At 68.7% G+C, this 56,839-nt stretch carries 54 protein-coding genes (2 of these 54 cut by a window edge); 27 read left to right on the top strand and 27 right to left on the bottom strand.

The window, feature by feature from the left end:
* The 5 genes from ACFYRH_RS23930 to ACFYRH_RS23910 form a co-directional block, all read left to right on the top strand.
* A protein-coding gene (locus ACFYRH_RS23930) for a serine hydrolase domain-containing protein (protein ID WP_387779241.1) crosses the window boundary here: on the top strand, positions 1-913 show its 3' portion. 233 nt of this gene lie to the left of the window's left edge; the window shows 913 of its 1,146 coding nt (coding positions 234-1,146); the start codon falls outside the window, past its left edge; it ends in the stop codon at positions 911-913.
* Positions 910-2,553: a dipeptide ABC transporter ATP-binding protein gene (locus ACFYRH_RS23925; protein ID WP_387779238.1), complete on the top strand. Its 1,644-nt coding sequence runs from the start codon at positions 910-912 to the stop codon at positions 2,551-2,553. Before ACFYRH_RS23930 ends, ACFYRH_RS23925 begins: the two co-directional genes overlap by 4 nt.
* 76 nt (positions 2,554-2,629) lie before the next feature.
* Positions 2,630-3,004, top strand: coding sequence for an alpha-isopropylmalate synthase regulatory domain-containing protein (locus tag ACFYRH_RS23920; protein ID WP_387779235.1), 375 nt, complete (start codon positions 2,630-2,632; stop codon positions 3,002-3,004).
* A 153-nt stretch (positions 3,005-3,157) separates the two neighbouring features.
* Positions 3,158-3,373 carry a hypothetical protein gene (locus tag ACFYRH_RS23915; RefSeq protein WP_387779232.1) on the top strand — a complete coding sequence of 72 codons (216 nt, stop codon included), beginning with the start codon at positions 3,158-3,160 and terminating at the stop codon, positions 3,371-3,373.
* A 4-nt stretch (positions 3,374-3,377) separates the two neighbouring features.
* The gene (locus ACFYRH_RS23910; RefSeq protein WP_387779230.1) at positions 3,378-4,400 is read left to right on the top strand and encodes a hypothetical protein; all 1,023 of its coding nucleotides are present in this window, start codon (positions 3,378-3,380) and stop codon (positions 4,398-4,400) included.
* A 38-nt stretch (positions 4,401-4,438) separates the two neighbouring features.
* Here the strand turns inward: ACFYRH_RS23910 and ACFYRH_RS23905 are convergent, their stop codons facing one another.
* The 3 genes from ACFYRH_RS23905 to ACFYRH_RS23895 form a co-directional block, all read right to left on the bottom strand.
* Positions 4,439-5,308, bottom strand: coding sequence for a hypothetical protein (locus ACFYRH_RS23905; protein ID WP_387779227.1), 870 nt, complete (start codon positions 5,306-5,308; stop codon positions 4,439-4,441).
* Positions 5,305-5,799, bottom strand: a complete 495-nt coding sequence (locus ACFYRH_RS23900; protein WP_387779224.1) for a SigE family RNA polymerase sigma factor — start codon at positions 5,797-5,799, stop codon at positions 5,305-5,307. Before ACFYRH_RS23900 ends, ACFYRH_RS23905 begins: the two co-directional genes overlap by 4 nt.
* An 87-nt stretch (positions 5,800-5,886) precedes the next feature.
* The gene (locus tag ACFYRH_RS23895) at positions 5,887-6,633 is read right to left on the bottom strand and encodes a DUF4386 domain-containing protein (protein ID WP_387779221.1); all 747 of its coding nucleotides are present in this window, start codon (positions 6,631-6,633) and stop codon (positions 5,887-5,889) included.
* Between the two features lie 381 nt (positions 6,634-7,014).
* Between ACFYRH_RS23895 and ACFYRH_RS23890 the strand changes: the two genes are divergently transcribed.
* Positions 7,015-7,668 (top strand): Bax inhibitor-1 family protein, encoded by a 654-nt coding sequence (locus ACFYRH_RS23890; RefSeq protein WP_387779218.1) that lies wholly within the window; start codon positions 7,015-7,017, stop codon positions 7,666-7,668.
* Between the two features lie 6 nt (positions 7,669-7,674).
* Here ACFYRH_RS23890 and ACFYRH_RS23885 read toward each other — a convergent pair whose 3' ends face one another.
* The 6 genes from ACFYRH_RS23885 to ACFYRH_RS23860 form a co-directional block, all read right to left on the bottom strand.
* Positions 7,675-8,484, bottom strand: coding sequence for an alpha/beta fold hydrolase (locus ACFYRH_RS23885; protein WP_387779215.1), 810 nt, complete (start codon positions 8,482-8,484; stop codon positions 7,675-7,677).
* A gap of 27 nt (positions 8,485-8,511) precedes the next feature.
* Positions 8,512-9,531, bottom strand: coding sequence for a redoxin family protein (locus tag ACFYRH_RS23880; RefSeq protein WP_387779212.1), 1,020 nt, complete (start codon positions 9,529-9,531; stop codon positions 8,512-8,514).
* A 227-nt stretch (positions 9,532-9,758) separates the two neighbouring features.
* Positions 9,759-10,199: a hypothetical protein gene (locus ACFYRH_RS23875; RefSeq protein ID WP_387779209.1), complete on the bottom strand. Its 441-nt coding sequence runs from the start codon at positions 10,197-10,199 to the stop codon at positions 9,759-9,761.
* Positions 10,200-10,705: 506 nt separating this feature from the next.
* Positions 10,706-10,981 carry a hypothetical protein gene (locus ACFYRH_RS23870; protein WP_387779206.1) on the bottom strand — a complete coding sequence of 92 codons (276 nt, stop codon included), beginning with the start codon at positions 10,979-10,981 and terminating at the stop codon, positions 10,706-10,708.
* Between the two features lie 140 nt (positions 10,982-11,121).
* Positions 11,122-12,090, bottom strand: a complete 969-nt coding sequence (locus tag ACFYRH_RS23865; RefSeq protein WP_387779203.1) for an aldo/keto reductase — start codon at positions 12,088-12,090, stop codon at positions 11,122-11,124.
* A gap of 2 nt (positions 12,091-12,092) precedes the next feature.
* Positions 12,093-12,998, bottom strand: coding sequence for a helix-turn-helix domain-containing protein (locus ACFYRH_RS23860; RefSeq protein ID WP_387779200.1), 906 nt, complete (start codon positions 12,996-12,998; stop codon positions 12,093-12,095).
* Between the two features lie 101 nt (positions 12,999-13,099).
* Between ACFYRH_RS23860 and ACFYRH_RS23855 the strand changes: the two genes are divergently transcribed.
* Complete coding sequence (locus ACFYRH_RS23855; protein ID WP_387779197.1) at positions 13,100-14,473, top strand: MFS transporter; 1,374 nt, start codon at positions 13,100-13,102, stop codon at positions 14,471-14,473.
* A 140-nt stretch (positions 14,474-14,613) separates the two neighbouring features.
* On the opposite strand, the gene ACFYRH_RS23850 is transcribed toward ACFYRH_RS23855, so the two are convergent.
* Positions 14,614-15,390 (bottom strand): phytanoyl-CoA dioxygenase family protein, encoded by a 777-nt coding sequence (locus ACFYRH_RS23850; RefSeq protein ID WP_387779194.1) that lies wholly within the window; start codon positions 15,388-15,390, stop codon positions 14,614-14,616.
* A 471-nt stretch (positions 15,391-15,861) separates the two neighbouring features.
* Here ACFYRH_RS23850 and ACFYRH_RS23845 point away from each other — a divergent pair, with 471 nt between their 5' ends.
* The gene (locus tag ACFYRH_RS23845; RefSeq protein ID WP_387779191.1) at positions 15,862-18,129 is read left to right on the top strand and encodes an alpha-L-rhamnosidase C-terminal domain-containing protein; all 2,268 of its coding nucleotides are present in this window, start codon (positions 15,862-15,864) and stop codon (positions 18,127-18,129) included.
* Positions 18,130-18,166: 37 nt separating this feature from the next.
* Positions 18,167-18,952 carry an alpha/beta fold hydrolase gene (locus ACFYRH_RS23840; RefSeq protein ID WP_387779188.1) on the top strand — a complete coding sequence of 262 codons (786 nt, stop codon included), beginning with the start codon at positions 18,167-18,169 and terminating at the stop codon, positions 18,950-18,952.
* Positions 18,953-18,981: 29 nt separating this feature from the next.
* Here the strand turns inward: ACFYRH_RS23840 and ACFYRH_RS23835 are convergent, their stop codons facing one another.
* Positions 18,982-20,196: an FAD-dependent monooxygenase gene (locus ACFYRH_RS23835; RefSeq protein WP_387779185.1), complete on the bottom strand. Its 1,215-nt coding sequence runs from the start codon at positions 20,194-20,196 to the stop codon at positions 18,982-18,984.
* A gap of 177 nt (positions 20,197-20,373) precedes the next feature.
* Here ACFYRH_RS23835 and ACFYRH_RS23830 point away from each other — a divergent pair, with 177 nt between their 5' ends.
* Both ACFYRH_RS23830 and ACFYRH_RS23825 read left to right on the top strand, forming a co-directional pair.
* Positions 20,374-21,282, top strand: a complete 909-nt coding sequence (locus tag ACFYRH_RS23830; protein ID WP_387779183.1) for an NADP-dependent oxidoreductase — start codon at positions 20,374-20,376, stop codon at positions 21,280-21,282.
* A gap of 72 nt (positions 21,283-21,354) precedes the next feature.
* Positions 21,355-21,504 (top strand): hypothetical protein, encoded by a 150-nt coding sequence (locus ACFYRH_RS23825; protein WP_387779180.1) that lies wholly within the window; start codon positions 21,355-21,357, stop codon positions 21,502-21,504.
* Here the strand turns inward: ACFYRH_RS23825 and ACFYRH_RS23820 are convergent.
* The gene (locus tag ACFYRH_RS23820) at positions 21,487-22,203 is read right to left on the bottom strand and encodes an MBL fold metallo-hydrolase (RefSeq protein WP_387779177.1); all 717 of its coding nucleotides are present in this window, start codon (positions 22,201-22,203) and stop codon (positions 21,487-21,489) included. The two genes, ACFYRH_RS23825 and ACFYRH_RS23820, sit on opposite strands and share 18 nt — an antisense overlap.
* A 35-nt stretch (positions 22,204-22,238) precedes the next feature.
* Positions 22,239-23,153, bottom strand: a complete 915-nt coding sequence (locus ACFYRH_RS23815) for an oxidoreductase (protein ID WP_387779174.1) — start codon at positions 23,151-23,153, stop codon at positions 22,239-22,241.
* 499 nt (positions 23,154-23,652) lie between these two features.
* On the opposite strand from ACFYRH_RS23815, the gene ACFYRH_RS23810 reads away from it, so the two are divergent.
* Complete coding sequence (locus ACFYRH_RS23810; RefSeq protein ID WP_387779171.1) at positions 23,653-23,994, top strand: DUF2200 domain-containing protein; 342 nt, start codon at positions 23,653-23,655, stop codon at positions 23,992-23,994.
* A gap of 8 nt (positions 23,995-24,002) precedes the next feature.
* On the opposite strand, the gene ACFYRH_RS23805 is transcribed toward ACFYRH_RS23810, so the two are convergent.
* Positions 24,003-24,803, bottom strand: a complete 801-nt coding sequence (locus tag ACFYRH_RS23805) for a MerR family transcriptional regulator (protein WP_387779168.1) — start codon at positions 24,801-24,803, stop codon at positions 24,003-24,005.
* 80 nt (positions 24,804-24,883) lie between these two features.
* Here ACFYRH_RS23805 and ACFYRH_RS23800 point away from each other — a divergent pair, with 80 nt between their 5' ends.
* Genes ACFYRH_RS23800 through ACFYRH_RS23790 form a run of 3 tightly spaced genes read left to right on the top strand, consistent with a single transcriptional unit; the run spans position 24,884 to position 26,863 of the window.
* The gene (locus ACFYRH_RS23800) at positions 24,884-25,645 is read left to right on the top strand and encodes an SDR family oxidoreductase (protein WP_387779165.1); all 762 of its coding nucleotides are present in this window, start codon (positions 24,884-24,886) and stop codon (positions 25,643-25,645) included.
* A gap of 12 nt (positions 25,646-25,657) precedes the next feature.
* Complete coding sequence (locus ACFYRH_RS23795) at positions 25,658-25,984, top strand: nuclear transport factor 2 family protein (RefSeq protein WP_387779162.1); 327 nt, start codon at positions 25,658-25,660, stop codon at positions 25,982-25,984.
* A gap of 48 nt (positions 25,985-26,032) precedes the next feature.
* Positions 26,033-26,863: an endonuclease/exonuclease/phosphatase family protein gene (locus ACFYRH_RS23790; protein ID WP_387779159.1), complete on the top strand. Its 831-nt coding sequence runs from the start codon at positions 26,033-26,035 to the stop codon at positions 26,861-26,863.
* A gap of 19 nt (positions 26,864-26,882) precedes the next feature.
* Here the strand turns inward: ACFYRH_RS23790 and ACFYRH_RS23785 are convergent, their stop codons facing one another.
* Complete coding sequence (locus ACFYRH_RS23785) at positions 26,883-27,224, bottom strand: TraR/DksA family transcriptional regulator (protein ID WP_387779156.1); 342 nt, start codon at positions 27,222-27,224, stop codon at positions 26,883-26,885.
* A gap of 341 nt (positions 27,225-27,565) precedes the next feature.
* Between ACFYRH_RS23785 and ACFYRH_RS23780 the strand changes: the two genes are divergently transcribed.
* A complete protein-coding gene (locus tag ACFYRH_RS23780; RefSeq protein WP_387779153.1) occupies positions 27,566-28,786 on the top strand; it encodes a hypothetical protein in 1,221 nt (406 codons plus the stop codon).
* Between the two features lie 74 nt (positions 28,787-28,860).
* The gene (locus ACFYRH_RS23775; RefSeq protein WP_387779150.1) at positions 28,861-29,649 is read left to right on the top strand and encodes an oxidoreductase; all 789 of its coding nucleotides are present in this window, start codon (positions 28,861-28,863) and stop codon (positions 29,647-29,649) included.
* On the opposite strand, the gene ACFYRH_RS23770 is transcribed toward ACFYRH_RS23775, so the two are convergent.
* Together ACFYRH_RS23770 and ACFYRH_RS23765 are read right to left on the bottom strand one after the other, a co-directional pair.
* On the bottom strand, positions 29,637-29,837 hold the full coding sequence (locus ACFYRH_RS23770) for a three-helix bundle dimerization domain-containing protein (RefSeq protein WP_387779147.1): 201 nt from the start codon (positions 29,835-29,837) through the stop codon (positions 29,637-29,639). The genes ACFYRH_RS23775 and ACFYRH_RS23770 overlap by 13 nt on opposite strands.
* Positions 29,838-29,934: 97 nt before the next feature.
* Positions 29,935-30,282 carry an ArsR/SmtB family transcription factor gene (locus ACFYRH_RS23765; protein WP_387779144.1) on the bottom strand — a complete coding sequence of 116 codons (348 nt, stop codon included), beginning with the start codon at positions 30,280-30,282 and terminating at the stop codon, positions 29,935-29,937.
* Positions 30,283-30,347: 65 nt separating this feature from the next.
* On the opposite strand from ACFYRH_RS23765, the gene ACFYRH_RS23760 reads away from it, so the two are divergent.
* Complete coding sequence (locus tag ACFYRH_RS23760; RefSeq protein WP_387779141.1) at positions 30,348-31,394, top strand: cation diffusion facilitator family transporter; 1,047 nt, start codon at positions 30,348-30,350, stop codon at positions 31,392-31,394.
* A 38-nt stretch (positions 31,395-31,432) separates the two neighbouring features.
* Positions 31,433-32,740, top strand: a complete 1,308-nt coding sequence (locus tag ACFYRH_RS23755; protein ID WP_387779138.1) for a cytochrome P450 — start codon at positions 31,433-31,435, stop codon at positions 32,738-32,740.
* A 195-nt stretch (positions 32,741-32,935) separates the two neighbouring features.
* Here ACFYRH_RS23755 and ACFYRH_RS23750 read toward each other — a convergent pair whose 3' ends face one another.
* Positions 32,936-33,370: an SRPBCC family protein gene (locus ACFYRH_RS23750; RefSeq protein ID WP_387779135.1), complete on the bottom strand. Its 435-nt coding sequence runs from the start codon at positions 33,368-33,370 to the stop codon at positions 32,936-32,938.
* Between the two features lie 296 nt (positions 33,371-33,666).
* Here ACFYRH_RS23750 and ACFYRH_RS23745 point away from each other — a divergent pair, with 296 nt between their 5' ends.
* Positions 33,667-34,725, top strand: coding sequence for an SDR family oxidoreductase (locus tag ACFYRH_RS23745; RefSeq protein ID WP_387779132.1), 1,059 nt, complete (start codon positions 33,667-33,669; stop codon positions 34,723-34,725).
* Here ACFYRH_RS23745 and ACFYRH_RS23740 read toward each other — a convergent pair.
* Positions 34,692-35,426, bottom strand: a complete 735-nt coding sequence (locus ACFYRH_RS23740; protein WP_387779129.1) for an endonuclease/exonuclease/phosphatase family protein — start codon at positions 35,424-35,426, stop codon at positions 34,692-34,694. The genes ACFYRH_RS23745 and ACFYRH_RS23740 overlap by 34 nt on opposite strands.
* A 161-nt stretch (positions 35,427-35,587) precedes the next feature.
* Between ACFYRH_RS23740 and ACFYRH_RS23735 the strand changes: the two genes are divergently transcribed.
* Together ACFYRH_RS23735 and ACFYRH_RS23730 are read left to right on the top strand one after the other, a co-directional pair.
* The gene (locus ACFYRH_RS23735; RefSeq protein WP_387779126.1) at positions 35,588-36,526 is read left to right on the top strand and encodes a phosphotransferase; all 939 of its coding nucleotides are present in this window, start codon (positions 35,588-35,590) and stop codon (positions 36,524-36,526) included.
* Between the two features lie 61 nt (positions 36,527-36,587).
* Positions 36,588-37,955, top strand: a complete 1,368-nt coding sequence (locus ACFYRH_RS23730; protein WP_387779123.1) for a sulfatase — start codon at positions 36,588-36,590, stop codon at positions 37,953-37,955.
* Between the two features lie 65 nt (positions 37,956-38,020).
* Here ACFYRH_RS23730 and ACFYRH_RS23725 read toward each other — a convergent pair whose 3' ends face one another.
* The 5 genes from ACFYRH_RS23725 to ACFYRH_RS23705 are packed head-to-tail and all read right to left on the bottom strand — an operon-like array spanning position 38,021 to position 44,567.
* Positions 38,021-40,378, bottom strand: coding sequence for a polysaccharide lyase 8 family protein (locus tag ACFYRH_RS23725; RefSeq protein ID WP_387779120.1), 2,358 nt, complete (start codon positions 40,376-40,378; stop codon positions 38,021-38,023).
* 13 nt (positions 40,379-40,391) lie between these two features.
* Positions 40,392-41,417, bottom strand: a complete 1,026-nt coding sequence (locus ACFYRH_RS23720; protein ID WP_387779117.1) for a hydroxyacid dehydrogenase — start codon at positions 41,415-41,417, stop codon at positions 40,392-40,394.
* A 15-nt stretch (positions 41,418-41,432) separates the two neighbouring features.
* Positions 41,433-42,305, bottom strand: a complete 873-nt coding sequence (locus ACFYRH_RS23715) for a carbohydrate ABC transporter permease (RefSeq protein WP_387779114.1) — start codon at positions 42,303-42,305, stop codon at positions 41,433-41,435.
* 10 nt (positions 42,306-42,315) lie between these two features.
* Complete coding sequence (locus ACFYRH_RS23710) at positions 42,316-43,266, bottom strand: carbohydrate ABC transporter permease (protein WP_387779111.1); 951 nt, start codon at positions 43,264-43,266, stop codon at positions 42,316-42,318.
* On the bottom strand, positions 43,263-44,567 hold the full coding sequence (locus ACFYRH_RS23705; RefSeq protein ID WP_387779108.1) for an ABC transporter substrate-binding protein: 1,305 nt from the start codon (positions 44,565-44,567) through the stop codon (positions 43,263-43,265). Before ACFYRH_RS23705 ends, ACFYRH_RS23710 begins: the two co-directional genes overlap by 4 nt.
* A gap of 195 nt (positions 44,568-44,762) precedes the next feature.
* Between ACFYRH_RS23705 and ACFYRH_RS23700 the strand changes: the two genes are divergently transcribed.
* From ACFYRH_RS23700 to ACFYRH_RS23690, 3 genes are all read left to right on the top strand, one after another.
* Positions 44,763-45,896, top strand: coding sequence for a GntR family transcriptional regulator (locus ACFYRH_RS23700; RefSeq protein ID WP_387779105.1), 1,134 nt, complete (start codon positions 44,763-44,765; stop codon positions 45,894-45,896).
* A gap of 99 nt (positions 45,897-45,995) precedes the next feature.
* Positions 45,996-49,214 (top strand): BTAD domain-containing putative transcriptional regulator, encoded by a 3,219-nt coding sequence (locus ACFYRH_RS23695; protein ID WP_387779102.1) that lies wholly within the window; start codon positions 45,996-45,998, stop codon positions 49,212-49,214.
* A gap of 90 nt (positions 49,215-49,304) precedes the next feature.
* Positions 49,305-52,136 carry a beta-N-acetylhexosaminidase gene (locus tag ACFYRH_RS23690; protein WP_387779099.1) on the top strand — a complete coding sequence of 944 codons (2,832 nt, stop codon included), beginning with the start codon at positions 49,305-49,307 and terminating at the stop codon, positions 52,134-52,136.
* Positions 52,137-52,183: 47 nt separating this feature from the next.
* Here the strand turns inward: ACFYRH_RS23690 and ACFYRH_RS23685 are convergent, their stop codons facing one another.
* From ACFYRH_RS23685 to aqpZ, 3 genes are all read right to left on the bottom strand, one after another.
* Entirely contained in the window at positions 52,184-52,627 is a 444-nt protein-coding gene (locus ACFYRH_RS23685; protein WP_387779096.1) for a hypothetical protein, read from the bottom strand.
* Complete coding sequence (locus tag ACFYRH_RS23680) at positions 52,627-54,924, bottom strand: CehA/McbA family metallohydrolase (RefSeq protein ID WP_387779093.1); 2,298 nt, start codon at positions 54,922-54,924, stop codon at positions 52,627-52,629. Before ACFYRH_RS23680 ends, ACFYRH_RS23685 begins: the two co-directional genes overlap by 1 nt.
* Positions 54,925-55,053: 129 nt before the next feature.
* Positions 55,054-55,809 carry an aquaporin Z gene (gene aqpZ / locus ACFYRH_RS23675; RefSeq protein WP_387779090.1) on the bottom strand — a complete coding sequence of 252 codons (756 nt, stop codon included), beginning with the start codon at positions 55,807-55,809 and terminating at the stop codon, positions 55,054-55,056.
* 176 nt (positions 55,810-55,985) lie between these two features.
* Between aqpZ and ACFYRH_RS23670 the strand changes: the two genes are divergently transcribed.
* On the top strand, positions 55,986-56,627 hold the full coding sequence (locus tag ACFYRH_RS23670; RefSeq protein ID WP_387779087.1) for a hypothetical protein: 642 nt from the start codon (positions 55,986-55,988) through the stop codon (positions 56,625-56,627).
* Positions 56,624-56,839, top strand: partial view of a PrsW family intramembrane metalloprotease gene (locus ACFYRH_RS23665; RefSeq protein WP_387779084.1) — the start only. 948 nt of this gene lie beyond the right edge of the window; the window shows 216 of its 1,164 coding nt (coding positions 1-216); it begins with the start codon at positions 56,624-56,626; the stop codon falls past the right edge of the window. The genes ACFYRH_RS23670 and ACFYRH_RS23665 overlap by 4 nt, the downstream gene beginning before the upstream one ends.

Here is a 56,839-nt window from a genome sequence, read left to right as displayed (position 1 = left end):
GGTCGCCGAAGGCCAGCTCGACCTGGATGCACCGGCCCAGCGATACCTGCCGTACTTCGCCGGTGATGCCACCGTCGAGCAGCTGCTGACGCACACCGCCGGCCTCCAACCGTGGTGGCCGCTGTACTGCGAATCGGGCGACCGCGACAGCGCCCTGCGCCGCGCGCAGACGATCTCCCCGGCCGCTGACCGGCGTACCACCTGGAAGTACTCCGACCTCGGCCTGATCCTGGCCGGACACATCATCGAACGCATCACGACGCTCAACCAGGCCGAAGCGTTCCAGAAGCTGATCGCCGAGCCGCTGTCGCTCACCGCCTCCTACGGTCCCATCCCCGCCGATCAGGCCGTCACCAGCGCGGACAGCGACGCCTACGAGTTCGGCATGATCGCTACGCGACGCCCGTACGACGTTCCCTTCACGACTGCTGACTTCGACGGCTGGCGCAGCAGGAGCCTGCGGGGTGAGGTCAACGACGGCAACGCCGCCCATGCGCTCGGCGGTGTCGCCGGTCACGCAGGCCTGTTCGGGACTGTCGACGATCTTCTGCTGCTGGGCGCCGCCCTGCAGAGGGGCGATCTGTTCGATGCCAACGTACTGGCGCGATTCGCCCGACCGGCGGCCGCGCATCCGGAGCAGGCGGTCGGCTTCCGGCGGATGCAGATCACGACCGCGCGGGGACCGCTGACGCTGCTTCACCACGGCGGCTTCACCGGTACCTTCTTCGCCCTCGGTCTCGAGCGTCCCGTGGTGATCGCCGGCGGCGCCATGCGTCTGTACGGCGCTCTCGGAACGCCCGGGTCGGACGTCCCCACGGGCGACCTCGTCACCAATGCCGAGATTCAGGCGGTACTGCTGGACGGCGCCGTCCAGCTGCTCGATCAGTCCGCAACCGCGAGTGAGGAACGATGACGACCAGCTCCGCACCGGCTCGCGAGCTGGTCCTGAAGATCCGCGATCTGTCGGTCACCTTCACCACCTCACGCGGCGAGGTGGAGGCCGTCCGCAACGTCAGCCTCGACGTCGCAGCCGGTGAGACGCTCGCGATCGTCGGGGAATCGGGCTCCGGCAAGTCCACGCTGGTCGCCTGCGTCAATCGCCTGCTGGCCGCCAACGGCCGGATCTCCGGCGGCACCATCATGCTCGACGATCTGGACCTCACCGCCGCCGGCGAGAAGCAGATGACCGGTATCCGCGGCAACCGCATCGGCCTGGTTCCCCAGGACCCGATGACGAACCTCAACCCGGTGATGAAGATCGGGGCGCAGATCGTCGAGGCTCTCGAGGTCCACGACCGGGCCAAAGGGCAGGCCGCCCGTGCCGAGGCCATCCGGCTGCTCGGCGAGGCCGGTATCGGCGACGCCGAGGCGCGGTTCAACCAGTACCCGCACGAGTTCTCCGGCGGCATGCGGCAGCGGGTGCTGATCGCGATGGCGCTCGCGTGCCGTCCCGAAGTACTGCTCGCCGATGAGCCCACGTCCGCACTCGACGTCACCGTCCAGCGCCTCGTCCTCGATCAGATGGGACAGCTCGCCTCCGAGCTCGGCGCCGCCGTACTGCTCATCACCCACGACCTCGCGCTGGCCGCCGAGCGGGCGGATCGGGTCGCGGTCATGTACCGCGGCGAGATCGTCGAGACCGGTCCGGCGAGCGAGCTGATCGCGGATCCACAGCACGAGTACACGCGGCGGCTGCTCGCCGCGGCGCCCGGCATGGCCGGCGCGAAGGTGGTCTCCGTGGATCGCGCGGCCGATGCGGCCGATGCGGCGGAGACCTTGCTGGAGATGACCGGCGCCGTCAAGAAGTACCGCATCCGCCGGCGCGCCGAGCCGTTCCTTGCCGTCGACAACGTCGATCTCGTGGTCCCTCGCGGGCAGACCGTCGCGATCGTCGGCGAGTCCGGCTCCGGCAAGTCCACGACCGCCCGTCTCGCGCTGCGGCTCGAGGACGCGGACGGCGGCACGGTTCGCTACCGGGGCGCCGACGTCTCCGGTCTGCGCGGGCGGGAGTTGATGGCGTTCCGCCGCTCCGTACAGCCGGTGTTCCAGAACCCGTACGGTTCGCTGGACCCGCGGTACACCATCGGGCAGGTCGTGTCCGAACCCTTGCGGGTCCACAAGATCGGCGACGCCACGACCCGCCGGAAGGCCGTGACCGAGCTGCTGGACCACGTTGCCCTGCCGTCCACCTTCGCCGAGCGCTACCCGCACGAACTCTCCGGCGGCCAACGGCAACGGGTCGCGATCGCCCGCGCCCTCGCGCTGAACCCCGAACTCGTCGTCATGGACGAGGCCGTCAGCGCCCTCGACGTACTGGTCCAGGAACAGATCCTCGATCTGATGGTCTCGCTGCAGAAAGACCTCGGCCTCTCGTATCTCTTCATCAGCCACGACCTGGCCGTCGTACGCCTGGTCTCACACCACGTCTACGTCATGAACGCCGGCCGGATCGTCGAGTCCGGCACCCCCGACGCCATCTTCCACTCCCCGCGCGAGGACTACACCAGGCAACTGATCAACGCCATCCCCGGTCACTCCCTCACCTCAGCCTGACGGAGTTCGGCCCGCGACGCTCCCGCAACGGTTACGCTCCAGTTGAGGGGGTTTGCCGCACAGTCAGGGGGATCGTATGACGGAGTCGTCCAACGTCTGGCAGCTCGACGCGATCACGTACTCCGGGGGTACGCAGGACGGACCGAGCGTCACCGTCAAGCTGTCGCACGCCGGGGAGCAGGTGCCCGCCCGGGGTTCTGGCACCGGACTCATCGACGCGGTGTGTCATTCGGTCTCGCAGGCGACCGGAGTGGAGGTGCGGGTCGTCGCGTTCCGGGCCTACTCGATCGGTCCGGGCAGCGAGGCCGCCGGAGAGGTCGAGCTCGAAGTAGAGCTGCCCCGCCGCAGAGTCACGGTCAGGGCGTCGTCCACCGACGTCGTCGAGGCGGCCGGTCTCGCACTCGTCGCGGCGATCAACCAGTACAACACCAAACTGCCGACCCGAGGCTGAGCCCGCCCGGGACGAGGTACGGCGGTCGCCGGGTGCGGGCACTCGGCAACGCCCTCTACACACGCCACTCGCAGTCGTCGACGCCGGCGCAGCCTCTGGACGGGCCGTTACGGAGCGTGCATCCTGGTCCACGGGAGCAACGTTGGGGGGACCATGGCGGGTGTCTACTGCCGCTGGGAACGGCAGCGCTACCAGGAGTCCGACTTCACGCCGGGTGTCGACGGCGTTCTGGTGCACGTGGGCAGCAGCCCGTTGCACACGGTGTCCGGCAGACTCGTCGACCTCGGTGAAATCGAGTCCGAAGCCGACGCCTTCGACGACTTCGACGACTCCGACGACTTCGACGACTCCGACGACTCGGATGGTTAAGGTCGTGGCCGGCCGAGTGGTGCGAGGACTCCCCGGGCTGCCGAGGCCTACCGGCAACGGTGAGCGAACCGCCGTCTTCACCGCGCGGATCACCCTGGCGATCCAGCGGGACGCTGCCGCCCGCGCCGCCGACCAGACGCGGCTCGAAGCCGGCTTGGCCGAGCTGGCCGCTACCGCCGCAGCCGACAGGGCCGAGGCGAAGGCCGATCTGGACGCGGATCGTGCCTCGGCTGCCGCCTTCAACGACGCGGTCATGACAGTGGCCAAAGGTGGCATCGACCGTGCCAGAGCGAGCGCCGAGTTCGTCCAGAAGGCAGCTACGGCGATCTTCGCGCTCTACACCGGAGCGCTGACACTCGCTTTCTCGGTCACCGACAACCCGTTGCCTGCGCGCGGCATCCTACCCAGCCTGTTCCTCGGGTTCGCCATCCTGCTCGCCACGGCGTACCTGGCGTTCCTGACCAAGGGCGACAAGGTCAAGGACCCGGCCGACGCATCGGGCACGCTGCAGGCCCAATTGAACCGCGCCCGAACCTTCGTGCAGTGGACGAACACCAGCGTGCTCAACCGCGCGCCCCTGCTGCGCTGCGCCGTTGTTGCCCTTGGCATCGGAGTCGTATCGTTGCCTGCACCGTTCCTCACCCCGCCGAGTCACCACGCCGTGGCGGACGTCGTCTGCTCGGCGGACCAGCAGAAGGACCCGACGACTGGCGCGTGCCTGGCCGCGTGGCCATCGATACCGGCCGGCAACGCGGCAGACGCGACCCTGCGCCAGAAGCTCTACGAGGCGCAACTCGCCGAGGTGACGACGAGCCGAGCCGCAGCCCGGACGGGTGCAACAGCCCCGCCCGATGACACCGGCTGGGTCATCGGTTCGGCCGGCGTCGGCGTACTGCTCATCTTCCTGCCCTTGCTGCTGGCCGGGCTGCGCAGAGCCGGGCCGAAGATCAAGCAGTCGGCGTCGTCCGGCGTCCTCGACAGCCTGGCCAACCTCGTCGGCTTGAACAACCTGTTCAAGACGGGCTGATCAAGAAAGACCGGTGCTCTCGTGGCGAGTCGATCTGGTCAGGTGCTGATTTTGAGTTTCGGGGAGGTTGCCAGCTCGGCCAGCTGGCTGGGGGTGAAGACCGGGCTCGTCAGCGGTGATCGGCCGTCGGTTTTCTTGGATTGGGCCAGGAATACGACGGTGCCGTCGGGGTGGCGGTAGGCGGCCCACTGGTCGTAGCTGTCGTTGCCGTTGGTGGTGAGGACGCCTACCTTCTTGCCGTTGACGTCCAGGACGGTGCAGGTGCCGGTGCCGCCCCAGAAGCGCTGGGCCAGCTTGCACGGGGCCACTGCTGGTTTGCCGTCGGGCGTGGTCGACAACGCGAGCAACTGGCCGACGCGGCCGTTCTTCTGCACGGGGATGATGGCCTGGTACTCCCAGTAGTCCTGCTCCCCGTCATTCGACGCGTACTGCGCCTGCGGCCATCGCATCGGGCGGCCGTCGTCGTACTTCAGGTTCGGCGTGCTGAAGCCCGCGGGGACTGCGGCGCTCAGCTCCTGCATCAGGTTCACGGCCCGGTCGGCGCGCGGACCCGCGGTCGCCGTACGGTCGACCTGACCCTCCGGCCACGGGTCAGTGGACTTCCGCGTCTTCGGCGCCTGCGGCGTTGCGGTGGCGACCGGCCGCGGAGTAGCCATCGACGGCGTCGTGCCAGTAGCGCCCGCCACCATCGGACCCGTCGGCCGACCGGCCGCGTAATGCGCGACCAGCGCGGGCGCGACGCCGATACTGACCACCAGCGTCGCGACGGCAGCCCCGGTCACCACCGCCGTACGGCGTGTGCGCGCCCGGCGACCCCGCTCGAGGGCGCTCGCCGGGTCCATCGACGGTGGCGGACTGCTGCGCACCATGACATCGTGCAGTGCCTCGCTGAGTTCCTGTTCCTTCATCGAACCCTCTCCCCTTCCAAAAGATCGCGCAGCGTCGCCAGCCCACGCGCGGCCTGACTCTTGACATTTCCCGTCGAGCACTCGAGCAGCGCGGCTGTCTGCTCGACGGACTGGTCCTCCCAGTACCGCAGGACCAGGACCGCGCGCTGTCTCGGCGGCACCTTGGCGAGCGCCTCCAGCAACACGAGCCGTTCGTCGGCCAGGCCGGGCGACGGCGCGACGCGTTCGGTCTCCGGGGAACCGACCGACTCGTGCCGGAACCATCCCCGGCGCCGCTCGGACAGGAACGTCCGCACGAGCGTCTGCCGGGTGTAGCTGTCCATCGCCTCGTGCCGCTGGATCCGGCGCCACACCAGATAGATCTTCGTGAACGTCTGCTGGACCAGGTCCTCCGCTCGATGCCAGTCGCCGCACAGCAGGTACGCCGTCCCGCGCATGGCGTCGGAACGCGCAGCGAAGTACGCCGCGAACGCGGTGTCCCGATCACTCATAGGCCCTCCCCGATCCTCGATACCGGGTTAGACACGCCTACGAGTACAAAGTTGGTTGCATCGATAGCCTCGGAAAGAGGCGGGCGGCTACGAATTCGCGTCGTGAGCAACCGTTCTGCCGTCCGGCGCCGGCGTCGCCGCGGTCGTTCGGAAGCCCCTGGCGATCAGGTAGATGCCGAACGACAGCTCCCAGAGGAACTCCGGGAGGGTCGCGATTCCCTGCACCGTGGACCCGCGGTCGATGACGTCGAACATGACCGCGATCCCGGACGCGACAACCAGCGGGCCACCGACCAGCCCCAGGATCGCCAGCCGCGGCGGCACCAGCCCGGACCGGTACATCAGGTAGCCGAGGATCATCCCGTTCGCGACGCCGGCGAAGAAGCCCGGGCCGATCAGGAACGTCCGGTCGTAGATCGCCACGAACGCGTCGCCGAGGGCCGGCGTGCCGGCGGCGGTGCCGTCCTGCCGCATCAGCACGAACGTCAGCAGGCTGATGATCCCGACCGCGATGAAGGTGCCCTCGACGAGACGTGCCGCGACGTACCCGAGCGCGAGCCGTTCGCTGTAGCGCTTGTAGACCGTGTACGGCACCACCGCGGTGCCGACGTTGGCGACGATCAGGATCAGCTCGAGAAGCGCCCCGAGCGCCACGCTCGTGGTGGGGTTCGACCCGGCCCCGGTGATCCGGTCGGGATGATCACGTACCGGCGCGTAGAACACGAAGTACGCCGGAATCGACGTGACGAACGTGATCACCATCAGCCATCCGGTCGCGGTCGCAGTCCTCCGCAGCCCAACCGCGCCGTCCCACTCACCCGTGCCAGCACTCATCTCGAACTCCCCCTGTACACACTGTTGCCGAACGCCTCTTCACACCGCACCCTTCACGAGGGTTCCCCCGGGCCGTGCAGGCCCTACCTCCACCATGAGTCCGGTGCGTGAGCCGCACCAGACTTCGGTCAACTCGAGCCCGCCAGCGGCTCGGTGAGCGAAATGCTCGATTCAATCGGCCCACTGGCACCGGTGCGTTCTGATGGGTCGCCCCTCGAGTCGGAGGGTTGCCCCCTGGAAATCCGGAGGGGCAACCCTCCAGCTCGGCGGGCAGGCATCCTCGGACCAGGAGGTCGTGCGGGTGACCAGTGGGATGCCCTGGTGTGAAAGTGCGGCTGAAGGCGGACCGTGGAGGGAAGCACTCACGGAAGGCAGAGAAAGATGAGTTCAAGCACCGCAGCGGCCGGGGTGATCGGCCGGGATCGGGCGCGGAGTCTGTTCGCGCAGACGATGCAGTACGTCGCCGGCACCACCGCGCTGTTCGCGCTCGGGGCCTACCTCGGGCGCGATCTGCACGGCGCAGTCGGCATCATCGCGTTCATCGCCGCGTTCGGAGCCCTGATCGGCCTGCAGTTCGCGGCCCGCCGCTCGGCCGGTACCGCGCTCCTCCTGCTCGGCGCGTTCGGTCTCCTCCTGGGACTCGCGATCGCACCGACACTCGCGTACTACGCCGCAGTGAACCCGAGCGCGTTCTGGCAGGCAGGAGGGGCGACGGCCCTGTTCGTCGCCGGCTTCGGCGCGGCCGGCTACGCCACCCGCCGCGACCTGACGGCACTCGCACGGATCGGGACCTGGGCGCTCGTCGGCCTCATCCTGTTCGGCGTGGTACTCGTCTTCGTCCGGATCCCCAACGGTGCCCTGATCTACTCGATCCTCGGCCTGGTGATCTTCGCCGGTCTGATCGCGTTCGACTTCCAGCGGCTGCGCAGGTCGAGCGACATCGCGTCCGCTCCGCTGATGGCCGCCTCGATCTTCCTCGACATCCTGAACGTGTTCCTGTTCTTCCTGCAGATCTTCTCCCGCTCGAGCGAGTAGCCGCCCTCACCGCGCCTGAAGCGCATCGGCAATCGCCTCCGCGTACTCCTCCGGTGTGTCTTCCCACGCGAAGTGACCGGATTCCAGCACCACGAGCCGGTTGTTCGGCAACCGCTCAGCCAGGAACTCGGCGTTGGCCAGCGGTACGACGCGGTCGCGGGTGGCACCAATGACAGTCACGGGGGTCGCGACCATCGGCAGGAGCTCCGCGAGTACGGGAAGCTCCGCGGGATAGCGCCGTACGTAGGCCATCGACTCGAAGAACCGGTCGCCCGCATACGACGTGAGGTAGTCGGCCCGGATCTCGTCCGGTACGGCGCTCGCGTGCGTGTCCATCGCCACGTTGACCACGGCTTCTGGGTCGACCGTGCGGTACTTGTCCAGGTCCGCGTCGAGGACCCACGATTTGAGCGGATCACCCAGCTGTAAGGGAACCGCCACTCCCCCGGCACCGACGACCAGTCCTGCGAACAGGTCGGGGTAATCCGCGGCCGCGAACAGCGCAGCTGCCGTACCGACGTCTGGCGCGACAACGTACGGATGCCCCAGGTCGAGCTCGCTGACGAGGCTGCTCAGGAAGCCGCCCATGGCGCGGGGTGACATCAGGTTGTCGCGGTGTTCCGACTGGCCGAACCCCGGGAGATCGACGGCGACCACTCGGGCCTCGGCGGTCAGCGTCGCCCAGATCGGCGCGAACGCGTACAGACTCTCCGGCCACGGGCTGGTCAGCAGGATCGCCGGCTCGGGCGGGCGTCGGCTGTCGGCGTACCGGATCCGGACTCCGTCGACCGTACGGAATTGCACCTCAGGAATCATGTTCATCCTCCTTGCCAGCGTGATGACTCAGCCGAAGGTGAAGGAGTAGGCGTGGACGCCGGCCCGCTGGAACTCGATCTCGAAGGTCCGGTCGACGACGGGACCGGGCTGACGGATGAGCTGGTAGACGCCGGGATGGTCGAGCAGTCCATTGCCCTCGGCATCTACATCCGCTCCGTGCGCGGTCAGCGGTGGCGAACCGTCGATGCGGACCTCGAACGAGACCTTTTCGCCGGAAGCCGGCGGGGCCACGACCAGGTTGAGGTCGCGGGCGTGGAAGCGGTACCTGATGGATCCCGTGGGGTGATTCAGCGCGACAGATTGGCGGCTGACGGTCCAGTCACCGATGAGTGCCCAGTGGTTGAGGTCGAGGACGGGCGGGGCGGCGTACTGGTGGTTCGCGCCGTTGACCGACACGAAGTTCTGCGCGCGATCGGTGCCCAGGTAGTTCTCGGGCGACCGGAGTTCGGCCCAGTCGGCGGCGACCTCGATCCCGCTCGGGTCGACCTGGACCAGGTCCCGATCGAAACCGGTCGCGCCGGCCTCGGTCAGCAGACGCTGGATCATCAGCTCCGACTCGTCGTAGTTACCCTCGCCGAACTCGTGCTGCCGTACGACGCCACGCGCGTCGACGACGTACAACGCGGGCCAGTAATGATTGTCGAACGCCGTCCAGATCGCGTAGTTGTTGTCGACTGCCACCGGATACGTCACTCCGAGCGCGTCGATCGCCCGGCGTACGTTCGGGAGGGAGTGCTCGAACTCGAACTCAGGCGTATGCACGCCGATCAGGTCGAGTCCGTACGCGGCGTACTTCTCGATCCAGGCGCGGCGATACGGCACCGTGCGCAACCAGTTGACGCAGGTATAGGTCCAGAAGTCGATCAGAACGACCCGGCCTGCCAGTCGGCTCGGGAGGACGGGTTCTGAGTTGATCCAGGCGTTCGCGAACCCGAGCGCGTCGAGCGGAGCCGGCGTATCGGGCGCACTTGCCGGGAACGGGCTCAGCCGCGTGAGCGCCGTACGACAACGATTTCCCTCGTTCATCACGCGCGCCCCCGTCCCCGGGCCACAGGTTCCCGCACGACCGCCGTCGCCTGGCGCTCCGGTTGCGTGTCCACCGAGCGATTCGGGCGGGTCCTCGCCATCGGCCTTCCCCCTCTCGCACGACACTCGCGAGAAGACCTCACTTTAACCGCGCGTGCGCAGCGGGGACATTGCTCGCAGCCGCGGAACTCCGATCACTCACCGATGACCGGGGTACCACGCTGTGTTCAGGACCGCTGCTCGATCGCGTGGACCGACTTCTGGAACGTCTTCGCGAGCACGCCCTTGCCGACGGACGCGAACAGTCCCGCGAACACCCGGCCGCGGAAGTTCTTGCCGTCGCGGACGACCGTGTACGCGATATCCGTCGTACCGTCCGCTCGCGGCGTCAGGTCGTAGGTGTGACCGGAGTTGCCGCCCCAGGCGTTCGAGTCGGTCGTCCTGAGGACGATGTGGCGCGGGTTCGACCAGTCGTAGCTCAGCCGCTCCCAGACACCGCCCGACCCCTCGGTCACGTCGGCGTGGTCGACGCCCTTCTCGTGCACCACCAGGTCCTTGTCGGCGCTGTTCCCGAACAGCTCAGCCCGCCCCGGCCCGAAGTCCGTCAGCCCTTCGACGAACTGCTCCGGCGTCGCCGTGGTGTTCGCGTGCAAGTGGATCGTGGTCATCGCAGATACTCCTTCAACTATTTCCTGTCTCTCTCTGCCCACCACGATCCCCCCGTCCACCCCACCCCCGCGCCCGGCAAACCCACGGGTCCCACCCACGTGCCCCCACCCCCGTCCAGGCGTTCCACACCTCTATGCGCCCTCGCCGAGACACACCGTGACTACCCGACCACCCCACGCCAACGTCGGCGAGTCCCCGAACGCCGAGGCAGTCGCGGGAGCGCACGCGGCGTACGGCGGGTTGCAAGAGCCCGGCACGCCCGTAAGCCGGTCGCGGGAGCCGCCCGTTCGCTGCAGCAACCGGCACCGCGTACTCGCACGCCACCCCACCAGCCGACTTTGTGCACCCACCGCGCACTTCCGCGCCCGGAAAATGAGCGGTGGGCGCACAAAGTGGTGGATGCGGCGCACGCGGCTACGCGAATCCACCGCCGCACGACGGCCGCAGGCGCGACTACGGCGTACCGCGGGCCGCGCGCCGCGGGCCGGTACGGCCGTTGTGGGGGCTAGGTGGGGTCGGTGAATGAGATTGGCTTGCCGGTGGATTGGGCGTAGGCGATCTCGCGGGTTGTGGACTCGCCGATGTACCCGCCGGGGTTGACGATCAGGACCCGGTCGGCCAGGTCGATCTTTCGTAGGTGGAGTTCGCCGAGGGCGGCCTTCTGCTCGTCGGTGATCTGCTCGCCGGCCTCACGATCGTCGGGGCGGGTGAAGGCGGCTGGTGCGACGACGATGGCACCCGCGAAGGTCAGGTCGCGGTTCGCCGCGAGCATCTCTTCCATGAACCGGGCAGAACCGCAGATACACACAATCTCAGGTCGGTCGGCCAAGGCTCAGTCCTTCGGATCGCACGAGATCACCAGCGGTGCGTGACATCTGAACAGATGCACGAGCCAACAGCTTACGAAGCAGGATGGACCGGTCACCACCAGTAGGGCTCTTGCGGTGCGTACGGCGCTTCGAGGGTCTCGGTTTCGGTCTTGCTGAGGGTGATGTCGAGGGCCTTGACCGCCTCGGCGAGATGGTGGGGCTTGGTCGCGCCGACGACGGGTGCCGCGACGACCGGTTTGGTCAGGAGCCACGCGATCGCGATCTGTGCCATCGAGACGCCGCGTGCCTCGGCGAGTGTCTGTACGGCGTCGACGATCGGACCGTCGGCGGGATGGTCGAAGGTCTTCGCGACCTCGTCGACGGCCGATCGGGATGTCCGAGTGCCCCAGGAGCGGGTGAGGCGGCCCTTGGCCTGAGGCGAGTACGGGATGCTGCTCACACCGAGGTCGAGGCACAGCGGCAGCATCTCGCGTTCTTCTTCGCGTTTGAGCAGGTTGTACTGGTCCTGCATCGACACGAACGGCGTCCACCCGTGCAAGGCCGCGACGTGCTGGAGTTTCGCGAACTGCCATGCCCACATCGACGACGCGCCGAGGTACCGGACCTTGCCGGACTTCACCACGTCGTACAGGGCCTCCATCGTCTCCTCGACCGGTGTGGCGGGGTCGAAGCGATGGATCTGGTAGACGTCGATGTAGTCGGTGCCCAGCCGCGTGAGCGAGGCGTCGACCTGTTCGAGGATGGCCTTGCGGGACAGTCCGCTGCCGCCGGGCCCGTCGTGCATCCGTCCGGAAACCTTGGTCGCGAGCACGATGTCCTCCCGCCGGGAATAGCGGGTGATCGCGTGGCCGACGTACTCCTCCGAAGTGCCGAGTTGGTACACGTTGGCGGTATCCCAGAACGTCACACCGAGCTCGATCGCCTGCCGGAAGAAAGGTTGAGCGGCGTCCTCGTCGAGCGTCCAGCTGTGCAGACCGCGGGTGGGGTCCCCGTAGCTCATGCACCCGAGCGCGATCCGGCTGACCTCGAGCCCGGAACGACCGAGTTTGGTGTACTTCATCGTCAGCCGTTCGCCGGCTGGTGGGCGCCGAACGTCGTGGCGGCCCAGGTGGCGAGGAGCTTCAGGCCTTCTTCGGACGGTGAATCGGGCTCGGGTGTGTACGCCGTGAGGGTGAGGCCTGAGTCGGCGGTCAGCTCCATCGCTTCGAAGCCGAAGGTGAGCTCGCCGACGGCGGGATGCCGGAAGTGTTTGACCCCAGTCCGGTGGACTCGTACGTCGTGCGCCGCCCACCGGGTGCGGAAGTCGCTGCTGCGGGTGGACAGTTCACCGACCAGATCGCTGAGGTCACGGTCGTGTGGGTCGTGGCCGGCGGCAGCTCGCAGCAGCTGGACGCAGGTGTTCGTGGCCTCGTCGAAGTTCGGGAAGAACTCGCGCGCGCTCGGGTCGAGGAAGTGGAACCTGGCCAGGTTGGGCGGGGAGACCTCGCTGGTCCGGGTCGGACTGTCGAACACCGGCGCGTAGAGCGCCCGGCCGAGCAGGTTGGTGCCGAGGATGTCGAGGCGCCCGGTGCGGACGAACGCTGCCGTCGTACTCATCGAATCGAGGATTCGCTGAACCGTCGGCCGGATCTGGTACGCACGGCGGCGCCGCTGATCGGCCGGTGCACTCGGCCGGCCGGATGCATTGGCGGCGCGGGCGAGGTCGTACAGATAGATCCGCTCGGCCTCGTCCAGCCGGAGGGCTTCGGCGACCGCGTCCAGAACGCTGTCCGACACGCCGGCCAGGTTCCCCTTCTCCAACCGGGCGTAGTAGTCGACAGAGACCCCGGCGAGCAGGGCGACCTCCTCGCGCCGCAGCCCAGGTACGCGCCGATGCCCACCGTAATGACTCAGTCCGGCCTGCTCGGGCGTGATCTTCGCGCGACGGCTCACCAGGAAGTCGCGGGCCTCGCTGCTCTTCTGGTTCACGCGTCCACGGTACGGCGCTCCCGGCGTACCAGAGGGGTTCTGCTGTTACCTGGAAGAACCCGGACTGCCACATCGCCGTTGATCGCGGTTGGCTCATTTTCATGACCACCTTGGGGCTCGCACCGAGCCGGGCCGCGGGTACGACCCTCCTGACCGCACTGCTCGGGTTCTTCCTCGTCACCCTGGACGCGGTCATCGTCAACGTCGCCCTGCCGCAGATCCAGGCCGACGTCGGCGGAGGGATCCAAGGACTCCAATGGGTGGTCGACGGGTACACGCTGCTGTTCGCAGCGTTCCTGCTCGCCTCCGGGACGCTGGTCGACCGCATCGGCGGCAAAGCATCCTTCGGGCTCGGTACGGCGTTGTTCGTGCTCGCGTCCGCTGCCTGCGGTCTCGCCCCGACACTTCCCCTGCTCGTGGTGTTCCGCTTCGTCCAGGGCACCGGCGCCGCGATCATCATGCCGTCCTCGATGGCACTGATCGCGCTGGCCTATCCCGACCCGCTGCGCAGAGCCCGAGCGGTGGCCTGGTGGGCGATGGGTGGCGCCGTCGCGTCATCCGCCGGCCCGATCGTGGGCGGTGCCCTGACGTCGCTGAGCTGGCGGCTGATCTTTCTGGTGAATGTACCGTTCGGCGCGATCGCACTCTTGCTACTCACCCGCACAGTGCGACCCGGCCGGGGTACGGCGCCGTTCGACTGGCCGGGTCAGGTCGCGGCGGTGATCGCGATGGCCGCGCTCGTCTTCGCCACGATCGACGCCGGCCGGTCAGGGTTCGCCGATCGGCGGGTCCTCGCCTCCGCGGGTGTCGCTGTCGTGGCAGCAATCGCGTTCGTGGCGATCCAGCGCCGTACCGCGCACCCAATGGTGCCGGCGGCGCTGTTCAGGTCCCGGGTCGTGGTGTCCAGCACGGTCGTCGGCTTCGCCTTCATGATCGGGTACTACGGACTTCCCTTCGTCATGAGTCTGTATCTGCAACAGCAGCGCAACCTCACCGCGTTCCACACCGGAGCCGCCTTCGTACCGATGATGCTCGTGGGCCTCGTCGTTACTCCGGTCGGGCCGCGGATCGTCGAGCGACTCGGTCCCCGTCGGGTGATCGCGGGCGGCTTGGTGGTGATGGCCGTCGGCCTGACGTCGATCGCCATCGCCCCGGCCGGCACGCCAATCGCAGTACTCGCGGCCCTGATGATCCTCGTCGGTCTCGCCGGACCCACGGTCATCCCACCGTTGATCGCCCTCCTCCTCAACGCCGTCCCTGACCATCGCGCGGGAACGGCGGGCGGTGTGTTCAACACCAGCCGCCAGCTCGGCGGCGCCCTCGCGATCGCGGTCTTCGGAGCCCTCCTCGACACGCCCGCCGGACTCCACGCCGGAATACGCAACAGTCTCCTCATCGGCGCGGCCGTCGTCCTCGCGGCCGCTCTGACAGCAGTCACCTGCCTCCGTGAAGGGGAACGCCGGTGGCCGCCATGACGTCCCGAGTCGCTGTCGAGACAGCGCGAAGAACACCCACACGAGACGGCCGCGGCGTTGACCAGCTTCCTCACCGCTCGACGGCTCTGAACCACCCACGTGCCGCCCAGGCGGAGACCTGGGCGGCGCGGAGGTCTGGGTCAGATGGGCAGGGGGTCGTAGTTGGCACCGAAGGGGGCGTCCGGGCGGGTGAACTCGCCCATCAGGGCGCGCCGCAGCGGTGTGGTGCGTTCGAGGAACTCGGGGTCGTTGTTCAAGCGGTCGGCGGCACGCACCCACGGCGGGCTGTAGACGTAATGGGTCGTGTAGCGGTCGTAGTCACCGTCGTGGCGGAAGGTTCGATGCCAGACACCGTTGTGGAATACCAGCACGGACCCCGCCTCGGCACACACCACATGGCCGATGGAGATGTCGTCCTTGGCCTGACGAATTGAGTCAGGCAGAGCGACCCTGGAGCGATGGCTGCCGGGAATCAGCTCCATGTTGCCCATACCGGGCACGGTCTGATCGGTGAGCAGGTACGAAACCCGGAGCTGAATCAACGGGACCGGGTATCCCAGCTCCTTGAAATCGAACGCGGACGATCCGTCCTGGTGCCACCCGCCGTTGCCCGCGTGCGCCGGCTGCATGGTGTTCCAGCCGGCCTGCAGGACGAACCGGTCGCCGAGCAGACCCTGCACTTTCGGCAGCACGTCGGGGTGGTCGATGAGCCGCTCGAGGGCCGGCTCGCTTTCGTAGGTCCGGCCGATCTGCCCGAACTCACGGTCGCGGCTCTGGTGCAGTCGCTGCGAGACGTCGTACGCCTCGGCGGCCTCTTCCTTGGTCAGGACGTTGGGGATCAGGAAATAGCCCCACGACTCGAAGATGAAGCGGTCAGTCTCGGTGAGCTGACCTTTGTCCACAACGGGATCGAGCATCACTTTGTCCTTGTCTTCAGGGGTGCTCACACCATTCTGACGCCAGTCGTATACCGATAAACATCCGTCTCACGCAGCTGTTCAGCGAACGGGCTGACCATCTGGGCGAGTGCGTAGCCGGTCTCGCGCAGCCGGCCTGCTGATTTCCGCACGACACGGCCGGTCGGTTCTCTACCGCCGCTCGGACCTCGGCGACCGCCTCATCCGAGGGGCCTAGGTCGGACCCGCACACGGCTGCCGGGCACTGGAAGCTCTGCGGCGTCCGCTTTCGGCCAGGCCGGCCAGGTGTGCCGTTGGCCGGCCTGCGATCGGCCGGGGGGACAATGCGCGTCGATGCCGATGTGCCAACGAAGAGGGACGACCGTGACATTGCCTGAAACCGATGGCGTTCAGCAGGTGCAGCTCGAGGACGACCCGTTTGTGAGGGGTGACTGGCCGGCTTGGTGGCTTCGGGCGGTGGAGGGCGGTGATGTGGCCGGGTATCGGCTGCGGGTCGAGTGCGCGGAGGCGGCTGAGGTCGTCGTCCATGTGTCCGCGGACGAGCGGTTCGAGCTGTGGCTCGACGGCGAGCTTGTGGGGCGCGGGCCGTCGCGGGGCGAGGTCGGTCATTGGTCGTTCGAGAGCTACCGCCTGCGGTTGCCGGCGGGTGGGCACTGGTTGGCTGCTCGCGTGTGGAGTCTCGGGGACGACGCGCCGTTGGCGCAGCTGAGCCTGGGTGATGGCCCTACCTTCGTCCTCGCAGCCGAGACGGTGCGTGGTCTGGTGCTCGGCACCGGTACGGCGGAGTGGCAGGCGGCCGCGTTGCCTGGTCATGGCCGGCGGCCGAAGGGTGACGGGTACGGCTGCGGGGCACGGCACGTGAGTGATGGCCGGACGTATCCGTGGGGCTGGCAGACCGGCGAGGACAGTCTGACCTGGTCGCCCGCCGTGAGAGGCGACCTCGCCCGCGCGGGCGATGGGGTGGTCGGGCGTGCGGGTGGTGAAGGGCGGGTGTTGGTTCCGTCGCGGTTGCCGGCGCCGGTGCAGCGGTGGGCCGAGGGGGCGCGCGTCCGCCATGTCGCGGCGCATCCCGCAGGCGAACCGACGCACCATCGCGTCGTCAATGCGGCCGACCACCTGAACGATGAGGCCGGCGGCTGGCAACGGCTGCTCGACGGTACGGCGCTGTCGCTCCCGCCCGGGACCTGCCGCCGCGTGCTCATCGACCTCGACCAGTACGTCTGCGCGTACCCAGTCCTGGACCTCGAAGGCGGCCGCGACGCCGAAGTACGCGTGCATTGGCAGGAGTCCCTCTACGAAACGGACCCCGAGGCAGGCAAGGGACACCGCGACGTCGTCGAGGGCAAGCTCTTCGGCCGCCCCACGCTCGAGGCCGACGGCCTCGGCGACCTCTTCATCGCCGGCGGCGGTCGCGAACAGCACAGCACGCTCTGGTGGCAGTCCGGCCGGTATGTCGAGGTTCTCGTCACCACAGCGTCCGAACCACTGACGATCCACGGCCTGCGATTCCGCGAGACCCACTATCCGTACGAAGACCGCAGCGGCTTCACCGCGAGCGACCCGCGCCTCGCGCAAGTCGGCGTACTCGCGTTCCGGACGCTGCAGGCCTGCAGTCACGAGACGACCATGGACTGCCCGTACTACGAGCAGCTCCAGTACGCCGGCGACACCCGCCTCCAATGCCTGATCGCGTACGCCACCACCGGCGACGACGCCCTCGCCCGGCAGGCGCTCCGGGCCTTCGCTCGCAGTCAGGGCAGCGATGGCTTGGTCGCATCCCGGACGCCGTCCCGCCAGTCGTCGCCCATCCCGCCGTTCACACTGTGGTGGGTCGCGATGGTGCACGACTTCGCCCTGTGGCGCGGCGATCTGGCCTTCGTCACCGAGTTGATGCCGGCCGTCCGCGCGGCGCTCGACGCGCATCGCCGTACCGTCGACGACCGCGGGATCTTCCACGCCCTGCACGGCTGGAACTTCACCGACTGGGTGCCCGGCTGGGACGCCGGCACCCCTCCGGGGATCGTCCAGGACGGCGAACAACACCCGGACTGGCCGGGCCCTGGTCGCGGCCAGTCGGCGGTGCTGCAACTGCAGCTGGCCTTGGTCGCGCGGCAGGTCGCCGAACTGGAGGCGTGGGTCGGTGAGTCCGACGCAGCCGGCCGGTGCGCACAGCTGGCTGACCTTCTGCTTGAGGCCGCCGACGAGGCGTTCTACGACGCCGACCGCGGGCTGTACGCCGACGATCTCGCGCACACCGCCTTCAGCGAGCACGCGCAAGCGCTGGCGGTGCTCGCGGGAGCGAAGTACGGCGAGACGGCCATGCGGACGATGCTCAAGGAACCGCCCGAGGGGCTGGCCCGGACCACGGTGTACTTCGATCACTACCTGTTCGAGGCATTGCAGTCGATCGGGCGGACAGATGTGCTGCTTGATCGGCTCGGTCTCTGGTATGGATTGCTGGATCGGGGTCTGCACACGGTGATCGAGCACCCCGAGCCGACCCGCAGCGACTGCCACGCGTGGGGCGCCCATCCGCTGTACCACTACGTCGCGACACTGCTCGGCGTACGTCCAACAGCCCCCGGGATGACAGCCGTCACCGTCACGCCCCAACTAGGCGGCCTCGAGTGGGCCGAGGGCTCGGTCCCAACCCCACATGGCCCGGTGACCGTCCGAGCTCAAGCCGGCAGACCAGCAGATGTCACGGCACCACGGGCAATCTCGATCACGATCCGCTGACGACCAAGGCGGTGAGGCGGGCGCGCATCATGGAAGGATGAGCGCCTCGTCGAATGGTTGGCCGGTGGTGCTGCTGCATGGGTGGCCGGTGACCGAGGCGCACTGGCGACACCTGCTGCCGCTCCTGAGTCGCAGCGGGTTCGCGCCGATTCCGGTCAGCCTGCCTGGCCTCGGCACACCGGCGGGGAGCACCACCAGTTTCCGGAAGAGCGATCTCGCCGACCGTCTCCGAGCCGAGCTAGGTCTCGCAGGGTTCTCGGTCATCGGCCACGACTGGGGCGGCACCGTCGGTTTCCTCCTGGCCGCCGCACTCCCCCAGGCCGTGAACGCGATCGTCATCGAGGAAGAGATCCTCCCCGGCATCAACGTCGCCATCCCGTCGCCAGGCGCCGAGCACTACCCGGCCTGGCACGGCCCGTTCAACCGCTCGCCCGACCTCGCCGAGCAACTCGTTCCCGGCCACGAAGACGCCTACTACGGGATCTTCCTCCGCCAGAGCGCCGGACCGGCGGGCCTCGACCCGGAGACCATGCGTTCCTACGTCGACGCCTACACAACGCACGACGCCTTGAAAGCCGGGCTCGCGTACTACCGATCCCGCGCCGACGACATCGCCGACGTACAACGCCTCCCAACGATCGACACCCCAGTGCTCGCCATCGGCGGACGCTACGCGATGGGCACCGCCGTCGCGCAAGGCCTCCGCACACTCGCGACCGACGTCACCGGCCTCGTCCTGGACCGTTCCGGCCACTACCCCGCCGAGCAGGAACCCGAACCCACGGCGGAGGCCATCATCGAGTTCCTCCAGCAACCAAACTGACCCGGCGCGGCACGGCCGGGCGCCCCGGGTTACGGCTTCGAAGGACCGGAGTCCGGTACGCCGTCGTAGTCGGGCAGGTCGACGCCGTTGAGGGCCCGGTCGACGAGTGCCATGAACGCCTCCATGTCCGGTTCTGGCCTCGGTTCTGCGTCCGGCTCGGCGGCGGCGAGGCTCTCCACGTGCATCCGGCCGATCTCCTGGCTGGCCTCCACCATTGGGCGCATCCGCTCCTGGTAGGCGGCGAACCCGGCCTCGGGATCCCAGCCCGCGGCGGCGAGCTCTCCGGCCAGCACGTAGGCGCCGACCAAGGCCAGCCCGGTCCCCTGCCCGGACATCGGCGACGCACTGAACGCCGCGTCACCGATCAGCCCCACGCGTCCGTCGTACCAGCGATCCATCACCACCTGGGCGACCTGGTCGAGGTAGAAGTCCGGGGTGTCGTCGAGGTGCGCCAGGATCCGCGGGGTCAGCCAGCCGAGACCGGCCATCTGCTCCCGCAGCAGCCGCTTCTGCCCCTCGATGTCGCGGTAGTCCACGTCGAACTCGCCCGCCGGGAAGGAGAAGATCGCCATTGCCCGGGTGGCGTCCTGGATCGGCCGCAGGCCGGCGGAGCGCCCGGACTCGCGTTCCTGGTACTCGACCATCCAGCGGTCCAGGTCGAACTCGTTCGGCACGCTGTAGAAGGCCAGCACGAGCCCGAGGTGGCGGATGAACTGCGCACGCGGCCCGAAGACCGTCTCGCGCAGTGACGAGTGCAGCCCGTCGGCCCCGACCACGAGATCGAACCGCCGCCGCTTGCCGCTCGCGAAGGTCACGTCGACCCCGTCCGCGTCCTGCGTGAGCTCGGCGATCCGGTCGTCGAAGAGGTACTCGACGCCGTCGCGCGTGTCGTCGTACAGGACCTGGGACATGTCGCCGCGCAGGATCTCGATCTCCGCGATGTACCCGTCTCCGCCGTCGTCGTCCGCGCGGTAGGTCTCCAGCACGTTCCCGTCGGCGTCGACCGTGTTCGCGCCGGCGGTGTCGGTGCACGCCGCGCGCACCGCCTCGTCCAGCCCCATCCGCCGGATGGCTTCCTTCGCCACGCCGCGCGCGTCGACCGCCTGCCCGCCGGGTCGGATCCCGGGCGCCCGCTCCACCACGGTCACCGCGGCACCCCGCCGGCGCAACCAGTGCGCCAGCGCCGGCCCGGCGATGCTTGCCCCCGCCACCAATACCGTCGTACCGCTCACCAAGTCCCCCACTCATCCGTCCGGATCAAGGCCCAGATGGTACTGCGCTCCGGCGGCTCGCGGGCCGATTCGGGAGCGCGGTCGCGGTGAGTGGCCCATCAGAACCGGGAGCGAATGGCCTATCCATCGCGGGCCATGGCTGCCTACCGTCGAAGTGCAGCAGCCCACCGACCATTGCAGAGGATCCTCATGCGTGCCATCACTGTCCGGGACCGCGACGCCGACGACTACGGGCTGTCCCTGACCGAACTCCCCGCACCCACCGCCTCCGAGAACGACGTCGTCGTGGAGGTCCACGCCGCCGGCTTCCTCCGCGGCGAGCCGGAATGGCCCAGCACCTGGCGCGATCGCGCCGGCCGCGACCGTACGCCGAGCGTGCTCGGTCACGAGGTCTCCGGCGTGGTCGTCGAGCTCGGCTACGGCACCACCGGCCTGACCATCGGCCAGCGGGTCTTCGGGCTGACCGACTGGGCCCGCAACGGCTCCCTGTCCGAGTACGCCGCGGTCGAGGCCCGCAATCTCGCGCCGCTCCCCGCCGACATCGATCACGTCGCCGCGGCCGCGGTGGTGATGCCCGGTCTGACGGCGTGGCAGGCGCTGTACGACCACGGTCACCTCGAAGCCGGTCGTACCGTCCTCATCCACGGCGCGGGCGGGTCCGTCGGCTCGGTCGCCGTACAGCTGGCCCGCGAGACCGGGGCCTACATCATCGGCACCGGCCGAGCTGCCGACCGGGAGCTGGCCGGCACCTTGGGCGTCCACCAGTTCGTCGACCTGGACAACGACCGTCTCGAGGATGCCGGCCCGGTCGACGTGGTCTTCGACGTGATCGGCGGCGAGATCCGCGACCGCTCCACGGCGCTGCTCCGCCCCGGCGGCACCGTCGTCAGTGTCGCCGAGCCGCCGACCGTCCAGCCCAGCGACGGCCGGTCCATCTTCTTCGTCGTCGAGCCGAACCGCGCACAGCTCACCCAGCTCGCCGCGCGCCTCCGCGACGGGCGCCTCAAGCCCCTCGTCACCGCTGTCCACGACCTGGATGCCGGCGCCGCCGCCTTCACCGCCCGGACCCGCGGCCGGTCCATCATCACGATGAGATGACATAGCCCACGTTTGCTCTGGCGGCGTAACGGCGTACGGCAGGATCCCGATACGTCTGCTGAGGGGGCAACCATGAAACGACCACGCTGCCGGAACGAGCCGGATCCGTACACCGCGGATCTGGTCCGTCGCCTGCGCGGCCTGCTCGCGATCATCACCCGCCCACCCACGAAGTCCGCCAACCCCATCCGCCGCGACGACGACCTACTCGACCGCCTCTGACCGGACCGACCTCGCGACCTCGGCCGGTGAGACGCGCCAGGGAGCGCCGTGACCGGGAAGGATCCAGGATGCGGACAGCCCGGCGATCCGGTCCAGGGACGACAAGGCCGTCGCCGGATCGTCGGTGAACGGCGCGGGCTGCGGACCAGTGCGTCCGGTGAGCACGTGCCGTGTCGTCAGGGCGTCGCCGACGAACACCGCGTCGGCCAGCGGGACGTGCACCGCCACACTGCCCGGTGAGTGCCCTGGCATCCCCACGATCACCGGCGTTCCGGGCAGGTCGAGGACGTCTCCGTCAGCGATCTCGACAACCTCGCGGACGTAGCGGGTCCGCAGGCCGTTCTTGCGGATGGAGTAGCCGAAGAAGCCGAGCGTCGGGCCGAGCCGCATCCGGCCGAACGCGACCTTGGGTTTCTCTCCGGTGCGGGTTCGCTCCGCGTCGGCGGCGTGCACGAACACCGGTACGCCGTGTTCGCTGCGCAGCCGTTCCGCGAAGCCGAGGTGGTCGGAGTCGCCGTGGGTCAGCACGACTCCCCGGATGTCGCCGACGGACTTGTGCAGTATGCGCAGTTCACGCTGCAGATCCCGCCAATGGCCAGGAAGTCCAGCGTCGATCAGCGTGATGCCGTCGGCCGTGTCGACGAGGTACGACGCCACGACGTCGTTCCCGAGGCGGTGCAGGTGCGGTGCGAGTTTCATCGGTTTGATCCAAGGTCTGAGGTTGATGGCTGAGCTTAGTTCGGATCCGGGTGTACGCCGGTCAGCTCGGCGGTGCGAGTCCAGAGTCGGGCGCGGAGGGCCTGGTTCTGGGCGCGGGGATCGATGCGGGCCGGGCCGACGCCCCGGAAGAACTCGCCGAACTTCCGGGGACCGTAGTAGTCGCCGCCCTGGACGTCGGGTGCGGTCGCGGCGTACAGGATCGGCAAGGTGCCCTCAGGCACGGACTGGGACATCGCTTTCGTCATCGCGTTGAGCGGTCTCGCGAAAGCGCCGAGCCCTTGGTTGCGCGCGCCTGCCGCGGCGATCTCGGTGGCGGTGAACCCGGGATGCGCGGCCACGCTGAGCACCCGGGAACCCTCGGCGCGCAGGCGTTTCTGGAGCTCCAGCGTGAACATCAGCACGGCCAGCTTGGACTGCGAGTAGGCGTGAGACATCCGGAACCGCCGGCGCTCGAAGCCGGTGTCGTCGACGTCGAACCCCTTGCCGCGGTGCGCGATGCTGGACACGGCCACCACTCGCGCCGAGTCCCCGGCACGCAGCGCGGGCATCAGCAACCAGGTCAGCGCAGCGTGCCCCAGATAGTTCGTGGCGAAGATCGACTCGTGCCCGGCGGCCGTACGCCGAAGCCGGCCCGCCGGAATGCCCGCGTTGTCGATCAGCAGGTCGACGCGGTCGCCCGTACGGACCCGGATCTCCGCCGCGGCCGCCCGCACCGAGTCCAGGTCGGCCAGGTCCAGCAGGACCAGTTCGCCGCCGACCGCCGCCGCGGCACGCTCCCCGCGCTCCCGGGACCGGCAAGCGAGGATGACCCGCGCACCTTTGGCCGCGAGCACCGTTGCCGCGCGCAACCCGAGCCCCGAGTTCGCCCCCGTGATCACGACCGTACGGCCGGTCTGATCGTGGGTGTCGTCGTCGCCCCAAGCGTCCACGCCCGCATGCTAGCGGTGCGTCAAGAACCTTCGGGTTGTCAGACCCATGCCGTCCCCGACTGCAATGACCCCCAGTCGGCTCTGCACCCGCCGTCGCGGCGCCGCCGTGGCACCGCCGTGGCGCCGCCGTGGCGCCGCCGTTTGGGTGGTTCACCCCAGAAATGGCCCGTTCCCACGCTGCATGCCAACTGCTCACGGACAACATCAGGGGTGAACCCCTCGAATGCCTGGCCGGCCCGGTGCCGGACGGCGGCGAGCACGTGCAGGTTCCACCGCCACCGGGTGAGGTGAACAGCGGATCGCCCCAGGCTCCGGCTGTCTCCAGTCCCGCAGCCTGCCAGGCAGGCGAAGGTGGCGTACGTCGTCCTGCCCCAACGCCAGCCGTTGGTGTTCGTGCCGTAGTACAGGTTGTTCGCCAGCGTCATGGGCCCGCCTACATCTGGTGCGAATGGTTTTCGACGCCGCGAGCAGCGGCGCGGCAGCGTGCTAGCTTCGGGGCGTGAGCCGAATCTTCACTGTCAGCTTCGCGTCCGTGTATCCGCTGTACGTGACGAAGGTCGAGAAGAAGGGCCGGACGAAGGCCGAGCTCGACGAGGTGATCGAGTGGCTGACCGGTTTCGACGAGCCGGCGTTGCGCAAGCACCTGGCCGCGGAAACGACCTTCGAGGACTTCTTCGCCGACGCGCGGCTCAATCCAGCGGCGGCCACGATCACCGGAGTCGTCTGTGGTGTCCGCGTCGAGGACATCGACGATCCCCTGATGCAGAAGATCCGCTACCTGGACAAGCTGGTCGACGAACTCGCCAAGGGCAAACCGCTCGAGAAGATCCTGCGGGCCTAGACCAAGGATCAACTGACGCGGAAGACCGGCCAGGCGATCTCGGTTCTCCACGTCTGCGGGTCGGGATTGTCGCGTGGGCCGGCGAAGTACGTCTCCTGGACCGGGCCGGCCACGGTGAGGGTGTGCTCGTGGACCCAGGTGGCGAGCTCGCCGTAGGTGACGTCGATGTCGTCGTGCGGGCCGTGGTGGACGGTGGCCGCCAACTCGACCGCCGGAAGGTCGGCCGGGCGCACCCGGCCCCTTGCCGGCGGGTCCGCGACCGGGTAATAGACGAGGACCGTGCCGCGGCCTTCGGCGAAGAGTTCGTTGTCGTAGTGCCCGCCCGGTGGACCGAGTCGTTCCGGTACGGCGGCGTCCAGCTCGGCCAGCGCGCCGTCGTACCACTGCAGAACGTCACCCACGGCAACCACATCCGTGATCCCGGCCACCGTCCTCGCCGGCTCTGATCGCAGTACCACCTCGAGCGCGCCGGGATCGGGTCGCAGCAAGCGCTGGAGCGACGTCACCGCGGCACGGGTCCGGTCGAGCGACGTCTGCAAGCGGTCGAGATGCGCCGCGATCAGCACCGATCGCGCGTCCGGGTCGTCAGTCGCGACGATCTTGCCGACGTCGGCCAGCGGTACGTCGAGTTCGCGCAACTGGTGGATCACTTGCGCGACCGGGATCTGCTCTGCCTCGTAGTACCGGTATCCGCTGAAGGCATCCACCGAGGCCGGCTCGAGCAAACCGCTCTCGTGGTATCGCCGCAGCGTCCGCACGCTCAGATGCGTCGCGCGCGCGAACTCACCGATCGTCAACCCCCGCCTCATGACGCACACAATGCACCCTCTCCCCACGGGAGAGTCAACTCCTTGAACCTCCCCCGCCGGGAGCGTCCACGGTGGACGCCATGGACCTGAAAGACCGCCGAGCCGTCGTCACCGGCGCCAGCAAAGGAACCGGCGCAGCCGTCACCGCCCTCCTGCGCGCCCGTGGCGCGGCCGTTCTCGGCATCGCCCGCACCGCACCGCCCGACGCCGGCCTGTTCACGACCGCCGACCTGACCACTGTCGACGGCACCGCTCATGCGGTCGAGGCTGTTCGCGCCACCCTCGGTACGCCGGACATCGTCGTACACACGCTCGGCGGATCGAGCAGCCCGGCCGGCGGCTTCGCCGTACTCGACGACACGCTGTGGGACGACGAGCTGCAACTCAACCTCCTCGCCGCCGTCCGCCTGGACCGGACGTTGCTTCCGGCAATGATCGAGGCCGGATACGGCGCTGTCGTGCACGTCTCGTCGATCCAGCGCCGGATGCCGTTGCACGAGGCAACACTCGGGTACGCCGCGGCGAAGGCGGCACTCACCACCTACAGCAAGGGTCTGTCCAACGAGGTCGGCCCGCGCGGCATCCGCGTCAACGTCGTCTCCCCCGGCGCCATCCAAACCACCGGCGCCGAGCATCTCGCCGAGCGCATCGCCACCGCCCGCGGCATCAGCCACGAACAGGCCTGGCAGGAGATCCTCGCCTCCCTCGGCGGCGTCCCCCTGCAACGGCCCGCCCACCCGACCGAGGTAGCCGAGCTCGTCGCCTTCCTCGTCTCCGACAGAGCCGCCGCCATCACCGGCACCGAACACACCATCGACGGCGGCACCACCCCAACGATCTGACCAGGAGCACCCATGACCACGCTGCCCGAACCCATCTCGCAGTACCTCGCCAGCCACATCGCCCGCGACATCGACGCCGCGATGCGGTGGTATGCCGACGACGCAGAGGTCACCGACGAAGGCAAGACGTACCGCGGGCGAGACGAGATCCGCACCTGGCTGGCAAGCGCCGCCAGCGAATACACCTACACAACCGAGCTGACCGGCGTACGTCGCATCAACGACCACACCTACGTCGCCACCCACCATCTCGAGGGCAATTTCCCCGGCGAAACCGCAGACCTGGACTTCACCTTCACCCTCCACGACAACCTCATCACCGCCCTCACCATCACCTGAACCACCACCCGACTGGCAAGCCGGCGAGGTCAGCGAGAGGATGGATCGATGGCCTCCGACGGCGACATCCCACCGGGCTTCTACGGCCCGCTGATCGAGACGACCGCACGCGTCGTCACCTGGAACGTCTGGGGTTTGTACGACGCCTGGGAGCGGCGCGAGCAGGCGATCGCCACCACGCTCGCGCAGGCCGACCCCGACATCGTCGTGCTGTGTGAGGCGTGGGCGAAGGAGTCTGACAGCCAGTGCGCGCGCTTGGCACGAACACTCGGCCTGCCGCACCACGCGTTCAGCGGCGTGCCGGCCCAGGAGGACGATGCCGCGCTCTCCGGCGTCGCGGTGATGTCACGCTGGCCGATCACGGACCGCGCGAGTCAGACGTTCGGGGACCTTCGCGCGCAGTACGCCGAGGTCGGCGGTCCGCGGGGACCGATCCAGGTGTACGGCGTGGTCATGGACGCGTGGTGGTTCGACGAGAGCCAGGCTCGCCAGGACGCCGTACGCGCCCTTCTCGCCCATGTCCGACAACGACAGGACGACCGGGTCCCGCTCGTCATCGCCGGAGACTTCAACGCCGACCCCGACAGTGACGAGATCCGGATGCTGACCGGGCGCGCCGCCGTACCGTCCCCCGGCCTGTCGTTCTACGACGCCTGGGCGACGGCGCAACCGGATCTCAGCGGATACACCTGGTCGAACGCCAACTCGTTCGCCCGCCAGCTCCTGTGGCCCGAACGCCGCATCGATTACATCTTCACCGCCGCACCCCGCCGCGGTGGCGCCGGCCATCCGCGCGACGCGACCCTCCTCGGCACCCACCCGGCCCACGGCATCCAGCCGTCAGACCATTACGCCGTCCAAGCCGACCTGCGCTACTGACGGCGGCAGGTGCGGGGCACTAGGGGTCCTCGCTCGGCCGTGCGCTCTCGCAGCGCGGACACAGTCTCGTCGTCGGCACCGCCAGCAGACGGTGTGTGGGGATCGTACGTCCGCAGATCTCGCAGCGACCGAAGGTGCCTCTCGCGAGCCGGAACAACGCGGCGTCGATCTCGGCCAACGCCCGCCGCGCGCCGGCGGTCAAGGTGGCCCGCACCTCGGCCAAGCCCGCACGAGAGTGCACGTCCGTCTCGTATGCGAGGCTGATCAGTTGTTCGAGCCTGAACTCCCGCTCCTGCTCGAGTTCACGACGAAACCACGCCACGTCGGGCGCCGCACGACCACCCGGCCCGACATCCGACATCACCATCAAGTTCTCTCCTCATCACCTGAGGCGCAGACCTCCTAGGTACCCACTCAACCCCAGCCGAATGCACCCCACCATCCGCAGAAAACAGGTGCCAGCCGTCGGGGACGGAGACCCCAGTGGTCAGCGAAGAGTATGTGGCGGCTCTCGGGACTGGAGACCGCCGAGCGTGGCCGGCGACAAGCAATAGCAGGTGTCCTCACACCACTTCCTGTGCCAAGTCACAGCAGTTGGCTGTAGGGGACGTTGTGCCACCGCGAGTACGCCGGGCTTACCGGGGGTGTAGGAGGTGCACATTGGCGCGGTTCGGGAGGGGGTGGTGGTGCTTTGATGGGGGTGTGGAGCAGGAGCGGGGGGACGAAGTTCTCGAGGTGGGGAAGGGGGCGCGGCGGGGGCGTCGGCGGATCTGGTGGGGTCTGGTGCTGGCGGTGCTGCTGGGTCTGATCGTGCTCCGTGGTGCGCCGGATCGGGCGCGGCATCAGGTGCTGCCGAGTCCCAAACCGACAGATCTCATCAGCACGCGTCCGGATGGACCAACGGCGTGGGCGACGGCGGTTGGCGCATGTGGGGCGGACACGCCGTTGCCGATCGTGTCGAGTGGGCCACCGTTGGAGCACAGCGGCATCCAGGTGCTGGTCGGCGGAGATCGACTGCGGCTCGTCGACTTCGACACCGGTCGCGTGACGACCTTGCCTGACGTAGTTGTCCATCCGGGCGAGTACGCCGCGGTGCTCGCGCGTGACCCCCTCACGGCGTACGCGACCACCGGGTCGTGCAGCGAGACCGCGCCCTACGCGATGGTGCGGGTCAGCGTCGATCACCGGGTGCGTGTCATCCGCCCGCTCTCCCCGAACGAGTCGGCGCTGACCGACGGCCGTCGCGTCTGGATCACCGCCGCCGCGGGCGACATCAACTCCCCTTACGCGACGATCACTCCGCTCACCGGAGGGACGCGCGTACGGCTGCCGCTCGGATTCGCTCCATCCGCGATCGTCGGCGACACGGTCGTCGGACAGCTGCAGCCCGATCCCGGGATCTCGCCGACGTGGCTCGCGCTGGTCGACGGACGCACCGGCCGGTTACGGGCCAAACTCGAGGAACACGGAGCACCGCTGGCCGCCGGCGCGGGCCAGGTCTTCTGGACCAGCGGCTGCGAGGACGCGACGCCGTGCACGCTGCGCCGCATCGCGATCGCCGGCGGCGACATCGTGGCGTACCCGCTGCCGCGCCAAGCATGCTGCGGTGTCGTGAGCCCCGACGGTACGACGCTCGCCTTCCTGCTCGACCGCTCGTCAACCGGCTCACTCCCGCCACTCGACATCGCGATCCTGCAACTCGCCACCGGCCGAATGAGCGTCGTACCGGGCATCGAGCTCCCCGCCAAGTCCCAACCCGGCCTGACCTTCGCCGGCCACGACAACTGGCTGGTCATCGCCCTCAATGCCGGATCCGCGACCCGCCTGCTCGCCTGGCGCCCCGGCCTCCACGAAGCGTACGAAACCGCCCCGACCCCAGGCGCCGTCCACGACCCGATCACAGCCATCGCCACCGGTCCCTGACCCAACTTTTCGTATCGGACACGCACGCAGCTCGGTACAGTTCTCCGAGGCGGGTTCAAAGGGAGGGGGCGGGCATGGATCTGGGGCTTGCGGGCAAGGTTGCGGTCGTTACCGGGGCCAGCCGTGGGATTGGGCTTGCGGTGGCTACGGCGTTGGCTGCTGAAGGGGTCAAGGTCGTCGCCGGGGCGCGGTCCGGTAGCGCCGAGCTCGACGCGCTGACTGAGGCGTACGACGCGCGGGTCGTGCGGGCTGATCTGGCGACGCCGGAGGGACCGCAGGAGCTTGGGGCTGCCGCGGTCGACGCCTTCGGCGGAATCGACATCCTGGTCAACAACGCCGGTGCGGTCCGGCCTCGGCTCGACGGCTTCCTGGCGATCGACGATGCCGAGTGGGAGTGGGCGCTCAACATCAACTTCCTCGCGGCGGTGCGCACCACCCGCGCCGTACTCCCCCAGCTGCTCAAGAACCCGACCTCGTCCATCGTGACGGTCAGCTCGGTCAACGCGTTCCTGCCGGATCCCGGCGTACTGGACTACAGCGCGGCGAAGGCGGCGCTGAGCAACTTCTGCAAGTCGCTGTCGAAGGAGTTCGGCCCGCGTGGCGTCCGCGTCAACTGGGTCAGCCCCGGGCCGGTGCAGACCGCCCTGTGGCTCGGCGACCGCGGCGTCGCGGCAACGGTCGGCCGAGCTTCCGGTCTCGACCCGGAGGAAGTCGTGAAGCAACAGGAGGCGCAGGGCGCGACCGGTCGGTTCACGCGCCCCGAGGAGGTCGCCGACCTGGTGACGTTGCTGGCCACGGACCGCCTGGGCAACCTCACCGGCAGCGACGTGGTGATCGACGGCGGCCTGATTCAAACGTTGTAGCCGCGCAGCCGCGCCTTGGCTCCCCTCTCCACGAACAACGGCACGAAGTCCCGGATCGGGACGTCGTCGAACTCGGGACGGGACTGACTCACGACCTCGGCGACGTGATCCGCGGGCACCCCCGGGAACTGCCTGGCCAGCCGGTCCACAACCTGCGCGATCGCGCGGTCTTCATCTGACCTGTCCATTCGTCCACGATTGTCGCCGCCACCTCGACGCGACCGCGTTTGGCGGATTTTGAGACATCCGGCCGGCGAGAATGCGGGTAGGCGAATGAGCCGGCGGCTACTTGGCGGCCTGGTCGTGGGACAGGTCCTGGTCCAGGTGATCGGCGTGGAACAGGGCCTGGTCGAGCAATCCCTTCACGTGATGATCGCCGGCCGAGTAGTACACGAACGTGCCTTCGCGGCGGCCCCGGACCAGACCGGCCAACCGTAGCTTCGCGAGATGCTGACTGACCGCGGTCGGTGCGACGCCGGCCAGCTCAGCCAGACACGCCACCGACGACTCCCCTTGCAGCAGCGCCCACAGCACCTTGATCCGGGTCGGGTCGGCGAGCAGACGGAACGACTCTGCCGCGAGATGCACCTGCTCCTCGTTGGGCATCTCGAAGTCTTCGATCGACGAGTGCATACATCTGAGGCTACAACTATCTGCCTACTTGCATACCTGCATAGTTGCGCAGATAAGATGCACATATGAAGGCAACCGGCCACGGTCATGGGCACCGTCACAGTCATGGCCACGGTCATGGTCACGGCGAGGCTCGCGGTTTCGGCGGCTGGGTCCGGTCGGTGTTCAGCGTGCACAGTCACGACGCCGCCGACTCGGTCGACTCGGCGCTGGAGTCGAACGCCGCAGGGATTCGCGCGGTGAAGTTCAGCCTGGCCGGGCTCGGCGTCACCGCCGTGGTCCAGGCGTTGCTGGTCGTGTTCACCGGCTCGGTGGCGCTGCTCGCCGACACCATCCACAACTTCTCCGATGCCCTGACCGCGGTCCCGCTGTGGATCGCGTTCGTCCTCGCGCGCCGCCCCGCCAGCCGCCGCTACACCTACGGTTTCGGCCGGGCCGAGGACCTGGCCGGCGTCTTCATCGTCGCGATGATCGCGCTGTCCGCTGTCGTCGCCGGATACGAGTCCGTACGCCGGCTGCTCGACCCGCGTCCGCTCGAACATGTCGGTGTACTGATCGTCGCCGGGATCATCGGCTTCGCCGGCAACGAGCTCGTCGCCGTCTACCGCATCCGCGTCGGCCGCCAGATCGGCTCGGCCGCTCTCGTCGCCGACGGCCTGCATGCCCGCACCGACGGCTTCACGTCGCTCGCGGTCGTTCTCGGCGCGATCGGCGTACTGGCTGGGTTCCCGCTCGCCGACCCGATCGTCGGCCTGGCCATCACCGCGGCGATCCTGGTCGTTCTCAAGGGGGCGGCGACCGACATCTACCGCCGCCTCATGGACGCCGTCGACCCCGCGCTGGTCGACGCCGCCGAACACACCATCCACACGACGACCGGAGTCGAGCGGATCGAGGAGATCCGGCTGCGGTGGTCCGGCCATCGAGTCCGTGGCGAGGTCAGCATCGTCGCGGATCCTGAGCTGAGCCTGATCGAGGCGCACGCGATCGCGAACGACGTACATCACCGGCTCCTGCACGAGCTCCCCAAGCTCGACGCTGTCACCGTTCATGTGAGCCCCCGCGACACGGACGGTGTCGATCACCACGCAGTACTCGCCCATCATCGCTGAGTAGGTTTCGGCCGGCTGCAGGCGGACACAGGAACGTCATGCAGCCTTTTCTGCCTTCGGCGTCCGGGGTGGACAGCGGCCGGATCTTGCGGGACGTGCTGGTTCCGGTCATCGCACAGGGCGCGGTGTTGCGGAGGCCGCGGGTCGGCGTGATCGCGGAGCGGCTTCGGGTCGATGACCGGGCGCTGGATTGTGTGCGGCGGATGCGGCGTCCGTACGGCGATGGTCCGGTGCTGCTGCGGATTCGCGACCGCACCCTCGCGCTCGTGCTCGCGCCTGCGGACGTGCATCGGCTGCTCACGGAGACGCCCGAACCGTTCGCTGCAGCAACCGGTACGAAGATCGGTGCGCTGACGCACCTCCAGCCGCACGCGGTCCTCGTCACCAACTCGTCACTGCGCGCCCCGCGCCGCGAACTGAACGAGCAGGCGCTCGGGACGCACACGCCCGTCCATCCCTACGGTCACCGGTTCGCCGAGGTGGTCCGCGAGGAACTCGACCGTCTGCACGTCACGCTCGGGTGGAACGACTTTCGCGCGATCTGGTCCCGTGTCGTACGGCGGGTAGTCCTCGGGGACACCGCCCGCGACGACGAGGAGCTCACCGCGCAACTCGACCAACTCCGGGCCGACGCGAACTGGGCCCAGTTCGGCGCGGACCACGAGGAACTCCGTAGCCGCTTCCTGACCACAGTTGCCGGGTACGTCGACCGCGCCGAACCCGAGAGTCTCGTCGCAGCGCTCGACCGAGGTCCGGAACCACTCGATCCGGCCGGTCAGGTCCCGCACTGGCTGTTCGCCTTCGACGCCGTCGGCATCGCCCTCTGGCGACTCTTCGCAGTACTCGGAACGCATCCGTCCGCACTCGAACCACTGATCGCGGAAGCCCGGCACCCGGAGGCCTCACCGCTGTTGGCGGAGGCCGGCGCCGCGGTGCAGGAATCGCTCCGGCTCTGGCCGACAACGCTCGTCGTACTGCGCCAGGCGCGCGAACAAACCAATTGGCGCGACCGCATCGCTCCGGCCGGGACCGAGTTCGTGATCGTCAGCTCGGTGTTCCATCGCGACGACGACGCCCTCGACTTCGCCAACCGGTTCGAACCGTCGGCGTGGCTGGACGGCCGCACCGATGGCGCGTGGCCGATCATCCCGTTCAGCGAAGGCCCTGCGGGGTGTCCCGGACAGAACGTCGTACTCCTCACCGCCGGCACCGCGGCCAGCCACGTGGCAACGCGGTACGACCTGGACGTCGACCCGACCACCCGCGCCCACCTGACCGACCCGCTGCCCCGAACCTTCAACCACGCCGCGGTACGGATCGGCTTCTGGCGCCGGTCGTCGGCCTGACCGTTTACAGCCGCGCAGCACGGGCACCGCGGAGAAAGCTCAGTTGAGCAGCGGGGACACGGGGGGAACTGACACTTCGCGTCGGGCAGCACAAAGGCCAGGCCGAGTGCAGCCAAGCTCGAGAGCCGGGTCTCGCCTGGCACTGGGGATTGGCGCCCGGCGCGGAGTCTCTCCCGTCCGCCGGAGTGCCGGCTGCTAGGACGCCTTCTCGGCGAGGAGTTTGAGGCGGCGGAGGGTTTCGGCGTTGCGCGGATGCAGCACCAGATCGGCGAGGGCCGACGGCAGCATCGCGATCGGGCCGTTGGTCATCTGCTCGGTCATCACCAGCCGGCACCCCGTAGGCGTTTCGTACCCGCGGAACTCCACCTCACCGTCGCCGAACGGCCAGACCCGGACCCGGAGCCGCAGCTTGCGCGCAGGCTCGTGTTCGAGCGAGACCGTCGTGTCGCTCAGCAGGAAGGGCCAGGCGCCGATCGAGTGGTGGATCCGGCCCTCGGGGTCCGGCCACGGCGGGTCGACGTCGCGGATCCGGGAGGCTCCGACGACCCAGGCGGCGTACGACCATCCGTCGGTGAGGATCGCGAACACGTCCTCGACCGTCGCCCCGATTTCACACTCGTTCTCGCTCACGCACCGTTCGGTACCCGACTTCGGGAAAAGCACACCGCCTGCCGAGTCCGCGTCCGGCGTCTGTCCGGAAGAGTGACAGCAGAACGGGCCAGCCGCCAGAGCCCCTCACCCAGCGGCTGGCCGATCGTGGGGGTCGTGTGCCCCACTCATTCGGTGCCCGTGGCCGGTCGGCGTCATGCGCGCAGAGCCTTGATTCGCGGAGATTTCCGTCGCCTGTCCGGCTGCCGGGGCCGGGCGCATGGACGACCCGCCGCTGGGCACCGGGCAATCACTGCTGTCTGTCTGAGGACGGAGACATGAGCGCGCTTCACACTCCCGACGTGGGACAGGTCGTCGTCGTGACCGGGGCGAGTGGCGGGATCGGGCGGGCCAGCGCTGTCGCGTTCGCTCGCCGCGGGGCGAAGGTCGCGCTGCTGGCCCGTGGCGAGACCGGGCTCGCGGCGGCCGTACAGGAGATCGAAGCGGCAGGCGGTACGGCGCTGCCGCTCGAGGTGGACGTCGCGCATTACGACGAGGTGGAGGCCGCCGCGGCGAAGATCGAGCAGGAACTGGGGCCGATCGACGTCTGGGTGAACGTCGCGTTCAGTTCGGTGTTCGCACCGTTCCTCGAGATCGATCCGAGCGAGTTCCAGCGCACCACCGAGGTCACGTACCTCGGCTACGTGTACGGCACCCGCGCGGCGCTGCTCCGGATGAAGGCCCGCGATCACGGCACGATCGTCCAGGTCGGTTCCGCACTTGCGTACCGCGGTATTCCGCTGCAATCGGCGTACTGCGGAGCGAAACACGCGATCCAGGGCTTCCACGACTCCTTGCGTTGTGAACTGCTGCACGACAAGTCCCGCGTCCGCGTGACGATGGTCGAAATGCCGGCCGTCAACACACCGCAGTTCTCCTGGGTGCTCTCCCGGCTCCCGCGGCATCCGCAGCCGGTCCCACCGATCTACCAGCCCGAGGTCGCCGCGGACGCTGTCGTGTACGCCGCCGACCACCCGCGCCGGCGTGAGTACTGGGTCGGAGCGCCGACCGTGGGTACGCTGATCGCGAACAAGTTCGCAGCCGGCCTGCTGGACCGCTACCTGGCGCGCACCGGATACAAGTCCCAGCAAACCGACGAGCCTGCCGATGGCATCGCGAACCTGTGGAAGCCCGCCGACGACGACCGTGACTACGGAGCCCACGGCGCTTTCGACGACCGCGCCACCTCCAGCACCTACCAGCTCTGGGCATCGCGCCATCGCGGCCTGGTCGCCACGCTGACCGCCGGCGCGGCGACAGCCAGCGCCTTCACCTGGCGTCGCTCGCGTCGGTTCCGGGGGCGTCAGACGAGTGGTACGTCGGTGACGACCGCGTAGTGATCTGACGGAGGCCGGCCGTGGTCCTCGTCAAAGCCGGCGAGGCGGGACGACGTCGCGGTCAGGCCGCCGGTGAAGATGTAGTCGATGCGATGGTCCTCGAGCCACTCGCCATGGCCGAGATGCGGATTGCGGGAGCTGTACGTCACACCGTCGTACGCCGTCGGTCGCCAGCAATCGTCGAGTACGGCGGACAACGGCTCCAGCTCGGGACACCCCGGGGGCGCATTCAGGTCGCCGGCGACCACCACGTCATCGCCGCCGGCGCGGATCTCGGATACCAGCGCAGCCAGCGAACTCGCCTGCGCGAACCGCTCGCACTCATGGTCCTCTTCCCAGTCCAGACAACTGGTGATGAAGTGCAGGCTGCGAGTACCGAGACCGATCTCGGCCCGGAGCGCGACCGTGTCGGTCGACAGCGTGTGCTCCTGCACTTGCCGCAGTGGAAAACGGCTGAGGATTCCCAGGCCGAGATGTACGTCGGGATTCGAGTCCGCCGGCATCCGGGACAGCGCGAACGCGGACTCCATACCCAATTCGAAACCGAGCAAACTGGTCTGGCTCTGCCCGCCGGACTGCCAGGTCTCCTGCAGCGCGACGAACTCGGGCCGTTGCGCCCGGACAGTCTTCACGATCGCCCGCTGCCGCCGCAACCAGCTGTCCCCGAACCGTCCCCAGACGTTCCACGTCATGAACCGCATGACCACCGCACCCTTTCATCCGTACGCTTTTCCGGTACCCCAGATCGGCGCTCGGACACCCGCCGGAAACAGTTGCCCGCAGCAACCAGCACGCTCCGGCGGCACCCGGCTACCGTGTGCGGACAAGAGCTCTCAGATACCGGACAACGACGGAGGCACCCATGGACACGCCGGATCCGGGCGATATCGCCGCTGCGTTCGCGCTGGGTGAGCCGCGCGGTGGGCTCGTGCACGTCCGGCGCGGCGACGCCGACGTGTGGCGACTCGACACGACGAGCGGCAGCTACTTCGTGAAGGGATACCTCCCAGGTGCCGACCAGCCGCGCGCGGCCGCGATGGACTTCGAACGGTTGGCCCTCGAAGCAGGCGTAACCACGCCCGCCCCGATCGTGCCGGCCGATCCGCTGCTGGGCTGGGTGACCCGCATCGACGGCCGCCTGTTTCGCGCCTACCGGTGGATCGAGCACAGCACGTCCGACTGGGACATCCCAACCTGGCTCGGCCAGACGATGCACGAGATCCATCAACTCCAGCCGCTCGGCCCGATCGGCTTGCCCCCATGGTGGCGGCAAGCCGACCTCGCGACCTGGGAGAGCTGGCGCACGAAGGCCGGCAAGAAACCGTGGGTGGATCTGTACGCCGCCACCCTGCCGCACATCGAGGGAGTCTGCGCGCGCATCGAGGACCTCTCCGGCAGCGCGCCCGACATCGTGACAACGCATGGTGACTTCAAAATCCACAACATCGTGATGTCCGCGAACGGCCCCGTCCTGGTCGACTGGGACAGCGTCCGGACCGACAGCGCTGCGCTCGAGGCCGGGCGGGCGGCGTACGTCTTCGGACGCGGGGAGCCCGAGCGGGTCCGCACGATCCTGGCCGCGTACAGCGCCGCGGGTGGCGAGCTCGCCTGGGCCGGACCCGACCTCTTCCTCAGCGTGAGCCGGAACCACCTCCAGGTCCTCGCCGACCTGATCCAGGTCTCCCTCGACGAGACGCCCGCCGCCCGCTGGATGGGCGATCCCGCAACCATCGACGCGACGATCACCGAGAAACTCCGGGACCTTCCCGGCGGACTCGACCAGCTCAGGATTTCGTCTTGATTCCTCCTTTTGCGAGGGATGACTGTGGGGGCTCGTGTCCGTGTCAGAGAAAGGTCCTGCCGTGTCGAGCTCCCGACGACCGAACCTGCTGTTCATTCTGGCCGATCAGTGGCGGAGCAGTGCCTTCGGCTGTCTCGGACAGGATCCGGTGAGCACGCCGTCGCTGGACCATCTCGCGGCCGATTCGGTGATGCTGACGAATGCCGTCAGCAACTATCCGGTCTGCAGCCCGTACCGGGCGATGCTAATGTCCGGACAGTACCCGTTCCGCAACGGCGTACCGCTGAACATCAACTCCCTCACCGCGCCGCTCGGAGTGGGTCTGCGGCCGGACGCCAACTGCTGGTCCGACATGCTGCACGCCGAGGGCTACTACCTCGGGTACGTCGGCAAGTGGCACCTCGACCCGCCCACCGCAGAGGACGCGATCCATGGTGAAGGTGTCCGCGAGGGGTGTGTGTGGGACGCGTACACACCGTCCGGCCGCCGGCACGGGTTCGACTTCTGGTACTCGCACGGCTGCTGCGACGACCACCTGCGGCCGCACTACTGGGTAGGTGATGCCCCGCGCGAGGCACCCACCACGATCGACGCCTGGTCGCCGGAGCACGAGACCGACGTCGCGCTCGACTTCCTGCGCAGCGCCGGACGGCGCTCCCGGGACCAGGATGTGCCATTCGCGCTGACGATGTCCTACAACCCGCCACACCAGCCGTTCGACACCGTGCCCTCGCGGTATCTCGACAAGTACCGGCACCTCGCGCCCGAGGAGCTCCTCGTCCGCCCGAACGTCCAGGACGAATCGGGTGCCGCGGCAACCATCGCGGCGCAGTACTTCGCGGCGATGACCGGCGTCGACGAACAGATCGGCCGCCTGCTGTCCGCACTCGACGACGAGGGCCTCGCGGACGAAACGATCGTCGTCTTCACCTCCGACCACGGCATGCAACTCGGCAGCCACGGCCTGATGTACAAGAACGTCTGGTACGACGAGTCGCTGCTCGTCCCGTTTCTGCTGCGCTGGCCCGGCCGGATCCCGGCACGAAGCGACGACCTGCTGCTCAGCGCGCCCGATGTCGCGCCCACGCTGCTCGGACTCCTCGGCGCCGCGGTCCCGGACGAGATGCAAGGCCGGAACCTCGCCGACGCCCTCCGCGGCAAGGCGGTCGACCGACCCGACCGTGCCGTCTATCTTCGTCCCGCCGGCGGCTTCGAGGACACGTCCGAGGACACCCGGGGCCTGCGAACCCACGACCGTACGCTCGTCGTGCAGCGGGCGGCAGATGGGACCGAACGGGTCCAGCTGTTCGACCTCGTGCAGGACCCGTACCAGCGCGAAGACGTCGCCGCGCAGCGACCCGACGAGGTGGCGTCGCTCACGGCCGCTCTACGCGAAGAACTGGCGCGCTGCAACGATCCGTGGGTCTGACCCCCACAAGAAGAGGCGCCGACCAGCACCATGCCCACTATGCCGGTCGGCGCTCTGTCCATTCATCAGCCGAAGATCGCCCGGTGGCTCGCCCCGTGCGCACCCTCGGTCGTCACCGTCAGCCGCAGGCAATCCTTCCGCGGCGCGTCGACCTGCACCGTCGGATCCTTACTGACCACCGACCAACCTGCCTGACCGACGGTCACCCGCACCACGTCGGTGTGCTGCGTCGGATCGGAAACCGACACCTCCAAGTGCTGGTTCGACCACCGCAGCAGCACCGCGCAGGGTTGGTCAACCGTGACGGACACCTTCTGGCCGTCGGCCATCCGGAACGCGGTCGACCCGGCGGCCCAGAAGTTGGCCCCGACGAGCCCACGCTCCTGCAGGCGCGCCGCCTGGACGACACTCGTGTTGCTGAGGATCTCGACCGGCGAGGACTCGGCGAGACGAGCCGTCTGCGCCGCATCGGCACCAGGAGCCAGCACATACGCGTACTGCCCAGCGGCGACCCCGTGGTCCAGCCAGAGCGTGACGTACCGGCGGGTGATCGTGTCCGTCGTACCGCCGCCGTTCACGTCCCGCCAGGCGCCGGTCCGATCCTCGCGTTTCAGGTCCACCACGGCACCGCCCGGGAAGACGTACCCGCCGACGCCCTCCAAGTGCGCCCAGCGCGCTGGTGTCGTCGCCGACGATCCAACATCGCGGCCGTCCACGAGCAGGGCGCCGTCCGGCGAGTTCCGGTTCTCGACGACCGTCTCCACCCGGTTGCCGCTCGTACTGCGGATATCAGCGCCGAGGGCAACGATCAGGTCACCGAAGCAGAACCAGGACTTGAGCGCGGTGAGACCCGTGCCGCCCGGGCCGAGGAGATGCTGCCCGATCGCGGCATCTTCACCCAGTACGGCGCCCCCGACCCACGCGGCGGCCGGCAGACCTGCTCCCCACTCCCCCTCGACCTTGTCCGGAAGCGGTGTCGTGTCGACCGTCGTACCGGGCAGGCGGTAGCGGTCGACGGTGGGCCAGAAGTTGTCGTCGAAGTGCCCGTTGTCGGCGTTGTACAGGTAGGTCATCCCGTTACCGGTGAAGTACCCCCGGTTGTTCTCACCGTTGCCGCACTCGTACCAGGTGATGCGTTCGCTCGCCATGCTGATCGCCAACGCCCATCCGTCACGGCGATGCACGGCACGATCCATGCCGGCGAACAGTTTGTGCCCGACAGGCTCCGCGGCCGGTGTGACTGCGGCTAGGTCCTTGAGCAACGCCAACCGCGGCAGACTGGCGCCGCTGCGGATGTTCCCGTACGTGTCGCGGGCGATCCAGCCGGCGCACAGCGCCCGCCATCGTGCCGCCGTACTCGCGTCCACGCCCTTGGCCAGCGTCAGCATCGACTCGATGATGATGTACGCGTCGTCGTGGCTGCGTTCCTGGTACCGCGAGACGGCTCGCCCGCGGACCGAGTCCATCATCTGGCAGTCGTAGATCACTGGAGCGAACGACTCGTCGACCGTCGCGTAGAGCACGTCCCGAGTCGAGTCGATGTCCGCGCTGCTCCCGGCCAGCAGCGCGAACAGCAGGCTGAGGCCGCGCAGCAGAACCCCGCCGTACGTGCCGGTGTACGCGATCGTGCCGTGCTGGATGAACGAGCCGTCCCGGTAGAACCCGTCTCCTGAGGTGACGTACTCCCAGGTCACCGAGAGGCCGTCGCGGGCGTGGGTCAGCCTGGTCTCGTCCGGCAGCGCGATCGCCCGTACGATCACCGCCTGGCACTGGTCCACGCGGTTGGCGCCGGTGGAGACGACCTGGTTCGTCTGACCGGACCGGGACGACCACGGGTCCGGTACGAAGTGGTCGATGGCCGCTGCGTAGCGGGTCAACTGGTCGGCGGTGAGCGCTGCGTTCAGCAGGACCATGCTGTTGGCCAGCGACTTGGAAGCCCCGATCTCCCAGTCCCACCAGTTGCCGAACTCCGTCATACCGTCGTTGTAGAAGATCCGGTTCGCGTCCTCGAGACCGTCGACGATGTCGGTGAGCAGCCCGCCGTCGCCGTACCAGGTCGATCCCGGCGTCACGTACGCGGTGGCCATCTGCTCCAGCTGCCGGTACGTCGTGGTCAGGTTCGGGCTCGTGCCGAACGGGACGGTGGTGAACACGCTGGACCGGGTGCCGACGGGACTCGCCAGCTTCGCCCGGTTGGCGGCGACCGCGTTGTCCATCGACGCCAGCCGCTTGGTGAAGTCGGGGTCGTCGGGGTCGATACCGCGGCGGCCGGTGATCAGGTCGATCCATCGCTCGCGGAGGAGCGCGTAGTCAGGCTGATCGGCGGCGGCTGCGGGCAGCGCCTGGCCGACGGCGGCCGCGACGCCCAGGAGGCCGAGCCCCGCGAGGGCGGATCGGCGGGAGATCGTGAGGTTGCTGGTCATGGCACTCCTTTGTTCACGCGATGTGCTGAAGTTCCCCCGCGGTGATGCGGCCGGCCAGCGGCTCGGCCCGGACGTAGCGTTCGACCTCGGCGACGGCGTACTCGCCGAGCAGCCTGATCTCGCTGCCCATCGCCCCGGCCACATGCGGCGTGACCTGGACGTTCGGCAGGCTGAGCAGCGGGTGCCCGGACGGCAACGGCTCGGGATCCGTGACATCGAGTACGGCGTCCACGCGGCCGCGAGCGCACTCGCGCACGAGCGCGTCGGTGTCGATCAGTGCGCCGCGTGCCGTGTTGATGACGACGGTTCCGTCGCGCAACATCGACAGCCGTCGTTCGTCGAGGAGGTGATGGGTTTCCGGCAGCGCCGGTGCGTGCAACGACACGATGTCGCTGCACCGGAGCAAGGTCTCGAGGTCCACCAGTTCGGCGCCGCGCTGAGCCGCTTCCGCCGGTTGCAGGAACGGGTCGCTGACCAGGATCCGGTACCCCGACCCGGCCAGCAGACCGATCACAAGGCGACCGATCCGCGAGGCCCCGACGATACCGATCGTCCGGCCGACCTGGCCCATGCCTGGATCGAGCGTGTGATCCTCGTGACCGCTGACCCGATAACGAGCCGCCAGGTGGAAGGCCTTCTTGGCAGCCAGGCGAATCGCAGCGACGGTGAACTCAGCCACCGGTACGGCGTTCGCTCCCGCCGCCGACGACACGGCGATGCCACGCTCCCAGACGTCGAGGGCGACGTGCCCCTTCACGCTTCCGGCCGCGTGGATCACCGCGCCGAGACGCGGCGCGTCCGCGAGGACGGTGGAGTCGATCCGCGGGCAGCCCCATCCGGTGAGGAGGATGTCGGTTCGAGCGAGTTCCTTGCGGACTCCGGGATCGCCGAAGTCGCGGACCACCAGGTCGAGGACGTCCACGGATCGGCGCAGACGCTCGAGGAGATCGGATGGCAGAGCGAGCGCCCGGACCTCGGGTGTCATCGAGATCAGCGCGGTCGGGCGGGCAGACCGTCGTACAGGCAGTCGTACAGGCACAGGAAAGCCTTTCTGCTACTTGTCCGAGCCGAGCGTCATACCCTCGATGATTCGGCGGCCGAGCCACAGGTAGAGCCCGACCAGCGGCAGGACGACGATCGCGATGCCGGCGAACATGCCGCCCCAGTCGGCGCCGTTGTACTGCATCTGCTGGAGGAAGCCGAGCATGGCCAGCGGCAACGTCTGCAGCTGCTGGTCGTGAATGAACACCAGCGCGAAGAACGTCTCGCCCCAGTGCGCGATCACGTTCAGCAGGAGCAGCGTGACGATGCCGCTGCGGCAGACCGGCAACATGATCCGGACGAACGTGTACAGCGGACTGGCGCCGTCCAGCGCGGCCGCCTCCTCGAGCTCGAACGGCAACGACCGGAAGAACCCGGTGAGGAAGAAGACCGCGAACGGCATCGACGTCGCGGTGTACAGCAGCCAGAGACCCCAGAGGCTGTTGACCAGGCCGAGGTGACTCATCACGGCGTACAGCGGAAGGAAGATCGCCTGCGCCGGGATGCCGAGACCGATCGCGAACAGGGACGTGGTCGCACCGGCGCTCCGGGCGCCGAGGCGGCTGAGGGCGTACCCGGCGGGTGCCGCCAATACGATCGTCGCCGCCGCGGTGCCGGCGACCAGCAGCACGGAGTTGAAGGCCGCGGGTCCGAAGTTTCCGGTCGACCAGGCGCGCTGGAAGTTCTCCCAGTGCAGCGTCTTCGGCAGCGACCACGGGGCGTCGAGCATCTCCCGGGTGGACTTCACCGAGTTGAGCAGGATCCAGACCAGGACAGCCAGGTCGAAGAGCACCAGCGCCCAAGCGAGCGGAGCGCCGACGAAACGCTGGATCACCCCGGCGCGGGAGGGCCGCGCCGGTCGGCGCAAGATGGTCAGTGAGCTCATGGTCGTTCCTTCAGAACTGGATGGCGTCGCGGCGCATCACGCGCCGGATCAGGACGACGAGCACGGCCACCAGGCCGAGCGTGAAGATCGCGTCGGCGGCCGCGAGCCCGTAACTCGGTACGCCGTCCGACGCGAACGCGGCCGCGTACGCGTACAGCGACACGGTCCACGTCCGCGTACTCGGCAGGCCACTCGCCGAGCCCGCCATCGCGAGGATGAACTCGAAGGTCTTGATCGAGTTGATCGTCCACAACACCGAACACACGCCGATCACGTCCCACGACAGCGGCAGCGTCACGTGCCGGAACCGCTGCCAGGAGTTCGCACCGGCCAGCAGACAGTCCTCGTACAGGTACGGCGGAATCCGGTCGACCGCGGCCATGATCACCGTCGTGTAGAACCCGGTGCTGACCCACACCAGCCCGAGCAGGATCATCGAGTACTGATGGTCCTGCGAGAGCCAGCCCGGTGGGTGCTGGACACCGATCGCCCGGAGCAGCCTGTTCACCAGACCGTCCGCCTGGAACAGGAAACCCCACAGGATCGACAACACCAACGCCGGAACGATGTTCGGGAAGAAGATCACCGAGCGCACCGTCGACCGCCCGGCGAGGTCGCGGAGCAGCATCGTCAGACCGAAGCTGATCGCGAACGTCGCGGCGCCGCCGGCGACCAGCAGCAACAGCGTGTTCTTGAACGCTTGCCGGAACACCGGATCGTCGAACATGTACCGGTAGTTCTTCAGGCCCGACCATTCCATCGGACCGTAGCCGGGCCACTGGTGCAGGCTGATCCAGGCCGTGGCGCCGACCGGGATCAGCAGGAAGACCGCGTAGAGAACGAGCGCCGGCGCGACGAACGGCACATACAGTCGCCGCCGCTGCCGCTGCAACGCGCTCCCGGTGCGACGCGGGACGGCACGGGACGCCACCGCCGTACCCGTGCCGGCGATTGCCGTCACTGGCCGCGCTTCCAGAAGTCGGCGCTCTGCGACTTCAGCCGACCGACGAACTCGGTCGCCGAGACCTTGCCCGTCACCAGCTGATCGTCGAGCGGGAGGAACACCTTCGTCCACCAGTCCGAGAAGTCGGCGGTCACCCCGTCGCCGTTCAGGTAGGTGCCGTTCTTCTTCACCAGGGCGGCGATATCGGCCGCGGCCGGCGCGACCTTGACGTCCTGCCTCGCCATCAGGGACGCCGTACCGTCCTCGTAGGCCTGGACCTGCTTCTTGCCGTACAGGAACGCGATCAGCTTCTCGGAGGCCGCCTTGTGCTTGGCCTTGGCGGGCACGACCCAGCCCGACGGCTGGCAGGCGACCGGGTTGTCCGCCGCGCCGTCACCGGGAAAGTTGAAGGTCCGGTACTGGAAACCGTCGGCGGCGTAGGTCTTCGCCTCGCTCGGCAGCCAGGAGCCCATCAGAAGGAAGTCGGCCTTGTTCGTGGCCCACTTCTGCTGCATCGCGGGGAACTTGCTCGCGTTGTAGCCGTCGGCGAAGTACCCACCCTTGGCCAGGTGCTCGACCTGAGCGGCGGCCGCGGCGTACTCCGGCTTCTCCCAGGTCCCGCCCGTCTTGTCCGCGGCGGCCTGGTGGAACGAGCCCACGCCGAGCTTCGCGACCACGAGACTGATGTACCAGGACGCGTTGTACCCCGGGATGTCCGCGTCGAGCGCCAGCGGAGCGGCACCACTCGCCTTCTGCTTGTCGAGCAGTTGCTGGAACGCCTGCCACGTCGCCGGTGGCTTGGCGGCGAGCTGGGGGAACCGGGCGCCGTTGAACCAGACGCTGTTGCAGGTGATCACGTACGGCAACATCGGGTGCTTGCCGTCGACCTCCGCCAGCTTCTGCAGGTCCTGCGGGATCACCTGCCCGATGGTGGTGCTCTCGCCGGGGACCGACGTCCCGAGGGTCTTCGTCAGGTCCTCCGCGCCACCGGCCGGGATCTTGGACTTGACGTTGTTGTACGGGTTGTCGATGAGGTCCGCGGCCGGGCTCGTCATCAGCGTCGGCTGCAACTTGGTCAGGACGTCGCGGCCCTGCCACTGCACGTTGACCTTGACGCCGGTCTGCTGCGTGAACTCGGCGATCGACTTCGCGAGCGCGGCCTGCTGCGGCTCGCCGTCCTTCCACATCGACCAGTAGGTCAGTTCCTCGCCGGCGCCGGCGTCGCTCCCCGAACTCGATCCGCAGCCCGCGAGGGCGCTCGCCGCGAGCGCCGCTGCCGTGCAGGTCACGGTCAGCCGGCGGGCAATGGGTGTGTTCATGACACTTGGTCCTCTCCGGTCGGGCATCGACTTGGAGTGACGGTGCGGCCACCGAAGAGGAGGAATCAAGACTGATTCGCAGACCGGTCCGCCGGATACCGCGAAGGCATCGGATCGGGCTCCGGGATTCCTCCTTCAATCCTCTGGTGATCCCATGTGATGATCGGTGCACCGTCCGGATCCGAGGAGCGCGTCGTGCAGCGAGACCCAGTGCCCCAGACCTCGCGGGAGCTGAAGTTCCGGCGGCTCGCCCGCGAGCTGCGGCACCGGATCCTCGACAACACCTACCCGCCGGACACCAAGCTCCCGACCGAGGACGCGCTGGCGGCCGAGACCGGGATGTCGCTGACCACGATCCGGCACGCGTACCAGGAACTCGCCGCCGACGGTCTCGTCGTACGACGTCAGGGCGCGGGCACGTTCGTCGCGCCGACGAACCATCGCGTACAGCCGCGGCAGCGCGTGATCGGCGTACTCGTCCCGGACACCGCGTTGTACTACCCGCGGGTGTTGCAGGGCATCGAGAAGGCGCTGTTCCAGGCGAACGCGCGTCTTGTGCTCGCCTGCTCGCACTACGACCCGGAGGCGGAGGACACGGCGATCAGCGGGCTGCTGGACGCGGGCGTGGACGGGCTGCTCCTGGTCCCGTCACTGCACGCCCTGTCCGACCCACGGGCGCGGGTATCGCAACTGCTCGAGCTCCCGGTCCCCGTGGTCTTCGTGGAGCGTCGACTGGCCGCGCTCGGCCCGGGCGACTCGATGGAGCACGTCTGCACGGACCACGAGGGCGGCGCGTACGACGCCGTCCGGCACCTGTACCACCTCGGCCACCGCGAGATCGGCCTCGCGATCAGGGCCGACGCGCCGACCGCGCCGCCGATCCTGGCCGGTTTCGAACGCGCGATCGCGGACTTCGGCCTCACCCACCACGGCCCGCAGCTGATCCCGGTGGGCGAGTGGAACTCCCGGCGCGCGGACGATGCGATCAAGGTCCTCACCGCGGAGCAGATCACGGCAGCGCTCTGTTTCGGCGACCGCGAGGCGTCCTTGGTGCTCGGCGCGGCCCGGCGGGCCGGGCTGGCGGTCCCCGACGACCTCGCCATCATTGCCTACGACAACGAGTTCGTCGACGTCGCCGAAGTACCGATGACCGCGGTCTCTCCCCCGCGCTACCAACTCGGGCAACTCGCCGTCCAGGTCCTCCTCCAGCGCCTCGAACTCGGCGACGCGCTGCCCATCCACCAGATCCACCTCAGACCCCGCCTCGTCGTCCGCGCCTCCTGCGGCGCGAAACCCCCGTCCGACGACCTCAGCCCTACCCCGCCGTAGTCGACGTACCTCGACGCGACATGGAGCCATCGGCCGTCTGGATTCCACCAGGCGGTTGCCGAGGGCACCTAGCACCCTGCACGCCGTAAGATACTCATCGTGTCCGGACGGCCGCGCGAAGACCGACCTGATGCCAGGCCTGCTCGGAAACCGGCTGCCGCCCGGTTCGGTGAACTGCTGCGGGCACATCGCCAACGCGCCGGACTGACACAACGGGACCTCGCCGACCGAGCCGGGCTCAGCGCGGCCGCGATCCGCGACCTGGAACAGGGCCGGACCAAGAGACCGAAGCCCGACTCCGTCGACGCCATCGCAGGCGCGCTTGCCTTGACCGAGCGCGACGCCGGCGAGCTGCTGACCTCGGCAGGCGAGCAGCAGGCTGTCGCCACGCCCTCGGCGACCACCGGGCGGCTGCACATCGGTCTGCTGGGTCCGCTCGAGGTCCGCCGAGGCGATACCTCAGTGCCCTTCAGATCCGATCCACAACGGGCGCTGTTGGGTCGGCTCGCGCTGAGCGCGCGGACGACGGTGGGTCAAGACGAGCTCATCGAACTCCTCTGGCCACGCGGCGTCCCTGGAAATGCGGTCAATCTGCTGCACACCAGGATCGCGAGACTGCGTCGTCTCCTGGAGGCGGACGGTCCGACGGTCGTCAGCGTCGGCGCCGGCTACCAGCTCGAGATCCGCGACGACGAGCTCGATCTGTTGACATTCCGCGAGCTCACGACACAGGCCGGACGCCTCGAACCGGTGGCGGCGTTGGCGAAGCTCGCGGATGCGGTTGCGTTGTGGCGCGGCGACACCGATGTGGATGCGATCGCCACGAACCCGCTGTACGTCGCGCTCTCGAACGAGTACACGGCCGCCGTACGGGCCTTCGCGGCGCTCGCACGTGACCTGCGCGAACCGGAGCGTGCGCTGGAGCGACTGCGCAGCCTCACCACGCGACACCCGCTGGACGAGCCTTTGCATTCGGAACTGATTCAATCGCTGGCGGCGAGTGGCCGGCAGGCCGACGCGTTGGCGGCGTACGAGCAGATCCGGTCCGCGCTCGCGGAGCAGCTCGGCATTGACCCGGGCGAGCGACTGCGCGCGGTACATCTCGAGGTGCTCAGGCAACAAAGTGGGGCGCCACCCGTGCAGCAGGCTCCGTCGGCGCCACCGGACTTCGTCGGCCGCGCGGACGAGCTCGCAACCATCTGTACGACGCTCAGCCGCCCCGGCGCGATCTCGTCCCGCGTCGTCCACGTCAACGGCATCGCCGGAGTCGGCAAGACCGCATTGGCGCTGACGGCCGCGCATCGCCTGCAAACGGAGTACCCGGACGGGCAGCTGTACGCCGACCTGCGCGGCAGTGACGTGACGACTCCCGCACCGCTCCAGGTGCTCGGGCGGTTCCTGCGCGCGCTCGGCGTACCCGGTCGGCGGATCGGCACCGACGAGGCCGAGGCGGCCGCGCTGTTCCGCAGCGAGCTCGCCGACCGGCGACTGCTGGTGCTGCTCGACAACGCCCAGGACGCGGCGCAGGTTCGACCGCTGCTGCCCGGAGCCGGACGCAGCGACGTGATCGTGACGAGCCGGCGACGTCTACCCGACCTGACCACTGCGGGCGTCATCAATCTCGAGCCGCTCCCCCGCCGCGACGCGGGCCGGCTCATCAGCTCGACCGCTCATCGCCTCGACACCGACTCCGACGGCGTCGACGCGCTCGCCGAGGCGTGCGCTCGCCTTCCACTGGCGTTGCGCATCGCGGGGTCGAGGCTCGCGACGCGGCAGGAGTGGACAGCTGCCGATCTCGCCAGGCGTCTGCACGACGGCAGCCGGTTGCTCACCGAACTCAGCGCCGGCGAATCCAGTGTGCTCAACAGCTTTCAGCTCAGCTACGCGGACCTGAGTTCCGACGCCCAACGTGCATTCCGGCTTTGCAGCCTGCATCCCGGCGACGACTTCAGCCCGCAGACCACGGGGATCCTGCTCGGCATCCCGGCGGCCGAGGCGGACAGGCTCCTGGAAGCGCTCCTCGAGTCCAACATGCTGATGCAGCAGGCCAAGGATCGCTACCGCTTCCACGACCTACTCGCCCTCTACGCCCGTCGGCTACTCACCGAGGATCCCGAACGCGAGACGGCGCGGGCCCGCCTGCAGACCTGGTACGCCGACGCGGTCACCGCCGCGATCGACTGGGCGTACCCGCAACTCGTGCGACTCGGTACCCATCCCGACCCCGCTGCGTTCTTCAGCTCGGAAGCGGAAGCCCTCGACTGGCTCGACGACGAGCTGCGGGCCTTGCTGGCCGTCGTTCAGGATGCGCCGGAGTACGGCGATCCCGCGGTGTCCTGGCGGATCGCGGATCAGCTCCGCGGCTACTTCCTGATCCGCCGGAACGCCGACGGGTGGTTGCCGGCGGCACAGGCCGGGATGGCCGCCGCGCTTGCGGCCGGAGACGACATGGCACAGGTCGCGATGCTGTTCAACCGCGGCCAGGCGTTGTGGGCTGTCGGCCGCGACGACGACTCGATGGCCGACTGCCTCGCCGGGCAGTCCCTCGCAGTCACCGCCGGCTGGACGACGGCTGCGGCCTACTCGGCTCACCAGGTCGGATGGCTCCAGCTGGAACGCGGGCGGCTCGGCGATGCCGACTTCTGGATGGGACGCGCGCTGGAACTCACCGAGGACGACCGCGACGGTCACGTGCACGCAGTCGCGCTGAACGGGCTGGGGATGACCCGCCTGTACCAGGGCGAGCTGCAGGATGCGGCGGATCTGTTCGGCGCCGCGCTGAAGATCAACGAGAACGGGCGGGAGACGTCCGCGCTCGCGAACCGCGGCAATCTGGCGAGCGCGCTCCGCCAACTCGGTGCGGTGGATCGTGCGGCCCGCCTGCTGGACGACGTACTGAACGACTATCGGCGCCGGTCACATGTCCGCGGTGAGGTGTCGACGCTGGACGAGTTGGCGCGATTGCACGCGGAACGCGGAGACGGCGTGGCCGCGTTGCGCACCGCACTGCAAGCGCATCTGTTGGCGAACGTCGTCCGCGACCGCAAGGCCCAGGCGCAAACGGCCGCAGCCGTGGCTCAGGCGCACCTCACCCTCGACGACCACCAGGCCGCCCTCAAGTGGTCCGAGGACTGTCTGGCCGTCGCCCGCGGCACCTACCAGTACATCGAAGCCGAGGCCCTCCTCAGCCTGGCCGCCGCCCACCACCACACCGGCAACAAGCCCGCCGCGACACAAGCCGCGACCGAAGCCGCCACCATCGCCACCGCCTGCGGCTTCCACCGCCTGAGAGCCCAAGCCCGAACCCAGCTCAGCTAGCAGCCAGGTGCTTGCACCCGAGGCCGCGCCGGGCGGAAGATCGGGCCTCCAGACCCGAGAGACACCGCCCAGCATCCGGTAAGGAGTGCCGTGAGAATCCCGTCCCTCGCGCTCGTCGCCGCAGCCCTGGTCGTCCCACTGTCCGTGGGGCCGGCCGCGGCCGATCCGCCCGCCGATCAACCCGCCGATCAACCCGCCCGGGCCGACTCCGGGAGCAGCGTCAACCTGGCCTTGCTGCCAGGCGCCGTCGCCTCCGCCAAGTCCCAACGCATGACCCCACCCGCTGCGACGTACGCGCCCGCCAACGCGACCGACGTGTTCGTCCACAACGGATGGACCTCGAACTACGCCGCCGTCGGGAACGGCTACGACCCGACCCAGGACTGGTTCCAGGTCAAGCTGGCCACCCCCGCCCCGGTGTACGAGGTGTTCAGCCGCTGGACCTCCCCGGCCAAACCGTCCGAGTACGACCTGCAGGTCTCGACCGACGCCGACTGCCAGACCTGGACGGCGGTCACGCACGTGGTGAATCCGAGCGACAAGGACTCCCAGGTGATCGACCGCAAGGACCCGATCACCTGTGTCCGGATGCAGGCCCTGGCCACGACATCCACAGTCGGCTACACGCTCAACGAATTCGAGCTGTGGTCCGGCCCCAAGCCGCCGCCGACCGTCGGCCAGATCATCCCGGTGCCGGTGCAGCAGACCCATGGCACCGGTCAGCCGTGGGCACTCACCAACACGTCCCGGATCGTCGTGACCAGCAACACTCTCGCTCCGACGGCCGAGATCCTCGCCGGCTATCTGCGACCGGCCACCGGGTTCGTCCTCCCCGTGGTGACAGGTTCCGCAACGGCCGCCGACATCGCGCTCAGCACCGGTCCGGTGCCCGCCATCCCGGCTGACAAGCAGGACGAGGGCTACTCGCTCACGGTGTCGAGCGCGGGCGCGAAGATCGTCGCCCCGCAGGCGCACGGCCTGTTCAACGGCTTCGCGAGCCTGCGCCAGCTGCTGCCCGCAGCAATCAACTCCGCCACCGCGGGAACCGGGCCGTGGACGGTTCAGCCGATCACCGTGCTGGACTACCCGCGCTACGCGCATCGCGGTCTGCAGCTCGACCCGGCCCGCAACTTCCTGAGCGTGGCCGAGATCCGGTCGATGATCGACCAGCTCGCTGCTCTGAAGGGCGACCGGCTGCACCTGCACCTGAGTGACTCCCAGTCCTGGCGCCTGGAGATCAAGGGCTACCCCGCGCTGGACGGCACCGGATGCAACGGGACCGGCTGTCTCGCGGGCTTCTACACCCAGGAGGACTTCAAGGGCCTGGTGAAGTACGCCGCCGACCGGTTCATCGAGATCGTCCCCGAACTGGAGGGCCCGGCGCACGCCACGGCCGCGATCAGATCGCTCGGTGGCGTCGCGGTGATGGGCTGCCAGGGCCAGACCCAGACCGACCGGTTCTGTACGAACCCGAACGACCCGGCCAGTGCGCGGGCCCTCGCCTTCTGGCGGGACGCGATCGCCCAGCTCGCCGCGATCTCGCCCGGACCGATCATCCACATCGGCGGCGACGAGGCGATCGGCATGCCGCACGAGGACTACAAGTGGTGGATCGGGCAGATGGAGACCATCGTCGACGGCGCCGGCAAACGGCTGATGGGCTGGAACCCGGCACTCGAGGGCTACGCACCCGGCTCCACCTCGATCAACCACTACTGGTCCGACTACACCGGCGGCGGCCCGCCGCTGATCAAGCCCGAGTGGTTCAACCAGCACCGCAGCGTCATCACCACGCCGGAGTGGAACGCGTACCTCGACTTCGGGTACGACGGCTCTCCCGGCCGCACGCCGCGCACCGAACTCGACAAGGCCTACGGGTGGGACCCCGAGTGGGTCTACGAGAAGTACCGCTCCGTCTGGGCGCAACCGGCGTACGGCGGGCCGAAGGCGGAGGACATCATCGGCATCGAGGCGCCCATCTGGGGCGAGCAGATGCGCGGACTCGCGAACAACGAGTACATGGTCTTCCCGCGGCTGGCCGGGATCCTGGAGAAGGCCTGGTCACCCAAGACCCTCACCCAGGACTACGACGCGTACCGGCAGCGGCTCGCCGTCGCCGGTCCGCGGTGGGCGTACGCGAACGTCAATTACGGCTCGATCGCCCAGGTCGACTGGAGTCAGGAGGCGATGGGCACCGTCACCCACTTCGGCGTGGACCGGACGCTGACCGACGTACCGCTGGGCCGGCTGGCGGCCGGCTCGATTCCGCCGGGTGAGGTCACCGCCACGATCGACTGGGGCGACGGGTCCGCACCTCAGGCTGCCCCGATCAGCGCCCGCGACTACTTGGCGAGCCAGCGCCAGGGGCGAAGCCTGATGACCGTCAGCGGAAGCCACACCTACCCCGTAGACGGGGTGTATCACGGGACAGTCACCTACACCCGGCAAGCACAGACCTGGGTCGTGCCGTTCCTCGCGACCGGCGTCCCGGCCTGTACGACGATGCTCACCGGGACACACCAGGGGACGTTGACCGTGTCCTCGGGAGTGGCCTGCCTCGAGGCCGCGACCGTGTCAGGTCCGGTCAGCGTAGCGGCCGGCGCTGGTCTCTACGCATCCGGATCCACCGTCCGCGGACCGGTCACGGCGTCCGGAGACCTGCTGCTGTGCGGCACGTCGGTCTCCGGGCCGCTCACCGTGACCGGTGCGACCCGGGTGTGGCTCGGCAACCGGAACGGCGATTGCGACGGCAGCGCAGTGGCGGGCCCAGTCGCCGTGCGGAACAACACCGGCTCGACGATCGTCTCCGGCAATCAGATCAAGGGGCCGTTGTCCTGCACGGGCAACGCCCCCGCCCCGACCAACGCAGGCCGGCCGAACGCCGTATCCGGCCCGAAGACAGGTCAGTGCAGCGGACTCTGACAGCAAGCGGCCCTGCGCACCTCACCACGAGGTGCGCAGGGCCAGTCCTACGCCGGAACAGAGCGGAGGATGAGGTGCAGGGAGCTGTGCAGAGCGAGCCCGCCGAGGGAACCCAGGGCCCGGAAGTTGAGGGTGACGTCGACAACAGTTGGTACGTCGAAACGAACCCTCACCTGTCCCTCCTGGCGGGGTTCGCCCGTCAGATGGTGGGCCGGGAGGTCCAGCTCGACGCCGGGCACCGGGTCGCCCTCGATCACCAGCTGGCCGGTGACGTAGCCGGTGTTGACGATCGGGAAGTCGATCGTGTGCCAGTCCCCCGTGGTCAGGGCCGCGACCCGGTTGGCGGTGCGAGCGACGTTCACTCGCGCCTCCGGGTTGATCGTGACGGAGAACGGGGCCGTGGTCTGCACCGGAGCACAGCAACCGGCCGGCTCGCCGTGCGGCAACTGCGCCGCGTGATCCACGTGGGTCAGCTGAATCAGCTCGGTCATCAGTCCACCTCGCATTCGTCGCGGCGTACCAGGTAGGTGGCCTGCGCGGCGTCGTACGCCTCCCGCGCTGCTGCTTGCTCGGTCTCGCGGATGAAGCCGGACTTCGCCTCCCAGAGCGCGTCGACCGAGTCGTGCAGCCACTGCGCACTCCGCCGGGAAGCCCGGATCGGACGCCCGCCGATCTCGACGAAGATCGGCTGCGTGTGGACGCTCCGCAGGATCCGCAGCGCGACCCACGACGAACGCTCCAGGCCGACCTCGAACTCGAGAGCCTGCTCGTTGCCATCCGCAAGCAGTTCCTGCGTGCCGGCCGGAACGCCGTTCACCAGGACCTCGACGAGCACGTTCCGGGACCGGCCGATCCGCGCCCGTTCGAGATGCCAGCCGACCGGCGCGGAATACACCGGCCGCCCGGCCGCCGGCGCCGCGGGCGGCTCCTCGGGCAACCAGGCCGCCACCGTCGCGGTCACCTTGACCGGCCCGGCCTCGTCCACGGCAAGCTCACGCGTCACGGCCCCATCGACCGCGAAGTCGTACACGTGACTGCGACCGTCCCCGAAGTACGACGCCCCGTCCTTCAACCCGCCGAGCCAGCTCTCCAGCGCCTGCGGACCCTGTGGCGGCTCAGGCAGCCGGACGTACGTGCGACCGACCCCGGGACCGTCGTCGTAGATGCACGGGTAGTCGGTCTCGCCGAGCATCAGCGTGCGATAGCCGACGTTCAGCAGGTGGTACCAGATGTTCAGCTCGGAGGCCGGATCGAACTCCGCACCGCACTGGAAGTCAGCACTCCCGAGCGGCACGTCGACGATGATCTCGTTCGACCCGATCGACTGGAACTTCGGTACGACGTAGTTCGGCAACTCATTCGTGTCGACCGAGAGCCCGAGCCCGCAGTGCGCGTACCCGACCAGTGCGTTCTGTGCGTGTCCCCAGCGCATCACCGGCAGGTTCCACGACGGCCAGTCCTCGATGATCTTCGTACCCGGGTAGTCCTGGTCGGTCAGCCCGAGCAGGATGACGTGACCGGAGTGACTCGACGGGAAGCCCGACACCTCGAGGTCGTACCGGAGCAGGCTCTGGCCGTCCCGGTCGGTGTCCTGCGGATCCCAGGTCATCCCCTGCGCCTGCTGCATCGCGGGGTACTCGAGCTCGGCCCGCGGGCTGATCGACGAGCCGCTGAAGAACTGTTTCTGGTGGTAGTAGCACGGTCCCCAGGTGAGCACGCTGCCCATCCAGAGCCCTTCGCCCCGGACGTGCCGGATCATCGTCTCCGGCGTGACGCCCTCGGACGGCACGTTGTAGTGCGAGCAGCCGCCGGCATGGATGTGCGGGTCGCCCGAGTAGTACCCACGCGCGGCCGGATCGGCCCAGCGGTCGAGCGGGATCTCAACCGCGTCTGTGCCGGCTGTCAGATCGACCTCGAGGCGGACCTCGCGGTACTCCGGTCCGCGCCGCGCCGAGATCTCGTACTGGCCGGCCGGCAGCGTGATCACCTCGCCGGTCGCCCGGTAGACGTGATCGTGGAAGAACATGTCCGGCGCCAGCCGCATCGCCTTCGACGGATAGGCCCGCCGCTGCGAGTCCCGGATCGTCAGCGCCGCCACGCTACTGCTGCCGTCCGGCTCGCGGACATCGAGTCGGACGTCGTGCGCCGGCAGGCAGTCGAACTCGAACCGGGCGCCGTACTGGCGGCTTTCGAATCCCATCCGCTGGAAGGCCTTCCGCACCGGCGACCGGGTGATGCTGGCGAACTCCTCCTGCACCGCCAGCACCAGGGTCAGCTCGCCGCTCTTGTGACCGCCGTCGCGGCTGTACAGGCTGATGACCTTGTACTCCACATCCAGACCGGACACGTCCCGCGGACCGGCGAGCTTCACCTGCAGCCAGCTGGACGCGATCCGCGGTACGACGGTCAGCGTGTCAGGCATCGCGATCCGCGCCGAGTGGCTGTGGAAATCGACGTTCCCGAGCACGTGGTTCGACGGCGCGACCAGATCGCCCAGCAGCTGGTGCGGGTTCTCGATGCGGACCAGGAAGCTACGCCAGCCGTGCTGAACCAGGCGCGGTACCGCGGCGCCCGGCGTACTCGCGGTCAGGCCCCGCTCGTCGATCTGAGCCTCGACGAGGACATGGGGGCGGAGGAGTTCTTCGATCTTGGCGGCTTTGACGGCATCGCTCTGGGCGTCGTCGGCCAGCTTCGCCAGCTGGCTGGTGAGATCTTCGGGTAGTGGTTCACCGATGTCGCGGAGTTTGTCGACGGCTCTGGTCGCGGACGCCAGTAACGGCTGGAACACGGGGCCTCCTCGTCATGCACCAGCTTTCGAGGGTAGTTGCAGCGGCTCCGTGTCGCTCGGGGTTTTCTCCGCCCCAGCCGTGCTCAGGCCTGCTCCGTGCTTTCGGTGGGGCACGGAGCAGGCCCGTCGTCACGGGTTGTTGGCCACGCCTGCGTCGACCTTGATCCGTGCGCCGGTGATCGCGGCGTAGCTGATGCCCGCGATCGCCGCGCCGGCGATCGGGGCGATGATGAACAGCCAGACCTGGCTGAGCGCGTCGCTGCCGGCGAACCAGGCGACCCCCAGCGAGCGCGCCGGGTTCACCGACGTGTTGGTGACCGGGATGCCGACCAGGTGGATCAGCGTGAGGCCGAGGCCGATGGCGATCGGCGCGAAGCCCTTGGGCGCCCGGTCGTCGGTGGAGCCGAGGATCACGTACAGGAAGAAAGCGGTCAGCACGATCTCGACGATCGCGCAGGCGAGCAGCGAGTAACCGCCCGGCGAGCGGTCGCCGTACCCATTGCTGGCGAAGCCGCTGTCGACGGCGCTGAAGCCGTCCTTGCCGCTGGCGATGGCCAGCAGGACCGCTCCGGCCGCGGTCCCGGCGACGACCTGGGTGACGATGTACGTCGGGACCCACTTCCACTCGATCCGCTGGGCCACCGCGAGGCCGATCGTGACCGCCGGGTTGAAGTGACCGCCGGAAACGTGGCCGACGGCGTACGCCATGGTGAGCACGGTCAGGCCGAAAGCCAGCGCGACACCGAGGTACCCGATGCCGACCGGCACCTTGTCCGGGGTGAGTACGACGCCGGCCAGGACCGCGGCGCCACAGCCGCCGAACACCAGCCAGAACGTCCCTAGAAACTCCGCGCCAATCCGAGCCGCAGGACTGGGTGATTCCACGACTGCCTCCTTAGAGACCCCCCGATGAATTGATGCACTCCTGTCACAGTAAGGCATCGTCATGTAACAGTCAGTGAAATTCACCGGTGTCGCTGTGCCGGAAGCACACGCCGGCCGTCAGGACCGGCTCCGTTACAGTGATGGGTACGCCCGGAGTCGGCGCGAGGAGAGCCTCGATGGTCGTGAGTACGGAGCCGCCGCGGCGGGAGTGGGTGCCGGTCGAGCATCGATGGTTCGGACTGGACCGGCGGACGTTCGTGGCCGGGTTCACGGCCCTCGCGATCGCGCTCGCGCTGATCTACGGCCTGCAGGGACTGAACGCCGCGATCCCGTGGCACCACGAGATCCGCGCCGGGCAGGTGCTCGACCTCGGCGACGGCGCGACCGCGGTGCCGCCGGTCGGTTGGCAGCTCGAGCAGGGCACGCTGGTCGGTGGTGCCGGAGCTGCCGCGACGAATCTGCAGATCGTCCTCGCCAACGGCGGCGCGACGATCGAGGTGGACGGTACGACGTACGACGGGTCCGCGACCGCCTTCCTGGATCAGGTGCACCGGTCGCAGGGTGATCCGCCCGGTGTCATGGGTGCGCGCGGCTCGTTGACGACCGATTCGGGGTTGGTCGGTGTGGCGCAGAGTGGGTCCGGGCCGAACGGCGACGGGGTGGACGTCGCGTTCAAGATGGCGGTCGGCACGGGTGCGGCGGTGGACGACGCACCGGCCTTGCTGGTCCGGGTGCGCACCGCGACGGGGCAGTTCGAGCAGTACCAGGAGCAGGTCGGCGCGATGCTTCGCAGCATCACTCCGGGAGCGGCGCGATGACCGCCGTACCGCGGGAGAAGACGGCTCAGCTCGATGCGATCGAGCAGTCCGGCTGGGGTCAGCCGTTCCGGTTCCTGCAGCCGCACAACGTCGCCTTCTGGGTCTACGTGCTGGGGGTTGGCGGTGGAACGCTGACCATGCTGAGGTACTACGGTCCCGGCGCGCAGTTCTACACGCCCGCGCTGGCGGGAGGCGTCGTACTGTTCGGTCTC

It is taken from the genome of Kribbella sp. NPDC004875 (assembly GCF_042873375.1).
GTDB lineage: Bacteria > Actinomycetota > Actinomycetes > Propionibacteriales > Kribbellaceae > Kribbella.
This window is presented reverse-complemented; position numbering and strand designations above follow the sequence as displayed.

Coding starts and splice junctions, on each gene's coding strand:
- ACFYRH_RS23925 (WP_387779238.1), top strand. CDS start 910: ATGACGACCAGCTCCGCACCGGCTCGCGAGCTGGTCCTGAAGATCCGC.
- ACFYRH_RS23920 (WP_387779235.1), top strand. CDS start 2,630: ATGACGGAGTCGTCCAACGTCTGGCAGCTCGACGCGATCACGTACTCC.
- ACFYRH_RS23915 (WP_387779232.1), top strand. CDS start 3,158: ATGGCGGGTGTCTACTGCCGCTGGGAACGGCAGCGCTACCAGGAGTCC.
- ACFYRH_RS23905 (WP_387779227.1), bottom strand. CDS start 5,308: ATGAAGGAACAGGAACTCAGCGAGGCACTGCACGATGTCATGGTGCGC.
- ACFYRH_RS23900 (WP_387779224.1), bottom strand. CDS start 5,799: ATGAGTGATCGGGACACCGCGTTCGCGGCGTACTTCGCTGCGCGTTCC.
- ACFYRH_RS23895 (WP_387779221.1), bottom strand. CDS start 6,633: ATGAGTGCTGGCACGGGTGAGTGGGACGGCGCGGTTGGGCTGCGGAGG.
- ACFYRH_RS23890 (WP_387779218.1), top strand. CDS start 7,015: ATGAGTTCAAGCACCGCAGCGGCCGGGGTGATCGGCCGGGATCGGGCG.
- ACFYRH_RS23885 (WP_387779215.1), bottom strand. CDS start 8,484: ATGATTCCTGAGGTGCAATTCCGTACGGTCGACGGAGTCCGGATCCGG.
- ACFYRH_RS23880 (WP_387779212.1), bottom strand. CDS start 9,531: ATGAACGAGGGAAATCGTTGTCGTACGGCGCTCACGCGGCTGAGCCCG.
- ACFYRH_RS23875 (WP_387779209.1), bottom strand. CDS start 10,199: ATGACCACGATCCACTTGCACGCGAACACCACGGCGACGCCGGAGCAG.
- ACFYRH_RS23870 (WP_387779206.1), bottom strand. CDS start 10,981: ATGGAAGAGATGCTCGCGGCGAACCGCGACCTGACCTTCGCGGGTGCC.
- ACFYRH_RS23865 (WP_387779203.1), bottom strand. CDS start 12,090: ATGAAGTACACCAAACTCGGTCGTTCCGGGCTCGAGGTCAGCCGGATC.
- ACFYRH_RS23855 (WP_387779197.1), top strand. CDS start 13,100: ATGACCACCTTGGGGCTCGCACCGAGCCGGGCCGCGGGTACGACCCTC.
- ACFYRH_RS23850 (WP_387779194.1), bottom strand. CDS start 15,390: ATGCTCGATCCCGTTGTGGACAAAGGTCAGCTCACCGAGACTGACCGC.
- ACFYRH_RS23840 (WP_387779188.1), top strand. CDS start 18,167: ATGAGCGCCTCGTCGAATGGTTGGCCGGTGGTGCTGCTGCATGGGTGG.
- ACFYRH_RS23830 (WP_387779183.1), top strand. CDS start 20,374: ATGCGTGCCATCACTGTCCGGGACCGCGACGCCGACGACTACGGGCTG.
- ACFYRH_RS23825 (WP_387779180.1), top strand. CDS start 21,355: ATGAAACGACCACGCTGCCGGAACGAGCCGGATCCGTACACCGCGGAT.
- ACFYRH_RS23820 (WP_387779177.1), bottom strand. CDS start 22,203: ATGAAACTCGCACCGCACCTGCACCGCCTCGGGAACGACGTCGTGGCG.
- ACFYRH_RS23805 (WP_387779168.1), bottom strand. CDS start 24,803: ATGAGGCGGGGGTTGACGATCGGTGAGTTCGCGCGCGCGACGCATCTG.
- ACFYRH_RS23800 (WP_387779165.1), top strand. CDS start 24,884: ATGGACCTGAAAGACCGCCGAGCCGTCGTCACCGGCGCCAGCAAAGGA.
- ACFYRH_RS23795 (WP_387779162.1), top strand. CDS start 25,658: ATGACCACGCTGCCCGAACCCATCTCGCAGTACCTCGCCAGCCACATC.
- ACFYRH_RS23790 (WP_387779159.1), top strand. CDS start 26,033: ATGGCCTCCGACGGCGACATCCCACCGGGCTTCTACGGCCCGCTGATC.
- ACFYRH_RS23785 (WP_387779156.1), bottom strand. CDS start 27,224: ATGTCGGATGTCGGGCCGGGTGGTCGTGCGGCGCCCGACGTGGCGTGG.
- ACFYRH_RS23775 (WP_387779150.1), top strand. CDS start 28,861: ATGGATCTGGGGCTTGCGGGCAAGGTTGCGGTCGTTACCGGGGCCAGC.
- ACFYRH_RS23770 (WP_387779147.1), bottom strand. CDS start 29,837: ATGGACAGGTCAGATGAAGACCGCGCGATCGCGCAGGTTGTGGACCGG.
- ACFYRH_RS23765 (WP_387779144.1), bottom strand. CDS start 30,282: ATGCACTCGTCGATCGAAGACTTCGAGATGCCCAACGAGGAGCAGGTG.
- ACFYRH_RS23760 (WP_387779141.1), top strand. CDS start 30,348: ATGAAGGCAACCGGCCACGGTCATGGGCACCGTCACAGTCATGGCCAC.
- ACFYRH_RS23755 (WP_387779138.1), top strand. CDS start 31,433: ATGCAGCCTTTTCTGCCTTCGGCGTCCGGGGTGGACAGCGGCCGGATC.
- ACFYRH_RS23745 (WP_387779132.1), top strand. CDS start 33,667: ATGAGCGCGCTTCACACTCCCGACGTGGGACAGGTCGTCGTCGTGACC.
- ACFYRH_RS23740 (WP_387779129.1), bottom strand. CDS start 35,426: ATGCGGTTCATGACGTGGAACGTCTGGGGACGGTTCGGGGACAGCTGG.
- ACFYRH_RS23735 (WP_387779126.1), top strand. CDS start 35,588: ATGGACACGCCGGATCCGGGCGATATCGCCGCTGCGTTCGCGCTGGGT.
- ACFYRH_RS23725 (WP_387779120.1), bottom strand. CDS start 40,378: ATGACCAGCAACCTCACGATCTCCCGCCGATCCGCCCTCGCGGGGCTC.
- ACFYRH_RS23715 (WP_387779114.1), bottom strand. CDS start 42,305: ATGAGCTCACTGACCATCTTGCGCCGACCGGCGCGGCCCTCCCGCGCC.
- ACFYRH_RS23705 (WP_387779108.1), bottom strand. CDS start 44,567: ATGAACACACCCATTGCCCGCCGGCTGACCGTGACCTGCACGGCAGCG.
- ACFYRH_RS23685 (WP_387779096.1), bottom strand. CDS start 52,627: ATGACCGAGCTGATTCAGCTGACCCACGTGGATCACGCGGCGCAGTTG.
- ACFYRH_RS23670 (WP_387779087.1), top strand. CDS start 55,986: ATGGTCGTGAGTACGGAGCCGCCGCGGCGGGAGTGGGTGCCGGTCGAG.